The sequence below is a fragment of the Sphingomonas sp. AC435 genome (assembly GCF_979253005.1).
Genome location: NZ_CEEDCJ010000002.1, coordinates 454246 through 511916 on the forward strand (window position 1 = coordinate 454246; position 57671 = coordinate 511916).

Sequence of the window (57671 nt, forward strand, 5' to 3'; positions counted from 1 at the left end):
TCGCGCGCAACGCCGCCGCCTTCTCGTCGGCATCGGCGGAGCGCGCGGCCGCAGCAGACGCCGCCGCCTCCTGCGTCTTGGCCGACAGCAATTCCTCGGCCGACTCGCGGTCGATCAGCTCGTCGTATTTGTCGCCGACCCAATCCGTCTCGATCAGGACCTTGCGCTCGTCCGGCGTGACCGGTCCGACCCGGCTGGCGGGAGGCTTGATGAGCGTCCGCTCCACCGGCGACGGCGACCCGTCCGCCTGCAACAGCGATACCAGCGCCTCGCCCACCTTCAGTTCGGTGATCGCGGTTGCGACATCGACGCCGGGGTTGGCGCGGAACGTCTCCGCCGCCGCGCGCACCGCCGCCTGATCGCGCGGGGTGAACGCGCGCAACGCGTGCTGCACCCGATTGCCGAGCTGCCCCGCCACCTTGTCCGGAATATCCAGCGGGTTCTGTGTGATGAAATACACGCCGACGCCCTTCGACCGGATCAGCCGCACGACCTGCTCGATCTTCTCCAGCAGCGCATCAGGGGCTTCGTCGAACAGCAGGTGCGCCTCGTCAAAGAAGAACGCCATCACCGGTTTGTCGGGGTCACCGATTTCCGGCAATTGCTCGAACAGCTCGCTCAGCAACCACAGCAGGAACGTCGAATACAACTTCGGACTCGCCATCAGCTTGTCCGCCGCCAGAATGTTGACGACGCCGCGACCGGTATCGTCCAGCCGGATCATGTCAGCCAGTTCCAGTGCCGGCTCGCCGAAGAAATGCTCCGCACCCTGCGACCGCAACTGCAACAGCGCGCGCTGGATCGTGCCGACCGACTGTTTCGACACGTTGCCATACGTCGTGGTCAGTTCCGCCGCCCGCTCCGCGCAATGCGCCAACATCGCCTGGAGGTCGTCCAGATCGAGCAGCAGCAGCCCCTCCTTGTCCGCGACGTGGAAGGCGATCGTCAGCACCCCCTCCTGCACCGCGTTCAGGTCCATCAGGCGCGCCAGCAGCAGCGGCCCCATCTCGCTGACGGTGGTCCGAACCGGGTGGCCCTGCTCGCCGAAGAGGTCCCAAAATTGCACGGGATTGTCGCGGTACTTCCAGTCGGTGTCGCCGATCTCCGCCGCCCGCGCCGCGAAGGTCGCGTGCGTCTTGGCGGTGGGAGAGCCGGCCATTGCCAGCCCGGACAGGTCGCCTTTCACATCGGCGACGAAGGTCGGCACGCCGACGGCGGAAAAGCCCTCGACGATGCCCTGCAATGTCACCGTCTTGCCGGTACCCGTGGCGCCGGCGATCAGGCCGTGGCGGTTCGCCCGGCGCAGATCGATCGCCTGCGGCGTGCCCCCGCCGCCGGTATTCTGGCCGAGCCCGATGAAGATGCCGTCCGCCATATACCGTCTCCTGCCCGCATCAGGGTAGCGCGCTCCCGCCCCATAAGGGAAGGGCCGCCGCTCCCAATCGGGAGCGACGGCCCTTCGTCTTGGTCCTGCTCAAGTCGCGGATCAGCCCTTGATCTTGATCGGGATGAACCGCGCCGGGTTGCGGCCGCGCATCGCCAGCACCAGCACCTGCGGGCGTCCCGCTGCCTTGGCCGCGGCCACCGCCCGCGCGAGATCCGCGGCGGTACGGACTGGCGTGCCGTTGACCGACTGGATCACGTCGCCACGCTGCAACTTGCCCGCGGCATCGCTGGTCGGGGATACGGCACCGATCACCACGCCCTGCACCGTCGCCGCGACGCCGACCGCTCGCGCGATGCCCGGCGTCAGCGGCTGGACGGACAAGCCCAGCGTGCCGCCCTCGGCCGGTGTCACCGCACCGTCATCGTCGCTGTCGCCATCCGTACCGAAGCCGCCAGAATCCTCACCGCCATTCAGCGTCGCGGTTAGCTGCTCTGCCGACGGACGCGGCGCGGCGGTGACCGACAGGGTCACCGGCTTGCCATCGCGCAGCACGTCCAGTCGCGCGGTGCTGCCCGGCTTCACGTTCGACACGAGGTAGGACAGCGTCTGGTCCGGCGTGACCGCCTGCCCGTTGACCTTCACGACGACGTCGCCGGCACGCAGCCCGGCCTTGGCCGCCGGGCCGCTGGGCTCGACGCCTGCGATCAGCTCGCCCTGGTTCTTCGGAATACCAAGCGCCGCGGACGTGTCCTCGTCGATCGTCCCCCCTTGCAGGGTGACGCCGAGATAGCCGCGGCTGATCGTGCCCCCCTTCATGAACGTCTCGATGATCGGCTTCGCGGTCGCCGCAGGGATGGCGAAGCCAATGCCGATGTTGCCGCCCGACTGGCTGAAGATCTGGCTGTTCACGCCAATCACGTTACCATTCAGGTCGAACATCGGTCCGCCGGAATTGCCCTGGTTGATCGACGCGTCGGTCTGGATGAAGCGGTCGTATGCGCCGCCCTGCCCCGTCACGCGGTTGATCGCCGATACGATACCCGCCGTCACCGTGCCGCCGAGACCGAACGGCTCGCCGATCGCGACGACCCAGTCACCAACACGCGCCTTCGCCGAATCTCCCCAGCGGACGAACGGAAGGTTGCTGGCCTCGATCTTCAGCAACGCCAAATCAGAGTCGCGGTCCTGACCGATGACCTTCGCAACGTATTCCTTGTTGTCGGACAGCGTCACGCTAATGGAATTGACCGTCGCCCCGCGCGCACCCGGCGCGATCACGTGCGCGTTGGTCACGACATAGCCGTCCGGCGAGATCAGGAAGCCCGATCCCAGCGACGCGCCCTGCCGCGGCCGCGACGGCGCACCGCCGCCCTGCCCGCCGAACAAACCCTCGAACGGCGTACCGGAGAAGGGATTGGCCTGTGCCGGCTGGTTGATCGTCTGCTTGGTCGAGATATTGACGACCGCCGGCTGCAACTTGGCGACCATGTCCGCGAAGCTCATCGGCGCGCCGGCCTTCGGCACGGCAGCTTGGATCGTACCCGGCTCGTTCTGCGCGACCTGCGCACCGCTCGGGTTCAAGGCGAGGGTGGCGGTCGCGCCGCCGAGCAGCAGGGCACCGGTAATGGCGTAGGCGTATCGCACTAGGATATTGTCCTCTCGTCTTCGATCGTACCCGGATCGATTGCGGGATAGCGGCTGAACGGTCGTTGAATATGAACCAATCCCGCAGCATCCATTCAGTCTAACGCCTTTTACGTGGTTCCGAACGCCACCGCTTCAAGAGCCGAATGCAGCCGCGACGCGAAGATCGAGGTGGTCCGGCAATCCTGGATCAGGATTTCGCCGGGCCATAGTGCTTCGCTCAACGCAACGCGCCGGATCGCATGCTTACCGCCCCGGCGCCATGAACTCGCGCAGATAGGAGTTGTTCGGCGACAGGATGATTGACGTCGCACCCTTTTCGTCGGTCGAACCGTCCGCCCCGAACGTCCGCCGATACGACTGCATCGCCCGGTAGAAATCGTAGAAGCCGGCATCCTTTCCGAAACTCTCGGCGTAGATGCGCGATGCCTCAGCATCCGCGTCGGCCTGCACGATGCGGGCCTGACGCTGCCCCTCTGCGGCGATCGTGATCGCCTCCTGCTGGCGCGCGGTCTGCATCCGGCGCAGCGCCGATTCCAGCGGCGTGCCTTCAGGCAATTCGGCCTGCTTGATACGCACGTCGACGATCTCGACGCCGTACTGGCGCGCGCGACGATCGAGCCCACGCTGAATCGAGTCCATCACCTCGCCGCGTTCCGGCGTCAGCAGCGTCGCGAACCGTACCTTGCCCAGCTCGTTGCGCAGCGTCGATCCGAACTGCGGGCGTAGCTGGTTGGCGACGCCTTCCTCGCTTCCGGCCGTCGCCAGCATCAGCCGCGGGTCGACGACGCGAAACCGCGCAAACGCATCGACGTTCAGCCGCAACTGGTCGGTCGACAGCACCTGCGTATTCTCGAGATCAAGGTCCAGCACGCGCTTGTCGACCCAGGTGATGCGGTCGAGGAACGGCACCCGCGCGATCAGGCCGGCACCGGACGATCCGATCGGCTGGTCGGCCTGATACTTGTTCACGACGCGGATCGGCTGGGCGAGGCGATACACCACCGCCTGCTGCGTCTCGGGCACGATCGCGAAGGTCGCCGCGGCCAGAATCACCAGCACCAACGCCGCGATGCCGATCGTGACAGGATTCTTCCAGAGGCCGCTCACTGTCCCGCTCCCGTCGTCGCTGCGGGCTGGGCCGACGCCGAGGCCGGCGCTGCCACGACCGCTGCTGGTGCCGGCGCGCGCGTGGCGCTGGGCACCTGCAGATACGGCACGGTCCCACCCGGCTCCACGATCGTCTTGTTCGACTTCGCCAGCACGTCCTCCATCGTCTCGTAATACATGCGGCGACGCGTCACCTCGGGGGCCAGCTTGTACTGCGCATAGACCCGGTCGAACGCTGCCGCTTCGCCCTGGGCGCGTGCCACGACCTGCTGCGCATAGGCGCGGCTGCGGTTGACCGCAGCCACCGCCTCCTGCTGCGCCGCCGTCACCTTGTTGAAGTCGTCGACGATCTGCTGGGGTGCGCTCGCGCGATTGATCGACACGCTCTGGATGCGCACGCCTGCGCGATAGCTGTTGAGGATCGACTGCGTCAGTTCGCTGACCTCGGATTCAATTGTCGTGCGGCCGCGGCCCAGCGCCTGATCCAGCGTCGTGTTCGCGATCACCGCGCGCATCGCACTCTCCGCCGCGGCGCGCACCGTCTCTTCCGGCTCGCGCAGCTCGAACACATATTCGCTCGGATTGGCGATGTTCCAGCGCACCGAATAGGTCAGGTCAACGATGTTCTGGTCCTTGGTCAGCGCCAGATTGACACCATCGCCACGCGGAAAGTTCTCCGTGCGAAAGCCCTGCACGTTCACGGTCTGCACGCGCGCGATCGGGGCCGGCGGCGTGATCTGCACACCCGGCTGCAAGGTCCCGGCATAGCGACCGAAATACGTCACGACGCCGCGCTCCTGTGGCGCGATCTGATGGATCGAGGTGAACACCAGCCAGATCGCCACCAGAATGGCCGCGCCGATCGCCCACAGCATCCGCGCGTTCGGGCCGGTCGGCAGGCCGGAAAACCCGCCGCCACCGCTACCGCCGCCACCCGCGTTGCGGGCCTTCTTCAGGAACTCGTCGAGCGCCGTCGGGCGCGGACCGTTGCCATTGCTGCCCGCGGGCTTCTTGCCGCCCGGCGGCAGCGACCACGGATTGCGCGGCCCCCCGCCGCTATTCTCCCCGCCGCCCCAGGGGCCCTTCGGAGTTTCGACGGCGAGGACAGTGGGGCGCTTGCGCCAGCGCGGCAGGATGCTCATCCGTCCTCTATAGGAAGACGTTCGGACGAAAAACAGTGGCAAGCGTCCTCCCCGGCCCTATCTCCCGCGTCGCATGACTACTTATGATACGGCAGAGGCGGCGGTGACCGCGATCGCGGGCGACCGCGCCACCCTGAGGATGGACGGCACGCGCGCCGGCATCGTGCTCGATGCGACCGGCCTGTCCGCCCCCGAACGTGACGATATGGAGACCGCGCTGCGTACCGCGCTGACCGGCCGCACAGGCGTGACGGAGGTCCGCATCGTCGCCACCGCCGAACGCTCCGCCCGCGCGCTGATCGCCGTCGCCAGCGGCAAGGGCGGTGTCGGCAAGTCGACCATCGCCGCCAACCTCGCCATCGCGCTATCGCGCGCCGGTCGCCGCGTCGGCATGGTCGACGCCGACATCTACGGCCCTTCGCAACCGCGCCTGCTCGGAGTCGAGGGCACCCGCCCGGAAGCGCTCGACAAGCAACTCATCCCCGTCCTCACGCCCTACGGGGTTCCCCTGCTGTCGATGGGCCAGCTCGTCGAACCCGGCCGCGCGATCGCGTGGCGCGGGCCGATGGCGGCGGGCGCGCTCGGCCAGCTGGTGGAGGGCGCGTGGGGCCGCGCCGATACGCTCGTCCTCGACCTGCCACCCGGCACCGGTGACGTGCAGTTGACGATGGTCCAGAAATACCGGCCCGCCGGCGCAGTGATCGTGTCGACGCCGCAGGACCTGTCGCTGATCGACGCCACCCGCGCGATCGACCTGTTTCAGAAGGCCGGCATCCCGATCATTGGCCTGATCGAGAACATGGCCGGCTATATCTGCCCACACTGTAACGAGATTTCGGACCCGTTCGGCCTTGGTGGCGCAGAGGCGGCGGCCGCCGATCTCGGCATCCCGTTCCTCGGCCGCATCCCCCTGACGGGATCGATCCGCGCCGCCTCCGACGCCGGCAAGCCACCCGCGGCGGAAGCGGTCGACACCGTCTTCGCGCCGATCGCCGCCACGGTCGATGCGTGGCTCCGCCTGCCGCCCCCGGCGCAACCGGCGGCTATCGGACCGCGTTGAGCGGACGACACAGGAGTCTCGCCATGCCCCTCACCGCCGACGCCGATATCAAGGACCTGCTGGAGTCCGCCCGGACGATCGCCCTCGTCGGCGCCTCGGACCGGCCGAACCGCCCCTCCTACGGCGTCATGGCCGCGCTCCAGCGCCACGGCTACCGCGTGATACCCGTCAACCCGCAGATCACCGGCGAGCACATCCACGGCGAGTTCGTCTTCCGCGAGCTTGCCCAGCTGGGCGATCCGATCGACATCGTCGACATCTTCCGCAACTCGGACGCCGCTGGAGAGGCCGTCGACCAAGCGATCGCGATCGGTGCGAAGGCGGTGTGGATGCAGCTCGGCGTCGTCAATCAAGCCGCCGCCGCCCGCGCCGAAGCCGCCGGTCTGAAGGTGGTGATGGACCGCTGCCCGGCGATCGACATTCCCCGCCTCGGCGTAGCGCCGGTCGCCTGACGCTTTACCGCGGCGCTCCCAGCGGGCAGGCTTGCCGCTCCCGACCGGAGCGCCCCCGATGAGTTTCGCCGCGATCATCCTCTCGCTTCAGGCCGGTACGCCCGGCGCCGCGCCCGAGCGCTTCTCGATCCTCGCGCCCGTGCAAACCGAGCCCTGCAAGCGCCAGCCTCCGCCGACGCCCGAGGAGGTCGTCGTCTGCGCCACCGTCATCCCGACGCAACGTCTACCCCTGCCCGCGGAACGCGGCCCACCCGATCGACCGACGCCGATCAACCCCTATCTGCGTCCCGATGTCGCGATGAACGCCACCGCCGCCCCCTGCGCCACGGTGCAGGGCGGATGTCAGGTCGGCGTCGACATGATCGGCGGCGGTGTCGCGGCGGTCCGGCTACTCGGCAAACTCATCGACCCGAACAGCTGCTGCGACGAACCCGGTCAGGCGACCAATCCCGTGGCCCTCGTCCGCGACATTGCCGGCAGCCTGAAGGGCAAGAAGAAAGTCGACAAATCCAACCGCGTCGCGATCCCGCTCGACGATCCGCCTGTGCCGCGGGTCGGCGGTACAACGCCAGCCTTACGCTAGCTCCTTCTCACTCCCTCCCCTGCAAGGGGAGGGCTGGGGTGGGGTAGAGCCTTGGCGACGCCCCTGTCGAGAAACCGCCCCCACAAGATGAGGGGGATCAGCGCTGCCCGTGTTCCCCCGAACGCGGAAACCCAGTGGGCCAAGCAGCAGTACGGCCGGCCAACGACAACACTGGCCTCTCGCCTGCGCGCAAGAACAGGACGCCCTCCCCAACTCACCCCAGAATATGCATCCACAGCGGCGACCCCGCCACGCTCGGCGAACCACGCAACCGCTCCAGCGCCTGCGCCACGCTTCGCTCCGGTCCTTCATGCGTGACGATCGCGACCAACACATGCCCGTCCGCAGTCGCGCCACGCTGGATCAGGCTCTCGATCGACACGCCGGCGTCGCGCATCGCCGCCGCAATCTCCGCCAGCACGCCGACCCGGTCCTCGACCAGGAAGCGTAGATACGCACGCCCGCGCCGCTCGCCCGCATCCGCGACCTCGGCGGCGACCAGCGACGCCGCCGGCATCGCGAACGGCGGGCCATATTCGCCCCGCGCGATATCGATCAGGTCCGCGACGACCGCGCTCGCGGTCGGCCCCTCGCCCGCTCCCGCGCCCTGCAACAGCAGCCGGCCGACGAAATTGCCCTCGGCCACGACCGCGTTGGTCGATCCGGTGACATGCGCCAGCGGGTGGTCGATCGGCACCAGATGCGGATGCACGCGCTGGAACAGCCCCGCCTTACCCGCCTCCGCCAGCCCGACCAGCCGAACGCGATATCCCAGCGCCGCCGCCTCCGCGATATCCGCGCCCAGCACGTGCCGGATACCGGTCGCCGCGACATGCTCGAACGCCGGCTGAGTCCCGAACGCCAGACTGGCGAGGATCGACAGTTTGTGCGCGGCGTCGATGCCGTCGATATCGAACGTCGGGTCCGCCTCTGCGAAGCCCAGCGCCTGCGCCTCCGCCAGCACCTCGGCGAAGTCGCGACCTTCCGCTTCCATCTTCGACAGGATGAAATTGCAGGTGCCGTTGAGAATGCCGTAGACGCGGCCGATCTCGTTCGCCGCCGCGCCCTCGCGCAGCCCCTTGATGACCGGGATACCGCCCGCCACTGCCGCCTCGAACTTCAGCGCCGCGCCCGCCGCCTCCGCCGCCTGCGCCAGCTCCAGCCCGTGATGCGCCAGCATCGCCTTGTTGGCGGTGACGATGTGCCGCCCCTTCGCCAGCGTCGCCCGCGCCAGCGTCAGCGCCGGCCCGTCCGATCCACCGATCAGCTCGACCACCACGTCGACATCCGCCTGCTGCGCCAGCGCGCTCGTGTCGTCGATCCACTGGAAGCGCGACAGGTCGATGCCTCGATCCTTGCTGCGGTCGCGCGCCGACACCGCGACGACCTCGATCGGCCGCCCCGCGCGCCGCGTGATCAGCTCGCGATTGGCGTCCAGCAGTTTGACGACCCCGCCGCCCACCGTCCCCAGCCCGGCCAATGCCACCCGCAACGCGTCCGCCATGTCGTTCCCCCTTGAACCGCCGCCGCGCCTAGAGCGTCGCGGGGAGCGTGTCGAGAAGCGTGCATGGCGTACCCCCCATTCCCCCCTGCAAGGGGAGGTGGCAGCCCGCAGGGCTGACGGAGGGGTGAGACGGCCAGCGTTGACACCCCTCCGGCGCTGCGCGCCACCTCCCCTTGCAGGGGAGGAACATCTGAAACCCTACGAACGCAAAGCGACACCACACCGGATTTGACGGTCCTACACGCACGCGACATGATATTCCCCGGTCCAGGTCACTCGGCGGTCACGTCGCACTTACCCCCAGCCGTAGACGCCACATGAACGCGAAGGTCACTCCCCTGCCCCACACCGCCCGATCCGAAGACCGCGTCCACGCCGCCGCTACTCCATGCGAGGTGCAGACACCCTCCGGTCACCTCCACTTCGGCCTGAGCCGACACCGCGCGAATACCTCCACTTCCTCCACTTCGCCCTCGATCCCGACAGGACAGGCATGACCGACACCGCCGTCACGGGCTCCGCACCAGCCACTCAGATGCGCGAACTCACGGTTCGTGGCATCGCGCTGGGCGGCATCATCACGCTGCTGTTCACCGCCGCGAACGTGTATCTCGGCCTGAAGGTCGGGCTGACCTTCGCCACCTCGATCCCCGCCGCGGTGATCTCGATGGCGATCCTGCGCTACCTGCCCGGCGCGACGATCCTGGAGAACAACATCGTCCAGACCGTCGCCTCGGCGGCGGGAACGCTGGCCGCGATCATCTTCGTCCTGCCCGGCCTTGTCATGATCGGTTGGTGGCAGGGCTTTCCGTATCTGACGACGGCGGCGATCACCGCATTCGGCGGCATTCTCGGCGTCATGTTCTCCGTCCCGCTACGCCGCGCCCTCGTCCTCGATACGCCGCTCCCCTATCCGGAGGGCCGCGCCGCCGCGGAGGTGCTGAAGGTCGGTGCGGGAAGCCGTGAAGGCGCCGCCGAAAGCGCCCGCGGCCTATGGGTGATCGTCTGGAGCGCGCTCGTCTCCGCCGGTTTCGCGATCCTGACCCAGACCCGCCTCGTCGCCGCCGAAGCCGCCCTGTGGTTCCGCGCCGGTAGCGGCGCGACCGGCATCGCCGGCGGTCTGTCCTTCGCGCTGATCGGCGCTGGGCACCTCGTCGGCCTGTCTGTTGGCCTCGCCATGTTCGTCGGCATCATCGTCGGCTGGTGGATCGTCCTGCCGATCCTCACCGCCGCGTCGCCCATGCCTGCCGCCGATGTCGCGACCTGGGCCGGTACCGTGTTCCGCAGCGACGTGCGGTTCTTCGGCGCGGGCGTGATCGGCGTCGCCGCGATCTGGACTTTGGCGAAGATCATCGGGCCAGTGGTGGGCGGCGTCCGCTCCGCGCTTGCCGCGTCGAAGGCGAAGCGCGGCGGCGCGATCGTCGACGTGACGGAGCGCGATCTGCCGATCGGTCTCGTCTTTATCGTATCGCTGGGGATGCTGGTGCCGATCGGCATCCTGCTGTGGACCGTCATCGCCGGTGGGCCGCTCGCGGCGTCGGCGGTGCCTCTGATCGCCGGCGCGCTGGTGTTCGTGCTGGTCATCGGCCTCGTGATCGCCGCCGTCTGTGGTTACATGGCGGGCCTGATCGGCGCGTCGAACAGCCCCGTGTCCGGCATCGGCATCCTGTCGGTCCTCGCCGCCAGCCTGATGCTCGTCGGCCTGTTCGGGCGCGGCACGCCGCCCGAAACCACACAGGCGCTGGTCGCCTATGCGCTGATCGTCACCGGTATCGTGTTCGGCGTCGCGACCATCTCCAACGACAATCTTCAGGACTTGAAGACCGGCCAACTGGTCGGCGCGACCCCGTGGAAACAACAGGTGGCGCTGATCTTCGGCGTCATCTTCGGATCGATCGTCGTGCCGCCGGTCCTGAACCTGCTCGGCAGCACGCTCGGCTTCGTCGGCGCGCCCGGTGCCGGCCCCAATGCACTTGCCGCGCCCCAGGCGGCGCTGATCTCCGCGCTTGCCAAGGGCGTACTCGGCGGCGATCTCAACTGGGCGATGATCGGCTGGGGCGCATTGGCGGGCGCGATCATGGTCGTGGTGGACGAACTGCTCGGCCGCGCCGGCCGCCTGCGCCTGCCCCCGCTCGGCATCGGCCTTGGCGTCTACCTGCCGATGACGGTGACGTTGCCGGTCGTGCTCGGCGCGGTGATCGGTTCCGTCTACGATCGCTGGGCGAAGCGTCAAAGCGACCCGGAGGCGGCCGAGCGGTTCGGCGTGCTGGCCGCGACGGGCATGATCGTCGGTGAAAGCCTGTGGGGCGTGGCCTTCGCCGGGCTCGTCTATGCGACCAATTCCGACGCGCCGCTGGCGATCGTTGGGGCGGCATGGGAACCCGTCGCGCTCATCGGCGGCACGATCCTGTTCCTCGCGCTCGTGGCCCTCCTCTACCGCTACGCGCGGAGGGTGGCGGCGGCGTGAGCCGTCACCGTTCGCAGCGCTTGCCGGTGTCCTTGCACAGCCGCGCTGCGACGGTCTTCTTCAGGTCCATCTCGCCCAGCGTCTGCATCGCCTGCGCGATTGCCGCAGGTGTCGCCTGGCGCAGGCGCTGGGTCGCCGGCATCTCGGCATTGCGGACCAGCACACGCAGGTCGGCGAGCGACAGCTTCGCGGCATAGGCCCGGCCCAGCGCGACGATCAGCTTCCCGCGCCCCCGTGCCCCTTCCTCATGCCCGATCGCGAACAGCCGCGTCCGCTCCGCCGCCGACAGATCGGGCGTCTCGCCGGCCAACTCGGTGAGATCGCTTTCGACCAGCATCGGGATCATCGTTGCGAGCGTCCCGGTTTCCGCCAGCCGCCGCCCCAGCGTCTCCGCCTCCGACAAGGCAGCGCCGGGGGCCGCAACCTGCAACAGCAACGCCAGCAGCATCACATCCGCTCCAGCAGATCCCCGATCGCCACGAACGCGAAACCGATCGAACTGTCCGCGATGCCGTACGGCAGGAACAGCGCGTCGCCATGCCGGATCGCTCCGCACGAATACACGACGTTCGGTACGTAACCCTCGCGGTCCTGATCCTTCGCCGCCAGCAGCGGCTCGGACGTGCGGCCGATCACCTTTGAGGGATCGTTCTTGTCCAGCAGCACCGCACCGATCGAATACTTCCGCATCGCCCCGACACCGTGGGTCAGCAGCAGCCATCCCTCGTCCAGTTCGATCGGCGGACCGCAATTGCCGATCTGCACCAGCTCCCACGGATATTCCGGCACAAGGATCTTCGCGCCGTCCTCCCAGTGGGTCAGGTCGTCCGACTTCAGCAGGAACAGGTTCTCGCCGTCCGATCGGCCGATCATCATATACTGGCCGTCGACCTTGCGCGGGAACAGCGCCATGCCCTTGTTGCGCGCCGCACCGCCCGTCATCGGCACCAGGTCGAACGCGCGGAAGTCGCGCGTCCGCATCAGCTCCGACTGGATCTGCGAGCCGTTATAGGCAGTATAGGTCCCGATCCATTCGAACGTGCCGTCTTCATGCTGGAACCGCACGATGCGCAGGTCTTCCAGCCCCTTGGACTGCGCCGCCGTGATCGGGAAGATCACCGTGCCCGACAGCGTAGAATCGCGGTGGCGATACACTGTCACCGGACCCTCCGGCATCTCCTCGCGGTCGCTGCCAACCGCGTCGGTGGCGGTCGCGAACGGCGGCTCGGGCGCGAGTTGCAGTTCATGCTGGTCGGTGATGATCCCTTCACGAAACGCCACCGAGGAGATGTGCCCCTCGCCCACTGCGCGCATCGACATCAGGATGCGCAAGCTACCCGGCGGCATGCCCGACTGGTCGAAATGCGGTACCGCGCTGGGGTTCATCAGCGCCGCGGCGGCATAGCTGTACTCGTGACAGAAATAGGCGCCGATCAGCTGCCGCTTTTCGTCGCCGATCTCGCTGCCGTCGAGGCCGAGCATTTCCTCGATCTCGTCGTATCGCGTCATGAACACGCGCCGCGTCTGCCAGTGTCGCGCCTCGAAATCCTTGAGGACGACCTCCAGCTCTTCACGCGCCTGTGAACCGTCCATTTGCAGAACTTCGGCGACGAGCCGCTCGGTTCGGCTGGGCGCAGCGCCGTTCCCGCCGCTCCAGGCGATGTGGAAGGGCCGCACCACCACGCGCGACGGATCGGCGTGCAGGCGCATTTCGTGAGTGAACAGGTTCATGCGATTCCGGACCCTCGCTCCCGGCAGACGATGGTCGCCACGCTGCCGGTCCCGAAGGCCCGGTACTCACGCGGCGGCGAGCGTCGTCCCTGCCACGTCGGCCCGTGGCTGCGATAGCCCCCAAATCGCACAACTCGCCAGTTGCAGCGCCAGGATCGACTCCGCGCCCTGGTTGCGATTGAGGCCGGTCGGCATCAGTCCGTCGAAACACCCCCCGTCCGCCGCCGTCGCCAGCGGCAGATCGAGATCGTTCAACCCCATGAACCAGCCATAGGCGCGCTCGGCCTCCGCCACCCAACGGCGATCGCCCGTAGCCTCGAATGCGGAGACACACGCCTCGACGGTCGCCTGAGCCTCCAGCGGCTGCTGATCGAACTGCAACGGCTCGGCATAGGGTCGAAAGAAGCTCTCGGTGCCCACCGCGCGAAAGCGTCCTTCGGGAGACGTCTGCTTGCCGCAGATCCACTCGAGCGTCGACAGGCCGCACTGGACAAGGTCGTCGCGACCGAGCGCCCGGCCGGCTCGGATCAGCGCCTCCGGAAGGCGGGCATTGTCGTAGGCCAGCACGATTTCGAACCACTGCCATTCCGGCCGCCGCGCCTCTTCGAGCAGGCTCAGCAGCGACGCCGCATGCTGCGTCAGGATTTCCAGCGACAGCACATGGCCCGGCTTCGCGTCGAGGATCGCCGCCGCGCCCAGCATCGCAAACGCCTGCGCCCGCAACGAGCCCAGCTCCAGCGCCAGACTGGCGGTCGAGTCGAACATCGCCCCGGCCCAGTCGCGGTGCTTGGCTTCGCGAGCGTCCCGCGCGACCATCCCGAGCGCCCACAACGTCCGACCGTTCGAATCCTCCGACCCGACATCCTCGCACCATGCGCGGTCGAACCGCATGAAATTGCGGAAGCGGCGCTTGTCCGGGTTCCAGGCGTACTGGATGAACGACGCGTAGATCGTCGTCCATTTGTCGCGGAGTATCGGGTCGAGATCGGGCATGCCGCTGACCAGGATCAGCGCACGGGCGTTGTCGTCGATGCAATAGCCGTGGCGACGGTCGGGCACCGAGTAGATCGAGTGCTGCAACATGCCCGTCGAATCGCTCATCCGTTCGACGGCGGCGAAATCGGGGGCGATGGCGCGAAAGGAAGGCAGCGACTTTACAATGCGCTCCGGCTTGTGAGCGACAGCGCGGACCGTTTCGGCCAGGATCGCTTCCGCGAGGCGCGGCCAGATCATCGTCCGGCCCCGCGCATAGGCCCGCTCCGCCAGCCGCTTGCGATCACGCTCGTTCGACAGCAGGCGATCCATTTCACGCGCGAACGCCGCGACATCCTTGAAATCGACCAGCACGCCGTGCCCGTCCGCCAATATCTCGGTCGCATGGACATAGGGGGTGGAGATCACCGCCTTGCCGACGCCGACCGCATAGGACAGCGTGCCGCTCGTGATCTGTGCTGGGTTCAGATACGGCGTCGCGTAGATGTCCGCCGCCTCCAGGTAACTGATCAGTTCGTCATGCTCGACGAAGCCATCGACGAACGCGACGTTGTCGCTGACGCCCTTTTCCGCCGCCAGCGCCTTCAACCGATCGCGATATTTCTCGCCCTCGTGCGCCACGAGGTTCGGGTGCGTCGCGCCGAGCACGACGTACAGCAGGTTCGGATGCTTCTCGGCGACCGCCGGCAGCGCCTCGATGATCGTCTCGATGCCTTTGCTCGGCGCCAGCAGGCCGAACGTCAGCACGACCGGCCGCCCCTCCCAACCGAACTGGCCCTTGCGCGACGCGGGATCGATCAGGTCGCGGTCGGGCACGCCGTGCGGGATCATCGTGATCTGGCGCGGATTGGCGCCGTACACGCGCTTCAGGATATCGCGCCCACGCTCCGCCATCACGATCACGCGCGATGCACGACGCAACAGGCCCTCCATCACGCGCCGCTCGTCGGGGCTGGGTTTCTCCAGCACGGTATGCAGCGTCACGATCAGCGGCAGCGTCGTCCGGTCCAGCAGCGCGAGGATATGCTCCCCCGCCGGCCCGCCATAGATGCCGTATTCGTGCTGGAGCCAAATCGCCTGCGCGCCGCTCGATTCGATGACGCGCGCCGTATCGATATATGCCGATAGTTCGTTCTGCGGGATCGCCCCGGTCACCGCGTCTGGATAATCGTAGCGGCCGGGATGATCGTCCATCGCGTAGACGTCGAGGGCGATGTCGGGAAAGCGTTCGCGGACAGCGGTGTACACGTCGGTCGTGAACGTCGCCAACCCACATTGCCGCGGCAGGAAGTTGCCGATCATGACGAGATGATCGATCGTGGCCGCGGCTGCTTCTACCATCGTATTTCCCTCGCTAGGTGCATCGGCGACTCCCGGTCTGCCTGCTACAACTGGCATAAACCATTCATCGGAGGGAAAGTTTCGTGGAAGTCGCTGCAGCGCAACAATAATATGCTGCGCTGCATGACACGCCCGTCATCGAACACGGTCATCCACGGCCGCGGTAAGGTGCAACTCCCTGATCCGGGAGCCACAAATCGGCTGGCGGCGCGGCCGACTGCCAGAACACGTCGATCGGGATACCGCCCCGCGGATACCAATAGCCACCGATTCGCAGCCAAGCGGGCTCCATTTCGTCGAACAGCCGCTCGCCGATTCCTACCGTACAGTCCTCGTGGAACGCGGCATGATTGCGGAAACTGCCCAGGAACAGCTTCAGCGATTTCGACTCGACGATCGTCTCGCCGGGCACGTAATCGATCACCAGATGCGCGAAGTCGGGCTGTCCCGTCACCGGGCACAGGCTGGTGAACTCGGGGGCCGCGAACCGCACCAGATAGGTACGGCCGGGCCGCGGATTGGGAACATAGTCGAGCACCGCCGCTTCGGGGGATGCGGGCAGCGCGCTGGTCTGGCCGAGATGCATGGGGGTCATGTCCCCGCACATAGGAAGATGATGCCTGCATGAAAACGCTCGTGCCGATCCTGGGCGATCAATTGTCGCCGAATATGGCCTCGCTCCGCGGCCAGAACCCGGCCGACACGGTCGTTCTGATGGTCGAGGTCGCGGAGGAGACGACCTACGTCCGCCATCATAAACAGAAGCTCGCCTACATCCTCTCGGCGATGCGCCACCACGCCGACGCACTGCGCGCGGCCGGCTGGACGGTCGACTACACGCCGCTCGACGACCCGGATAACGCCGGCAGCTTCACCGGCGAGCTCGCCCGCGCGATCCAGCGTCACGATCCCGATCGCATAACCGTCACCGAAGCCGGCGAGTGGCGCGTCCGCGCGATGATCGACGGGTGGGAGACGATCTTCGGCATCCCAGTCGATATCCATCCCGACGACCGCTTCGTCGCCACGCATGCGGAGTTCGACGCCTGGGCGGAGGGTCGCCGCGAACTCACGATGGAGTTCTTCTACCGCGACATGCGCCGCAAGACGGGCCTGCTGATGGACGGGGCCAAACCGGTCGGCGGCCGCTGGAACTTCGACAAGGACAATCGCAAGCCGGCCAAGGCCGACCTGCTCATGCCCCGCCCCCTCGCCTTCGCGCCCGACGCGATCACGCGAGACGTGATCGCGATGATCGCCGAGCGCTTCCCCGATCATCCCGGCTCGCTCGACGGATTCGACTGGGCCGTCACCGCCGCCGATGCCGAGCGTCAGGCGGATATGTTCTTCCGCCACGCCCTCCCGCAGTTCGGCGATTACGAGGATGCGATGCTGACCGGCGAGCGTCACCTCTGGCACTCCATCCTGTCGCCCTACATCAATTCCGGCCTGCTCGACCCGATCGATCTGTGCCGCCAGGCGGAGGCGGAATATCATGCCGGCCGCGCACCGTTGAACTCCGTCGAGGGCTATGTCCGCCAGATCATCGGCTGGCGCGAGTATATGCGCGGCATCTATTGGCGCGAGGGGCCGGACTATGTCGATCGCAACCACCTCGATCACCGCCGCCCGCTGCCCGCGTGGTACTGGACCGGCGAGACCGAGATGCACTGCCTGCGCGAATCGATCGGCCAGACGCTTGCCACCGCACACGCCCACCACATCCAGCGGCTGATGGTCACGGGCAATTTCGCGCTGCTGATCGGCGCCGATCCGAAGGCGGTCCACCTCTGGTATCTGGAGGTCTATGTCGACGCGTACGAATGGGTCGAATTGCCGAACACGTTGGGCATGAGCCAGTTCGGCGACGGCGGCCTCGTAGGGTCGAAACCCTATGTCTCGTCGGGTGCGTATATCGACCGGATGTCCGATTATTGCCGCCACTGTCGTTACGACGTGAAGCAGCGGGTCGGACCGGATGCGTGCCCGTTCAACGCCTTGTACTGGGACTTCCTGGCACGGCACCGGGAAACGCTCGGCCGCAATCCGCGCCTCGCGATGCCGTACCGCACATGGGACAAACAGCCCGCCGACGCACAGGCCGCGACCCGCGATCAAGCTGCTGAGTTCCTCGACACGCTCGACGCCAGCGGTCCGCCCTACTGATCGTCCGCCACCCTTCGACAAACCCCTCGGCCATCCGCTAGAGGCGCGCATATGGACTCCCTCGTCACGACCGAATGGCTCGCAGCATCGCTGGGCCAGCGCGACCTGCGCATCGCCGACGCCACCCTGCTCGACCCTTCGCTGGGGCGCAACGCCCGCGCGGAGTTCGAGGCAGGGCATATCGCCGGCGCGGTGTTCCTAGACCTCGCCGAACTTCGCGACACCGACTCGCCGCTCCCGAACACCCTTCCCGGCCCCGCCAAGGTCGCCAGCCGCCTCGGCAAGCTCGGCCTCGGCGACGGCACTCGCATCGTCCTCTACGACGATGCCCCGTGGAACAGCGCGGCCCGCGCGTGGTGGCTGATCCGCGGCTACGGCATCGGCAGCGTCGCGATCCTCGACGGCGGCCTCGCCAAATGGCGCGCGGAGGGTCGCGCGCTAGAGACGGGACCGCATGATGCGAAACCCCGCCACGCGACGCCGGAATGGAACGAGGCGCGGCTGCGCACCCTCGCCCAGATGAAGGGCAATCTCGCCACCGGTGCGGAACAGGTGATCGACGCGCGCAGCGCCACCCGCTTCACCGGCGAAGAACCCGATCCGCACGGCGCCGCGCCCGGCCATATTCCCGGCGCGCTTAGCCTTCCCTATCCGCGCCTGTTCGAGGCGGACGGCACATGGAAGCGCGGTGCGGCACTGTCGGCGGCATTCGAGACGGCGGGGGTCGATTTGAACGCACCGATGACGATGACCTGCGGCTCCGGCGTGACCGCCGCCGTGCTGGCATTCGGCGCGCATCTGCTCGGTCGCGAGGCATCGCTTTACGACGGCAGCTGGACCGAATGGGGCAGCGACTCCTCCACCCTCAAGGCGACGGGCGAAGCATGAACGATCGCGACGATACGAAGCCCGCGACGAAGGTCGTCACCGCGGGCCGCCGCAAGGAATGGACCTCGGGGATCGTCAACCCGCCGGTGTGGCGGGCATCCACGATCCTGTACGACGATGTCGCCCATCTGCGCGCTGCGGCCGGTCGCGATACCCATCATCGCCTGTTCTACGGACGGCGCGGTACACCGACGCAGTGGTCGCTGGCCGACGCGCTGACCGAGTTGGAGCCGGGCGCGGAGGGGACCTTCCTCTATCCGTCCGGCGTCGCGGCGGTCGCCGCTGCGCTGCTCGCGGTCCTGTCGCCGGGCGACGAGCTGATGCTGGTCGACAGCGCCTATGACCCCACGCGCGGTTTCGCCACCGGCCTGCTCCGGCGCTTCGGGATCACCACCCGCTTCTACGATCCGATGATCGGCACTGGCATCGCCGACCTGATCGGCCCGAACACGCGCGCGATCTTCATGGAAAGTCCGGGCAGCCTGACCTTCGAGGTGCAGGATATTCCCGCGATCGTCGCCGTCGCCAAGGCGCACGGCATCGCGACCCTGCTTGACAATACCTGGGCGACGCCACTGTTCTTCCCGGCCATCGCCCGCGGCATCGACTATACGATCCTCGCCTGCACCAAATACGTCGTCGGTCATTCGGACGCGATGCTCGGCTCCGTCACCGCCGGTCCCGGCCGCTTCGCCGCCCTGCGCGACACCAGCTTTCAGCTTGGCCAGCATGTCGCCCCCGACGATGCCTTCCTCGGCAGTCGCGGGCTGCGCACGATGGCCGTCCGCCTGCGCCAGCATCAGGAGAGCGCGCTTGCGATCGCAGGCTGGCTCGACACGCGGCCGGAAGTGTCGGCGGTATACCACCCCGCGTTGCCGAACTGCCCCGGCCATGAGAATTTCGTGCGGGATTTCGCCGGCTCCAGCGGCCTGTTCTCGTTCGCCTTCGCGGGCGGGGACGACGCCGCGCGCACCGCCTTCATCGATACGCTCGACCTGTTCGGTATCGGCTACAGCTGGGGCGGATATGAGAGCCTTGCGATCCCGATCGATCCTCAGCGCCACCGCAGCGTCACGACGCGCGCCGACACCGGCTTGCTGGTGCGCATTCAGGTCGGTCTGGAAGACACAAGCGACCTGATCGCCGATCTGGAGCGCGGATTTGCGGCGTGGAGGGCCGCAGCCACAGTCTAGGCTGTTGCGGGTTCGCAACATATGATCGTTTTTACTTGGCATCGTGCACGATTGTTCTTGTGCGTTGCAACAGCGGCTGGCAGTCAGCGGGTCCCGGCGATTAGATCGCAAGACGGCCTTTCGACGGGCCGGACACACGCGGCGTTCCCGGGAAGCAGGCGGAGCAATCGGTTTCATCCCAAAAGGGGAATACGATGCGCTTCTCGCACCTTCTCGTTGGCGGTCTTTCGCTTGTCGCCGCTTCGCCCGCTCTGGCGCAGGACGACACCGCCCCGCCACCGCCCGTTACGATCAGCGGTTCCGCTGCCATCGTATCCGATTACCGGTTCCGCGGCGTGTCGCAATCCGACGAGGATGTCGCCGTACAGGCCGGCGTCACCATCGCGCATGAAAGCGGACTCTATGGCGGCTTCTGGGGCTCGAATCTCGCCGGTTGGGGCACGTTCGGCGGCGCGAACCTCGAACTCGACATCATCGGCGGCTACAAGTTCAAGCCCACCGAGGACGTGACGCTCGACGTCGGCGTCACCTATTATATGTATCCGGGCGGCGCCGATAAGACCGACTTCTTCGAACCCTATGCCAAGGTGTCCGGCTCGATCGGGCCGGCGTCGCTCACCGCTGGCGTCGCCTATGCTCCCGCGCAGGAAGCGCTCGGCCGCTGGTACTTCACCGGTGCCGATGCAGCCGCCGGCGTCTACAATGATCCGGGCGACAAGGAGGACAATCTGTATCTCTGGGTCGATGCCGCGACCGCCCTGCCCAGCACGCCGTTCACGCTGAAAGGCCATGTCGGCTTTTCGGACGGCAACCGCGGGCTCGGTCCCAACGCCACGTCGGTCGCGCCGACCGGCAAGTATTTCGACTGGATGGTCGGGGTCGACACGACGTTCAAGAACCTGACGCTGGGCGTTTCCTATGTCGGCACCGACATCTCCGCGCGCGACGCCGAATATCTGCGCCCCAGCTTCAGCAACGGCCAGGACGGCAGCGGCAACATCGCCGACGGCACCTTCCTGTTCTCGCTCACCGCGGCGTTCTAAAGCGGGCGACGCTGGCTGAATTTCCCCTCCCCTTCAGGGGAGAGGGGCTGGGGGTGGGGCGGTGCCGCGTGTGCCTCGCTGGTGGAGAGACCCTCCCAGCCCTTCTCCGAAACGAAGGTAAAACCTCGGCCGAATCCACGTCATCAGGCCCGGAACGACAGGGGGCGGCCCCCTCATGGAAGCCGCCCCCGTAACGCGTTACACCGGTGAAAGCCGGCGTCTTATTGAGCCGTGAGACACCGGTGTGAACCGTTCGTGCTGAGCTTGTCGAAGCACAGATGCGACTCATGCCCTTCGACAGGCTCAGGGCGAACGGACGTCAGGTCATTATACTCGAGCGCCGCAGCCCCGCACCGTCGAAACGGACCGCGCCCTCGATCCTACTGCGCCGTCGCCTTCGCATCCGCGCCATCGGCGGCGGGGGCAGCGACGATGTCGCGCGTCGTCGTGCCCTTGTTGACAACATTCGTCTGGGGATCGCCGACCGACGAGCGGATACCGTTCTCCGCCGTGTCGCCACCAGCCTCCTCGACCACCGCCGACTCGGCGGCGCTACGCGGAGCCGTGCCGCCGAACAGCGCGTCCAGCGTCTGCGCCTGCGTCGATACATCCTGCGGGCGGGCGGCCCCCGGCTGCGGCGGCACCAGTGCGTAATCGGGCGGGATCACCAGCGGAGCCTGACGCGCGACCGCGAATTCGTCCGGCCGCGCCCGGTCGAGCGACTTGCCCGCGCAACCCGACAGGATCGCAGCGGCCCCGGCGACGAGGATGACGGACTTACGCATGGGAACTCTCCGTAGAAGGCTGGCGCTTGTCGCGGACCAGGAACGCGCGGATCAGCAGCGTCGCGACGCCCACCGTAATCGCCACGTCGGCGACATTGAAGACCAAAAAGGGACGCCAGTCGCCGATGTGCAGATCGGCATAGTCGACGACGCAGCGCGGTGACCGGAACAGCCGGTCGGCGATGTTACCAAGAGCCCCGCCCAGGACCGCACCCAGCGCCAATTGGTCGATCCTGTTCGTCTCGCGCAGCATCCACACGAACACGCCGATCGAGATCGCGCCGGTCAGCGCGACCAACACCCACGGCCACCACGCCTCGTCGCCGTGCAACAGCCCGAGCGACACGCCGCAATTGGCGACGTAGCGCAGGTCGAAGAACGACGTGATCGTACGATAGGCGGACAGGTAGTTCAGCCCCAGCGGACCGGTCACCCAGTATTTCACGACCTGATCGACGATCAGGACCGCAACCGCCAGTCCCAGCGCGGCGCGTGGCAGCGTGCGAGTCACGCCACCACCCCGGCGCAGCGATCGCACAGCGACCCGTCGTCTGTGACCTCCGGCAGATGCCGCCAACAACGGCCGCATTTCCGATAATCGGTCCGTGCCACTGTCACGTCGTCGGCCTCGCGCACCGCGGCAACGATGAAGATCTCTGCCAGTTCGTCCACTGGCAACGGCGTCGACGACACCGTCACCTCCGCCTCCAGGCTGGAGCGGACCGTTTTCTCGCGGCGCAGCGGCTCGATCGCCTCGGTCACGGCGACGCGCAGCGCACGCACCGCCTGCCACCGCGTCCCGAGCGGCAAATCGCCGGGCACGTCCGGCAATTCCGGCCACTCGAGCAGATGCACCGAGCCGTCCTCGCTCGGGAAGCGCGCCTGCCACACTTCCTCGGCGGTGAAGCACAGCACCGGCGCAGCATAGCGGACCAGCGCGTGGAACAGCGTGTCGAGCACCGTCCGGTAACTGCGCCGCTTCACGCTGTCGTGCGCGTCGCAATACAGGCTGTCCTTGCGCACGTCGAAGAAGAACGCCGACAGGTCCTCGTTCGCGAAGTCGGTCAGCAGGCGGATGTAGCGGTTGAACTCATACCCCGTCGCCGCCTCGCGCAACTCCGTATCCAGCATTCCCAGCCGGTGCAGGATATACTGCTCCAGTTCGGGCATCTCGGCGACATCGACCGTTTCCGTTTCCGAATAGCCGTCGAGCGCGCCGAGCAGATAGCGGAACGTGTTGCGCAGCTTGCGATAGGCATCGGAGGCCGTCGCCAGCACTTCCTTGCCGATGCGGACGTCGTCGAAATAGTCGGTCGACGCGACCCACATCCGCAGGATATCCGCGCCGCTTTCGCCGATGATCTTCAGCGGATCGACGACGTTGCCCAGTGACTTGGACATCTTGCGGCCCTTGTCGTCCAGGGCGAAGCCGTGGGTCAGCACGGCGTCGTACGGCGCGCGCCCGCGCGTGCCGCAGCTTTCCAGCAACGACGACTGGAACCAGCCGCGATGCTGGTCGGACCCTTCGAGATACAGGTTCGCGCGCACGTCCGCGCCGTACCGCGCCTCGACCGTGAAGACGTGCGTGCAGCCCGAATCGAACCACACGTCCAGGATGTCGCGCTGCGGCTCGTAATCGGCGAACACATGCGCATCGCCCAGCAGCATCTGATGATCCGCGGTGAACCACGCATCCGCCCCGCCCTCGCGAAACGCTGCGACGATGCGGGCGTTGACGGCGGGGTCGTTCAGATACTCGCCGGTCTGGCGGTGGACGTACAGCGCGATCGGCACGCCCCACGCACGCTGGCGGCTGATGACCCAGTCGGGCCGCCCCTCGACCATCGCCCGGATGCGGTTCTCGGCGCGCGCCGGCACCCACTGCGTCGCCGCGATCGCGTCCAGCGCAACCTGCCGCAGCGTCGCGCCGTTGCTGGCGGTGTCCGCCGCCTCGTCGCGCTCTGCGTTGCGATCCATCGGGATGAACCACTGCGGCGTCGCGCGCTGGATCACCTTCGCCTTGGACCGCCAAGAGTGCGGATAGCTGTGGCTGAAATCGTCGGAGGCCCCAAGCAGCGCACCGACCTCGCGCAGGTCCGAACAGATCGGCCCGTCCGCCGCCACGAACTTCTTGTTGATGACGGAGCCCTGCCCGCCCAGCCACGCCCAGTCCGCACGGTACATGCCGGCGCCGTCGACCGCGAAGACGGGATCGATGCCGTGCCGCTTGCACAGCAGGAAATCGTCCTCGCCGTGGTCCGGCGACATATGCACCAGACCCGTACCGGCATCGATCGTGACGAAATCGCCTTCGAGGAACGGCCGCGGCCTCGCGAAGAACCCGCCCAGATGGTGCATCGGGTGACGCGCCGTCGCGCCCTCCAGCACCGGCCCCTTGGCCAGCGCCTCGAACGATTCCATGCCGATGCCGGTGCGCTTGGTGAAGGCGGGCAACAGCGGCTCCGCGACCAGATAGCGTTTGCCCTGATGGCCGAACACCAGATAATCGATCGCCGAACCATAGGCCAACGCCTGATTGACCGGGATCGTCCACGGCGTCGTCGTCCAGATCACTGCGATCGCGCCGACCAGCGGAGGATATTCCGGTGCCTCGACGATCTCGAACCCGACATCGATCTGGGTCGAGACGACATCCTCGTATTCGACCTCGGCTTCGGCCAGCGCGGTCTTCTCGACGGGCGACCACATCACCGGCTTTGCCCCGCGATACAGCTGACCCGATTCGGCGAACTTCAGCAGCTCGCCGACGATCGCCGCTTCCGCGTCGTAGTTCATCGTCAGATAGGGATCGGCCCAGTCGCCCATCACGCCCAGCCGCTCGAACTCGGCGCGCTGAACGTCGACCCACTTCTCGGCATAGGCGCGGCACTCGGCACGGAACTGGTCGACCGGCACGTCGTCCTTGTTCAGCTTCTTCGCGCGATACGCTTCCTCGACCTTCCACTCGATCGGCAGGCCGTGGCAGTCCCAGCCGGGCACGTACGGCGCATCCTTGCCGAGCAGGGTCTGGCTGCGGACGATGATGTCCTTCAGCACCTTGTTCATGGCGTGGCCCATGTGAATGTCGCCATTCGCATAGGGCGGGCCATCGTGCAGGATGAAGCGCTCGCGCCCCTCCCGCTCGCGTCGCAGCCGGTCGTACAGGCCGATGCGCGCCCAGCGATCGAGGATCGCCGGCTCCTTGGCGGCAAGGCCCGCCTTCATCGGAAAGTCGGTCTTCGGCAGGAAGACGGTATCGCGATAGTCCCTGGCGGAGTCGCGCGGAGTGTTGGGTGCGTCGGTCATGCGTTCCGCGCGCCTAGAACCTCCCGTGCCCGCGCGCAATCGGCGTCCATCTGCGCGATGAGCGCGTCCATGCCGTCGAACATCGCTTCCGGTCGCAGATATTCGATCAGTTCGACCTCAAGCGCCTGTCCGTACAGGTCTTCCGAGAAGTCGAAGAAGAACGGCTCCAGCAATTCCTTCAACGGCACGAATTGCGGCCGGATGCCCAGATTCGCCGCGCCGTCCAGCATCCGCCCGTCCGCCAGCCGTCCGCGCACCGCATAGATGCCGTAGGCCGGGCGGATATACTTCCCCATCGACAGGTTCGCGGTCGGATAGCCGATCGTCCGCCCCACCTTGTCGCCGTGCTCGACCACGCCCTCGATCGCGAACGGCCGCGTCAGCAGGCGTGCCGCCGCCCGCGCCTCGCCCAGCCTCAGATGTGCGCGGATGCGGCTCGACGACACCGGTTCGCCGTCCAGCGACACCGCCGCCACGGCCGCGGCCTCGAACCCGTAATCGCGGCCCAGTTCGGCGAGCAGGCCGACATTGCCGCCCTTGGACTTGCCGAAGGTGAAATCCTCGCCGGTCACGACGCCGCCGACCTTCAGATCCTCGACCAGACACCGGCGGACGAAATCCTGCGCGGTCAGTCCGGCCAGCACGCCGTCGAACTGGAAGACGACCATCGCTTCCGCGCCGGCCGCGGCGAACAGCCGCTCGCGCTGGTCGAGCGTCGTCAGCCGGAACGGCGCGGCGTCGGGCATGAAATGGCGCACGGGATGTGGGTCGAACGTCGCCACCAGCGCAGGGCGGCCAGCCTTCCGCGCACGCCGTACCGCCTCTCCCACCACCGTCTGGTGGCCGAGATGAAAGCCATCGAAATTACCGAGCGCGACGATCCCGCCGGCGAGATGGGGCGGAATGGCCGAGCCGCCGTCGAGCCGCTGCATGCGCGGCGCTATACGGGCCGTGCCGCGCCGGGGATAGGGGTTTCACGAGCGGCCAGTCGCGACTGGCGGAAGCTTATCCCGCGATCACTCAACCAGCGTCACAAAGCTGTACGCCGGCCGCTCGCCCTCCGCGGGATGATCCTCGCGGGCGATCTCGCGCCAGCCTGCGAACGCCGACACCACTGCGTCGCCCGCCGGCGAGCAATGCACCTCGGTCAGTTCGATCCGTTCCGGCGTGAACAGCGCGAAAATCTCCGCTCCACCGATCACCGCGGCATCATCGCCTGCCAGCGCCAGCGCATTTCCAGCGCTGTGCGCGACCTCCGCGCCGGCCGCGGCCCAGTTCCGATCGCGGGTCAGCACGATGTGGCGACGGCCCGGCAGCGGCGCGGGAAAGCTGTCGAACGTCTTGCGCCCCATGATCATCGCACGGCCCAGCGTCTGCGCCTTGAACCGCTTCAGGTCGGCGGGCAGGTGCCATGGCAAGCGTCCCTCGACCCCGATCACTCCGTTATCGGCCCGCGCGAGATGGAATGTCACCATCAGACCGCCACCGGCGCCTTGATGTGCGCCTGCGGGACGTAATCGTGGAGCACGAAGTCCTCCAAGTCATATCCGTCGATCGCATCGGGCTTGCGCACGATCTCCAGCCGGGGAAGCGGTCCCGGTGTCCGCACCAGTTGCTCGCGCGCCTGATCGAGGTGGTTGAGGTAGAGGTGGCAATCGCCGCCCGTCCAGATGAACTCCCCGACCTCCAGCCCGCATTGCTGCGCCAGCATGTGCGTCAGCAGCGCATAGCTGGCGATGTTGAACGGCACGCCGAGGAAGATGTCCGCCGACCGCTGGTAGAGCTGCAACGACAGCCGGCCGTTCGCGACGTACGTCTGGAACAGGCAGTGGCAGGGTGCGAGCGCCATCGCGTGCAGTTCGCCGGGGTTCCAGGCGGAGACGATCTGGCGGCGCGACGCCGGTTGCTCGCGGATCTGGCGGACGAGGTCGGCGATCTGGTCGATATGCCGCCCATCCGCCGACACCCAGTCGCGCCATTGCTTGCCGTACACGGGGCCGAGATCGCCATTCGCGTCCGCCCATTCATCCCAGATGCTGACCCGACGATCGTTCAGCCACTGGACGTTGGTGTCGCCGCGCAGGAACCATAAAAGTTCGACGATGATCGAGCGCAGGTGCAGCTTCTTGGTCGTCAGCACCGGAAAGCCGGCGGCGAGGTCGAACCGCATCTGGTGGCCGAACACCGACAGCGTGCCGGTGCCGGTGCGGTCCATCTGCCGCGATCCGTGGTTCAGGACGTGGTCCATCAAATCGAGATATTGCCGCATCCCCGCTGCCTAGAACCGCGCGGGCACTTCGCCAAGTAGCGCACATCCGATCGGTTACGGACCTATCTGGAGCAGCCGAACACGATGGTGCGCGTCAGGCTCGATCGATGCCCAGCCGCGAGGACCACCATCATGACCAACTGGTTTCCACCCTTGAAGACGCCTTGCACCTCTTCGCCGACCTTCGCGACCAACCAAATGAGATGGCAGCAATCGCGTTTTTATCTCCGGAACGGAGGCTTCTCGGCCTCCGGCATCTCGCCGGCCTGCGCAGCAGCGTGACCATACCGGTGCGGGCAATCGCTCGCGATGCGCTGGCGATGGACGCCACGCTGGCAATCCTTGCGCATAATCATCCGGCCGGCGACAGCACGCCCAGCCCCGACGACCTGCACGCGACGCAGTTGCTGGCGCGTGGACTGGCGGCAGTGGGAGTGACGCTGCTCGATCATCTGGTGATCGCGCATGGCGGCACCACGAGCTTCGCGGCGCTCGGCTATCTCTGAACGGTCGGAGCCGCTGCCGGGGATAGCTGACAGCGCTTGATCGTCTCCGGGTCAGGGCGCGGCCCCTGCGGTCGGAACGAAGCGAGATAACCACCCGCGGAGGGCAGGTTCTCCATCGTAACCTGACGATACCCGACCGCGGCGAACTCGCAGGCGAGGAGCGCTGGCGGCGTCCCGTGATTCTGGGTCGCGCGGTTGGCGTCGACCACCACCACCAGCCCGTCCGGCTTCAGCGACGGGCGCAGTCGCCACAGAAATTCGTAAGGCTGCTCGATCTCGTGATACATGTGCACCAGCAGCACGCGGTCGAAGCTGTTCTCCGGCAGCTTCGGATCGGCGGGGGTGCCCAGCCGAACGCTGACATTGTCCAACCGCTCCCGTGCGACGCGCTCGGCCAGCTCGTCGCGGACGGAGGCGAAGATATCCTCCGCCAGGACACGCCCGTCCTCGCCGACCCGCGCTGCAAGCCGGATCGTGTAATAGCCTTCGCCGGCGCCGATATCCGCCACCGTCATGCCCGGCCGGATGGACGCGCGATCCATCACCTGCGACGCCTCACGCAGGCGGTCGCGCGCCTCTTCGTTCGACCAGCGGCTGGAGACGATATGGGCGACAGGCCGATCCGCGGCGGGGAACGGCCCCGGCTGCTCCGGCTCGCGCTTGATGAGCGGCTTGGAGCCGTCACAGGCCCCCAGCAGCGTCAGCGCGAGGAGAGCGGCGGCGCGGATCAATCCCACAGCGAGACCCCTCGCGGCATCAATCGACGTCCTCCACTTCGGCGACTTCGCCGGTCACGCGCTGCGACAGCGCCGCCGCCATGAACGCGTCGAGATCGCCGTCGAGCACGTCGCCGGGCGCAGTCGAGGTGACGCCGGTGCGCAGGTCCTTCACCATCTGATACGGTTGCAGGACATAGCTGCGGATCTGATGACCCCAGCCGATATCGGACTTGGTCGCATTTTCCGCATTGGCGGCCTGCTCGCGAATCGCGAGCTCGCGTTCGTAGAGCCGGGCGCGAAGCTGGTTGTAGGCCTCCGCTTTGTTCTTGTGCTGCGAACGCTGGTTCTGGCACTGCACGACGATGCCGGTCGGGATGTGCGTGATACGCACCGCCGAATCGGTGGTGTTGATGTGCTGACCACCGGCACCCGACGCGCGGTAGGTGTCGATGCGCAAGTCCGATTCGTTGTACTCGACCTCGATATTGTCATCGACCACCGGATAGACCCAGACGCTGGCGAAGGAGGTGTGCCGCCGCGCCGCCGAGTCGTAGGGGCTGATGCGGACGAGGCGGTGGACGCCGCTTTCGGTCTTGGCGTAGCCATACGCGTTCTCGCCCTTCAGCAGCAGCGTCGCGGACTTGATCCCCGCCTGCTCGCCCGAATGCTGATCGATGAGTTCGACCTTCAATCCGTGCCGCTCGGCCCAGCGCGTGTACATGCGGCTGAGCATGCCGGCCCAGTCCTGGCTCTCGGTGCCGCCGGCTCCAGCGTTGACCTCGATATAGGTGTCGTTGGCGTCGGCCTCGCCCGCCAAGAGTGCCTTGACCTTGTCGCGATCGGCGCGTGCGGCCAGCTCGGCGAGTGCGGTGACGCCCTCGTCGGCCAGTTCCTGATCACCTTCGGCGTCGGCCAGCTCGATCAGTTCGACCGTGCCGGCGAGTTCGCTCTCGATCGCGCGCGTCGCGCCGATCGCCTCGTCCAGCCGGCGACGCTCGCGCATCACCTCCTGCGCGGCCTTGGGATCGTTCCAGAGCGCCTGGTCCTCGACACGCGCGTTCAGCTCGTCGAGCCGGCGAAGTGCGCGGTCCCAATCGAGGAACCGGCGCAGCAAAGCCAGCGCGTCGTTGATGCTGTCGACATGGGCCTGCGCTTCGGCGCGCATTGATACTCTCCAGTGGGTCGGAAACGCGCCGAACCGGCGCATCCGCGATATAGGAACTGCGGCTAGTAGATTCCGCCTTCCCTTTGCAAGAAATCGCTGTCGCGGGGTGCCTGCGTCGCCGTAGCGGTGGGGGCGGCGGTCGGCGCGGCATCGACGCGGCGGGCGCGGCGGCGAGGTTCGGTTTCGGGCTTGAACGCCTCCCAGATCACCGACGCCTTGGGATCGGTGTCGGTGGGGAAGGTGCCGAACACCGGCTTGCCGCTGCCGCGATCGATGCGGACCATGCGGATGCCGGCGGGCGCGCGGAACGGCAGCTTCTCCAGTCCTTCATACGCTTTCGCCGCGAATTGCTTGAAGATCGGCGCGGCGAACGTACCGCCCTGCACCGCCCCGCCCAGGTTCCGGGGCGTGTCGTAGCCGATGTACAGGCCGCCGACGAACTGCGGGGTGCCGCCGATGAACCAGACGTCGGTTGGGCCGGTGGTGGTGCCGGTCTTGCCGAACATCGGCCGATCCAGGTCGCGCAGCACCGTGGCGGTGCCGCGCTGAATCACGCCCTCGGTGATGTGGACCATCTGGTACGCGGTCAGCGGGTCGATCACCTGCTTCTGGCGCATCGCCGGGCGCGGCATCGCGCGGCCGTTCCAGTCGGGCGTGTTGCAGCCGTCGCAGGGACGCCAGTTGTCCGGGAAGATCACCTTGCCGTGGCGGTCCTGCACGAAGTCGATCAGGCTGGGCGGCCCGCCGCGACCCTGATTGGCGAGGATCGAGAAGGCATTGACCATCCGCTGCACCGTCGTCTCGCCGGCACCAAGCGCGAAGGACAGATAGGGCGAGTAGTTCCCGATCCCCATCCGCTTCATCAGCGACACGATGCGCGGCATGCCCGTCTGCGCGGCGGCGCGGACGGTCATCAGGTTGCGCGACTGTTCGATGCCCCAGCGCATCGTGTGCGGCCCTGCGCCGCGCATATTGCCGAAGTTGCGGAAGCATTTCTGCCCCAGCCGCGCACCCTGATAGACGCAGAACGGGCCGTCGACGATGATCGAGGCGGGCGTCATGCCGTTCTCCAGCGCCGCGGAATAGACGATCGGCTTGATCGTCGATCCCGGCTGCCGCATCGCCTGCGTCGCCCGGTTGAACGCCTGCAAGCGAGCATCGAAGCCGCCCTGCATCGCCAGCACGCGCCCGGTGCCCGGTTCCTCCACGACGAACCCGCCGGACACGCGCGGCACGGAGCGGATCGCCCAGTCGTTGCCGGACGGTGCGACCGCGAGGATGTCGCCTGCCTCGATCGCGCCGAACGCGTTGCCGCCGCCGCCGCGGACCGGCATTTGCGCCGCCCAGCGCGGCATCGTGCCGGTCGTGCCGTCGGAGAAGCCGATCGACCAGCCGCCGTCGTCGCGGGCGATGGCGATGCCGGCGCGCCAGTCCTTGTAGTCGAGGCCGATGTTGGTGTTCAGCAGCGACTGGAGCCAGTTGTCACCGTCGATTTCGACATGGCGCAGCGGGCCGGACCAGCCGCGCCCGCCCTCGAACCGCATCAGGCCGTCGCGGAGCGCCTCCTGCGCCAGATCCTGAAGCCGCGTGTCGAGCGACGAGCGGACCCAAAGGCCGCCGGAATAGACGCTATACGGTCCATCCTTCGCCGACTCGCCGAACTTGTCGATCAGCAGGCGGCGCACCTCTTCGACGAAGTACCCGCCCTGCGCCTCGAACTTGGGGGTGCGGCGCAGGATGGTGCCGAGCGGCTCGGCGTTGGCCGCCGAATATTGCGCCTGCGTGATGAAGCCGTTGCGGAGCATTTCCCGCAGCACATAGTTGCGGCGGTCCATCGCGCGTTCCGGATGCCGGACAGGGTCGTAGTTGGACGGCCCCTTGGGCAGGATCGCCAGATAGGCCATCTGGCCGAGGCTGAGATCGGCCAGTTCCTTGTCGAAATAGGCGTGGCTCGCCGCCTCGACGCCGAACGCGTTGCGGCCCAGCGCGATCTGGTTGAGGTAGAGTTCCAGGATCTGTGGCTTGGTCAGCGTATCCTCGATCTTCCACGCCAGAATCGCCTCGCGCAGCTTGCGCGTGGGCGAGTATTCGGCGCCGATCAGCAGGTTCTTGGCGACCTGCTGCGTGATCGTGGAGCCGCCCTTGGCGCGGCGGCCGGTGCCGAACTTCTGCGCATAGTCGATGACGGCGCCGGCGAGACCGGGATAGTCGACGCCGTGATGTTCGAAGAAGGTGCGGTCCTCGGCGGCGAGGAAGGCGCGGACCAGCATCGGCGGGTATTCGCCGTAGGACAGCTCGACGCGACGCTCGCGGGCGTAGGACTGGACGGGCACGCCGTCGGCACCGCGCACGTTGGTCGGCAGGGGCGGCTCGTAGGTGCGCAGCTGGTCGACCGAGGGCAGGTCGCGGATGACGAGCAGCCACAGCAGGAACGCCCCGACCGCGGCGATCAGTGCAAGACCGGCGAGGAGCTTGACCCACCAGCGTCCCCACAGGCGCGCGACGCGGCCACCGGGGGGACCGTCGTCGGGCAGATCGGAGGTGCTGGGAGAAACGGACGCCATACTGTGGCGCGGCTTATACCAGCTTGGAGCCGGCTCGCCAGCGGTGTGATTCGACTGGCACCGCCGATGGCCCAAGTGGCTGTAATCATTCGGACCGGTGTCGGAAGGTTAGGCTAAGGTTAGTCCAATGCGGCGTTTCGGCAGCGGGCGCGGTACAGACGGTTCAAAGAGCAAACCCGCCTTCTACGCCTCCCTCGCAGTGTAGGACAGCGCACCCGTCAGCGTCCGACCATCCGGCGTGCGAAATGGACCTCGACGGCGCGACGGACGCTTTCGGCGATGGCTTCGCGGCCGTCATCGGAATCGAGGAAGGCGGCATCCCTGGGGTTGGAGATATAGCCCGTCTCGAACAGGATCGACGGCAGGTCGGGCGCCTTCAGGACCATCAGCGACGCCATGCGGTGGAAGTTGGTCTTGGTCGGGATCAGCGGCTTGGCCTCGCGCCCCAGCAGACGAGCGAACGTCGCCGAGTTGTTCATCGTCTCGCGCTGAGTCAGGTCGATCAGGATCGAGGACACGTCGGCGCCGGCATCGCCGAGGTTCACGCCGGCGATTACGTCCGCCTTGTTCTCGCGCGCGGCGAGGCGCGCGGCTTCCTTGTCGGAGGCGACTTCGGACAGGGTGTAGGCCGACGCGCCGGTGGCGTCGCCGCTGCCGACGCTGTCGCAGTGGATCGAGATGAACAGGCTCGCCTTCAAGCGTCGGGCGATGCCATAGCGTTCGCGCAGGACGAGGTACTTGTCGCTGTCGCGGGTCAGCGCGACGCGGACCCGGCCACCGTCCAGCAGTTCCTTGCGGATGGCGCGCGCGATCTTCAGCGTCACGTCCTTCTCGCGCAGCTTGGTGACCGGATTGATCGCGCCGGGATCGACGCCGCCATGCCCGGCGTCGATCACGACCAGCGGGCGGGTGTCGTCGCCCGCGACGCGAGGGAGCGGCGGGGCCTTGCGCGCGGGCGGAACGGGAACGGTGACCTTGTATTTCGGCCTGGAGCCGAACGACAGGAAGTCGAGAGGTCCCGCGATACTGGCGGCGATAAAGCGACCGTCGTCGACCGGCCTCAAGGTCAAGGTCAGCTCGCGACCGCTGGAGTCGAAGCCGCCGTCCGACACGATCACCGGGCGTACCAGATCGAAGACCAGCCGCCGGCCACCATCCTCGCGGTGGACCGCGCCGACCGGCCCGGCGGGCGCGATCGACAGGCCCCGCGGTGCATTCCCGACATCGACCGCGATCTGACGCGGCTCGTCCAGCAAGGTCGCCGCCGCATCGGTGGCGGGCGCGTCGAACCGGATGACGATGTGCGTACGATCGATCGCTACCGAGGTGACCGTCGCGGCGAATACCGGCGTCGCGATCACCGCCGACGTCAGCGCGAGCGCAACGGCCGCGCATCGCATGCGCCGCCCGCCGCCCCTGCCGTCGCCCCCGAACATCCTGCTCGCCCCTGCTCTCGGTCCAAGGGCACTGGAGCGCCCGCGGGGACCGAATATCGTTACGCCTACCATAAATCCGCTATAACGACCTATGGTTAACGCAATCTTAGCCTTTACCGATCTATGCCGAGCATCGCGGCAAAGCGCCGGTTGCGACGAACGGTTGGCAATGCTAGCTATGGATTGCATCCGTGCGTCGGTCCAGACCGGTGCCGGTTCCGCGCGTCCGCCCGGTTGGCGGACATATTCCAGGTTGACGCTCGCATGACGCATTTCCCCCGCACGCCAGACCGCCCGGCCTTCGCCGGCGGGAGCGGCGTGGCGCGGGAGCCGAACGGCCCACCGCCCCGGCGGCGTTCGCGAGCAGACGCATTCCTTGCAACATCGGCGACGCCGGCACCCTGCCGCGTCGCGACCAATCGTCGCGCGTTCCCCCCCGAGGGTGGCGGACGCGCGTGGAGAGCCATCAATGACCACGCGTATGCTGATCGACGCACGCCACCGGGAAGAAACCCGCGTGGCGGTCGTCCAGGGTAACCGGATCGAGGAATTCGATTTCGAGTCCGCCGAGCGCAAGCAGCTCAAGGGCAATATCTATCTCGCCAAGGTAACCCGCGTCGAGCCGTCGCTCCAGGCGGCGTTCATCGATTACGGCGGCAACCGTCACGGTTTCCTCGCCTTTTCGGAAATCCACCCGGATTACTACCAGATCCCCAAGGAGGATCGCGACGCGTTGCTGCGCGAAGAGGCGGAGCATGCGGCCGAGGAAGCCGCGCTGCGTGCCGAGCAGGACGACGACGACGATCATCATGACGATCATGACCATCGCGACCACGGCCATGACGAAGACGATCATGACCATGACGATCACGACGATCATGAGGAGGGCGAAGGCGAGGCCGGCGGCGAGACCGACGGCACGTCGAAGAAGCCGCGCGGGCAGAACGACGATCAGGTGGAGGCGCTGCGCCAGCGTCGCATGAACCTGCGCCGCAGGTACAAGATTCAGGACGTGATCCGCCGCCGTCAGGTGCTGCTGGTGCAGGTCGTGAAGGAAGAGCGCGGCAACAAGGGTGCGGCGCTGACGACGTACCTGTCGCTCGCCGGCCGTTACTGCGTGCTGATGCCGAACACGTCGCATGGCGGCGGCATCTCGCGGAAGATTTCGAACGCCGCCGATCGCAAGCGGCTGAAGACGATCATGGCCGATCTGGCGCTGCCGTCGTCGATGGGCTGCATCGTCCGCACCGCCGGGCTTCAGCGCACGCGCACCGAGATCAAGCGCGACTTCGACTATCTGGCACGTCTGTGGGACGAGATCCGGGACAAGACGCTGACGTCGTCGGCCCCTGCGCTCGTCTATGGCGATAGCGACCTGATCAAGCGCGCGATCCGCGACATCTACAACGCCGGCGTCGATGAGGTCGTGGTCGAGGGCGAGGAAGGCTATCGCCATGCCAAGGACTTCATGCGCCTGCTGATGCCGAGCCACGCGAAGAAGGTGAAGCAGTATGCCGACGCCGTGCCGCTGTTCCAGCGCGCACACGTCGAAGACCAGCTCGCGGCGATGTACAACCCGGTCGTGCAGTTGAAGTCGGGTGGCTATCTCGTCATCAACCCGACCGAGGCGCTGGTGTCGATCGACATCAACTCGGGCCGCTCGACGCGCGAGCACAATATCGAACAGACCGCGACCGCGACCAATCTGGAAGCGGCGCAGGAGATCGCACGCCAGTTGCGCCTGCGCGACATGGCCGGCCTCGTCGTCATCGACTTCATCGACATGGACAACGGGTCGAACGTCCGGAAGGTCGAGAAGGCGATGAAGGAGGCGCTGAAGAACGATCGCGCCCGCATCCAGGTCGGCCGCATCTCCAGCTTCGGCCTGATGGAAATGAGCCGCCAGCGGCTGCGTACCGGCGTGCTCGAAGCGTCGACGCGCCAGTGCCCGCATTGCGAGGGCACGGGTCTGGTCCGCACGGCGTCGTCGGCCGGCCTGTCGGCGCTGCGCCTGATCGAGGACGAGGCGGCACGCGGTCGCGGCTCGCTGCTGACGCTGCGCGCGTCGCAGGAGGCGACGATCTACGTGCTGAACCGCAAGCGCGGGGACATCGCCGAGATCGAGGATCGCTACGGCGTGCAGGTCGAGATCATCCCCGACCGCGAGGAAGAAGGTGCGCGCATGTCGGTCGAGGCCTCCGGCCCGCCGCCTGCGCACGCTCCGAAGATCGATGAGCTGATCATCGAGGAGGAAGAGGACGAGGTCTTCGACGAGGTCGAGATCGAGGAGGACGACGAGGAAGAGGTCGTCGAGGCCCGCGCGCCCCGTCAGCCACGCGAGGCACGTGGTGACGACGAGAGCGAGGGTGAGCGCGGCAAGCGTCGTCGTCGCCGTCGCGGTCGTCGGGGCCGGGCGAAGGATGGCGAGGGCTCGGAGGCTGGTGATGCGATCGAGGGGTCGGATGACGGCGTCGAGCAGGTCGAGAGCGACGATGCCGTCGACACGGTAGACACCGTCGGGACGGAGGACATCGACGCCGGCGACGAGCAGGCCGAGTTCGCGGGCGAGCAGCCGGCGGGCGAAGGCGGACGTCGCCGTCGTGGGCGTCGCGGTCGTCGCGGTGGCCGTCGTCAGGAGGGCGGTGCCGAGGGTGCCGTCGAGGCGACCGTCGAGGTCGAGGAAGCCGCCGATGCGGGCGACTCCGGCCCTGTGACGAGCGCGCTGGCGTTGGCACCGGCCGAGCCGGTCGTGGTCGAAGCGGCTCCTGTCGTCGCCGACGAGGCAGCGCCTAAGACGCGCCGTCGTCCGCGGGCGCGGGCTGCGGCTCCGGCCGAGGCGGCTGCCCCGGCCGCCGAGGCTGCGCCGGTCGAGGCCGCTGCTCCCGTTGCGAACGACGAGCCCGCGCCGAAGCCGAAGCGGACCCGCAAGAAGAAGGCGGACGTGGACGCTCCGGTCGAGGCGGCCCCGACGCCCACGCCGGCCCCCGAGCCGGCTCCCGCGGCGGAGGAGGCTCCGGCCAAGCCCAAGCGGACGCGCCGGAAGAAGACCGATGCAGATGCCGACGCTCCGGCCGCGGAAGCGCCCGCTCCTGTCGTGACGGAGGCGGACGCCGAGCCCGATCAGGTTCCGGCCGAGCCGCTCGCCGGCGAAACCGACGACGCCCCCGCCGGCCCGCCGCGGCGCGGCTGGTGGCAGCGGACCTTCGGCGCGTGACCTTGGGCCGCCCCGCACTCGCAGGAGTGCGGGGCGGTTCTGGTTTGGGGCTCTGACGAGCGGTCGTGCTGCCCTTCACCCGCCGTTCAGCCGCCCCGGCCCATCGCGGCGTGCCGTTGATCCCGCCGGCCATTTAGCGGATACCCCTTACCGATGACGCGCTTCGCTGCCCTGACGAGCCTCGCGATGGCTGCGCTGTTGTGGACGCAGCCGGCGGCGGCGCAGTCGATCCTGCGCGATGCGGAAACGGAAAGCCTGTTCGCGGACATGTCCGCGCCGCTGATCTCCGCGGCGGGTCTGCGGCCGCAGGACGTGAAGATCGTGCTGATCAACGACAGCTCGATCAACGCGTTCGTCGCGGGCGGGCAGATCGTCTATGTGCATTCCGGCCTGATCCAGGCGGCGAGCAACGCCAATCAGGTGCAGGGCGTGATCGCGCACGAACTGGGCCATATCGCCGACGGCCACGTCCTGTCGGGCGAAGCGGCGATGAAGCCGGCGATGAAGATTTCGATCCTGTCGATGGTGCTGGCGCTGGCGGCGATCGCCGCCGGTTCGGGCGAGGCGGGCGCCGGCATCATGGGCATGGGGCAGCAGGCGGCGATGGGCAACTACCTCGCCTTCAGTCGCGTGCAGGAAGCGACCGCAGACGCCTCCGCCGTGCGCTACCTCGACACCGCAGGCATCACCGGCAAGGGGATGCTGAGCTTTTTCAAGACGATGCAGCAGGACGAATATCGCTACGGCCTGTCGAACATCGATCCGTTCATGCAGAGCCATCCGCTATCGGGCACGCGCATCCAGACGCTGACCGGCGACGTGCAGAAGTCCGCCGCGTACGACAAGGCGCCTGACGCGGCGTTGCAGGAGCGGTTTCGGCGGGTGCGCGCGAAGCTGGCCGGTTACGTCATGGACGCGCCACGGACGCTGACCGAATATCCCGAGACGGACCAGACGATCTACGCGCAATACGCCCGCGCCTACGCCTATCATAAATCGGGCTACCCGGAGAAAGCGGACGCGGAGGCGAATGCGCTGGTCAGGCGCGAGCCGAACAACCCGTATTTCCAGGAGATCAAGGGCCAGATCCTGCTGGAGGCGGGGAAGCCGCGCGCCGCGCTCGTGCCGCTCAGGCTGGCGACGCAGGAGTCCGGGAGCAATCCGCTGATCTCGACGACGCTGGGCCACGCGTTGATCGCAACCGACGACAAGGCGAACCTGCCTGAAGCGATCAAGGTGCTGCGCGTGGCGGTGCAGCGCGACGACGAGAATCCCTGGGGCTGGATGCAACTCGGCACCGCATACGAGCGCACCGGCGACGAGCCGCGCGCCGCGCTGGCGACGGCCGAGCGCGCGAGCATGATGGGCGACCAGCGCACCGCCATCGCCTCCGCCAAATATGCAATGGCCAACATCCCGTCGAACACGCCCGACTGGATCCGCGCGCAGGACATCGCGATGACCTCCAGCGACGCGTTCGCGGGTGAAAAGAAGAAGAAACGCCGGTGAAAGCTCCGATTTTGTTCGCAACCGCCGTCGCCGGCGGGCTGGTGGGGGCTGCCGCCACCTACTTTATCCCTCGCGATAATAGCGACGTGCGCGGCTATCTGATGGCGCATCCGGAGGTGATCCCGGAGGCGATGCGCCGGTTGCAGGAGCGGGAGGCAGGCAAGTCCGTCGCCGCGAACCGCGACGCGATCACGACGCCATTCGCGGGGGCCTGGGCGGGCAATCCGAAGGCGGATGTCACGCTGGTCGAATATTACGACTATAATTGCGGCTATTGTCGCGCCAGCCTGCCCGCGATCCGGCAGTTGCTGGCCGATGATCCGAACCTGCGCATCGTGTTCCGGGAGCTGCCGGTACTGGCGGACAGCAGCCGCGATGCCGCCCGGATCAGCCTGATCGCGGCGGCGCAGGACAAGTTCTCGAAGTTCCACGACGCGCTGTATGCGGGCGGGCCGGTGTCGACTGACACGATCGCCGCCGCCGCGCGGACCGCTGGTGTCGATACGAGCGATCTGTCGACGATCGCGCCCAAGGTGGATGCGGAGATCGCGAGCAACCTCGATACCGCAGCGAAGCTGGGGATCACCGGCACACCGAGCTGGGTGATCGGCGACCGGGTGATGTCGGGCGCCTTCCCGATCGAGGACCTGAAGCGCGCAATCGCCGAGGCGCGCGCGGGGTAACAGCCGGCGGGGGATCATCAACGGATGAACCGCTGGCGGGTGACGGCGTGACGTTGGGCCACCGGTCCGTTCGCCGTGAGCTTGTCGAAGAGCTTGATTTCCAATTGTGCTTCGAATCGCTCCGGTGGCTCGCCACGGCTCCACCCCACCCCGGCCCGCTCCTAAAAGCGGGGAGTTAGACGTTTGCGCCGTCCCCTCCCGCCGCTAAGACGCCGCCAACTACCCAACAGGGGGACAGACTTGGCGAACGATCCGATCCTGTCGATCCGTGGCGTGTCGAAGACCTACGCCAACGGACCGACCGCGCTGGAGGCGGTGGACCTCGACATCCGGCGGGGCGAGATCTTCGCGCTGCTGGGGCCGAACGGCGCGGGCAAGACGACGCTGATATCGATCGTGTGCGGCATCGTCGTGCCATCGACCGGCAGCATCACCGTCGACGGGCACGACGCGCTCGGCGATTACAAGCAGGCGCGTCGCCGCATCGGGCTGGTGCCGCAGGAATTGTCGACCGACGCGTTCGAGAGCGTGCTGGCGACGGTCACCTTCTCGCGCCGGCTGTTCGGGCGATCGGGGCACAGCGCCTATATCGAGGAATTGCTGCGCGACCTGTCGCTGTGGGATAAACGGCACGCCAAGATCATGACGCTGTCGGGCGGGATGAAGCGGCGCGTGCTGATCGCCAAGGCGCTGGCGCACGAACCCGACCTGCTGTTCCTCGACGAACCGTCGGCGGGCGTCGACGTGGCGCTGCGCCGGGACATGTGGAAGCTGGTTCACCGCCTGCGCGACCGCGGCGTCACGATCATCCTGACGACGCACTATATCGAAGAAGCCGAGGAGATGGCCGACCGCGTCGGCGTGATCGCCAAGGGCAAGCTGCTGCTGGTCGACGACAAGGCGGCGCTGATGAAGAAACTCGGCAAGCGCGAATTGGACCTGACCTTGGTCGAGCCGATGACCGAAATACCCGCGGAACTGGCGGAATGGGCACCGACGCTGGAGAATGAGGGCCACACCCTGCGCTATGTGTTCGATGCGACGGGGGAGCGGACGGGGATACCGTCGTTCCTGCGGCGGATGCAGGAGCTGGGCATCGCGTTCAAGGATCTGGAAACGTCGAAGTCGAGCCTGGAGGATATCTTCGTCGGGCTCGTGGAGGAGAAGCGATGAGCTCCGCCACGCCCCTGGTCCCACGAAAGCGGAAGCCCAGTAATGACGCAGTACAAAGGCGGATGAGTTCGGAGACACTGGGCTACCGCCTTCGCGGGAGCACAATCCTCGTCGGTCGGAAGGCTCACGGTCGCCCTCGCCCCACCCTGAATCGAGGAACGATCGCATGAACCTGCATGGCATATGGGCGATCTATCGTTTCGAAATGGCGCGGTTCGGGCGGACGATCTGGACCAGCCTGATGGTGCCCGTCATCACCACGTCGCTGTATTTCATCGTGTTCGGCTCGGCGATCGGATCGCAGATGCGCGAAGTGTCGGGCGTGCCGTACGGCGCGTTCATCGTCCCCGGACTGATGCTGCTCGCGATCTTTTCGGAGAGCATCCTGAACGCGTCGCTCGGCATTTACATGCCGAAGTTCACGGGCACGATCTACGAGTTGCTATCCGCGCCACTCTCCCCGCTGGAGACGGTGCTGGGCTATGTCGGCGCGGCGACGACCAAGTCGGTGGTGATCGGCCTCGTCATCTTCGCGACGGCGCATCTGTTCGTCGACCTCCCGATCGCGCACCCGTTTGCGATGATCGCCTATCTGGTGCTGGTGGCGGCGACATTTTGCATGTTCGGATTCGCGATCGGTATCTGGGCCAAGGGGTTCGAGCAGTTGCAGGTCATCCCGCTGCTGGTCGTGACGCCCCTTACCTTCCTCGGCGGCGCGTTCTATTCGGTGACGATCCTGCCGGAACCGTGGCGGTCGATCACGCTGTTCAATCCGGTCGTGTATCTCATCAACGGCTTCCGCTGGACGTTCTTCGGGACGAGCGACGTTGGTGTCGGGATCAGCCTGGCGGTGACGGCGGGGTTCTTCGCGGCGTGCCTGACGTGGATCGGGTGGATATTCCGGACCGGGTGGCGGCTGAAGAGCTGAAGCTCAGCGCCCGTTCGGCCTCAGCTTAGTCGACGGCCACGCCACGGAATTCCGTCCTCCGTGACAGGTGCTTCGACGGCGCTCAGCACGAACGGGTTCAGTAATCCTTCGACACCCGCACGTTGGCGCTCTGGCGGCCCAACGTGGAGATGCTCGACAGCAGCGACAGCCAGCGCGTGACCTGAAACTCGACCTGCGTCGCGGAATAGCCCTGACCGTCGGTGACGATCTCCGCGTACAGGCGACGCGTTACGAACTTGCCCGCGGCGACCGACGTGCCCTGCCCGGTCTGCGGATCGGCGGGCAGGATACGCAGCCGGTCCAACCCCGCGGCGCGGCGCAGCGCGTTGATGGGGTTGAGGCCGGTGCCGCCATTCTGCAACGCCGACACCGCCGCTGCGAGTTGCAGCGCCTCCGGTGCGGACAGGTTGGTGATCGAGGTACCGAACAGCAGCCGCGACAGCAATTCGTCTTCCGGCAGCGCGGGCACGCTGGTGAAGCTGATTTCCGGTTTCAGTGCAGTGCCGGCGACGCGGATGCTGGCGTTCAGGCCGGTGCTGTCGGCGTTCGCCTGAATATCCAGCGCCGGGTTGGCGGGGGTTTCGCCGCCGAAGCGGATGACGCCGCGCTCCAGCTCGAAATCGCGTCCCGCAAACTCCACGTCGCCGCGGATCAGGTTCGCGCGGCCCGTGATCGCGGGATTGGTCGGCTGGCCGCCGATGCGGATGTTCGCGGACCATTCGCTGGTCAGGCCGAGGCCGCTGACCATCACGCCACCCGATGCCTTTGCGCCGAGATCGAGCGTCCACGGTGCTGGCGGTCGATCGTCCTCGACATCGCCGCCGGGCACGTTGATCTCCCGCACGTTCAGCTTCGGCGCGGCCGTGGCGGCGGTCGCCTGACCCAGGCGATAGCGAGCGCGGTTGAGGACGACATCGCCCGATATCGTGCCGCCGGTGCCCGTCGATAGAAAGCGCAATGGCCCAGTGACGGTCGCGCCGATGTCGTCGCGCGCGATCATCACGGCGTTTTGCGCGTTCAGCCGGATGTCGAGGCCGATCCCGGTCGGCGCGGCGAAGTCGAACTGGCCGCTGCCCTCCACCCGACCGCCCTTGCCCGCATCGGCGGAGAAGCGTTGGATGGCGAGGCGGGAGCCGGCGAAGCGGCCGCTCGCCTGAACCCCCGTCAGCAGCGTGCCGGTGGTCGCGCTTTCGATCCGTGCGCCACTGGCATTGAGCGCGCCGCGGATCAGCGGCTGCGCGAGGCTTCCGGTCACGTCCGCGCCGATCGACACCGGGCCGGACAGGTCGAACAGCTCCACACCGGTCAGCCGCCACAACGCGTCCGCCGGCCCGGCATAGCGCAACTGCGCGAACAGCTTCGCATCGGCGAGGCGGCGGATCAGGCTACCTTGTCCGAGCGGCGACAATTGCGCCTGCGCCCGGCCGATCGTCTTGCCCCCGGAGGCCAGCACCGCGCGCAGGCCGGCGCGGTCGGCGCGCAGCACGCCAGCAACGCCGATGTCGATCGGGGCGGAGGTGAGCACCAGCCCGGAGCGGGTGACGCCTCGCAACGTCATGTCCACGCGCCCGGTCGGCGGGCCGTTCGTAGCGGCGGAATAGTCGAGCGTCCCCGACGCGGTGCCGCCGAGTCCCAGCCCCGCGAAGCCGATGTCGAGGATCGCGAGCGGCATCCGCTCCACGCTTGCCTCCACCGCCAGCCCGCCGGGACCGGATCGACCGGACAGCTTCGCTTCACCACCCGCGAAGGACAGGCGGGTCGGGGCGAGCCGCCAGCCGTCGCCGTCGCGGGTCACGATCGCAGGCGTGATGAGCTGGATCGGGCGGCGATCGAGCGTACCCTGCCCCGCGACGGTGTAGCCGTCGGCGCGGACCTGCGTCACGGTGCGCAGGTCGAAGGCGCGACCGCGCGACCCGGCGATCGCAGCACGCACTTCGCCCAGGCCGTCGACGAGCTTCGCAGTCCCGCCGAACCGCGCGAGCGAGAGACCGCCATAGCGCAGCCCCTGGCCGCTGGCGGTCGCGTCGATCGTCTGGCCGGCGGGATCGAGCAACGTCACAAGGTCGAGCTTGCCCTGTCGCAGGGTCACACCCTCGAACGCGGCGTTGCGCGCCGCGAGATGCGCCTCGATCCGCTGGACGATGCCGACCGGGCGGAACAGCAGCTCGCCGTCGAGCCCCCCGCCCGCGACCGCGAGCCGTCCGTCGAAACCGCCGGTGACGATCGCGAGATCGCCCCGCGCGCGGGTGCCGGCGACATCCAGCGCGGCGATCGATACCGTCGCACCCGGACCGCGCGGCAGCAGGATCGCGCCGGTGGAGGTGAACGGGCCGAGGCGGGAGCGGCCGGCTGCCCGGAATGCGAAACCCTGCGGCGTGGGATCGAGGTGGGCGATCACGTCTCGCAGGCCCAGCGCCTTGTTCGGGCGGGCGAGCTTCAGGTCGATCGTCGGCTTTTCGACGCGGCCGTCCAGCACCAGTGTCAGCGGGCCGTAGGTCGCCTGCGTGCCTACACCTTCGAAGTGGAAGGTGCCGTCGCGGCGGCGATAGCCGTTGCCGGACAGCGTCAGTTGCGGGGAGACGAGGCGTGCGCCGTTGAAGTGGAGGATACCGTCCGCGGTCCGCTCCAGCCCGGTGTCGATGCGCGGCAGCCCGCCGGTCAGCGAGCGGAAGAATGCGTTGTCGAGCCGCCGCACCTGCGCCTGCCCCCGCCCGACGATTCGCGTGCCGCGCCCGTTCGGTCCGGGCACGACCTGAAGCCGCGAGGTGACGTCGACGATGCCGATGCCCGGGATCAGGTAACGGCCCAGCCGACCGTTCAGCCCCACCTCGAACCGGCCGGTGCGCAGGTCGAGCGACAGATCGATCAGCCCCGCCAGCTTGTCCGAGCGCAGTTTCAGCGCGGTGCCGGTCAGCGTCGGTGGCGCGAGCACCAGCACGCCGTCGACCGACAGGTTGCGCAGGATGCCGCCCGCGACATCGCCGACGCCGGTGACGCGCGCGGCGGCGACTCGCACCGGCAGGCGCGCCGGCGTTGTCGACAGGCGGCCGGCACCCGCCGCACGGAACGTCTCGAACCCGGTATTGTCGAACGACAGCCGGTTCGCTGCGAGCCGCCAGTCGTAGCGCGCGGTGGCGAACGGGCCGTCGAGGATCGCCCGCATCGCGATCCCTTGCCCGCCCATGTTGCCGAACAGCGCCGCCGGCCGCAGCAGGCGCGCGGCGATGCGGACGTTGCGGTACGCGTTAGCGCCGAGATCGATCGTGCCGGTCGTGTCGATCGCCAGCGCCGCCGAACGCAGGTTCAGCGCGCCGTCGAGCCGGCGGTTCGCGAAGGTCGCCGATCCGTCGACAGCGACGCGCGGGCTGGTCAGCCGCTGCGCCTTGCCGGTCAACAGCGATGCCGGCGTGATCGCGCCCGACAACGTGTAGCGGCCGGAGGTAGCCGCCAGCGCGAGGTCGGCGACACGGGTGCCGCGCGCGGTGGCGACCGCGGTGCCGCGCCACTGCGCCCAGCGGCCGTCGCCGGTGACGGTCAGCGCCACCGGCCCGGCGACGCCCGCCGCCTTCGCCAGCGCGCCGCCGGAAGCGCCTGCTGCGCGCACGTCGATGTCGAAGCGGTCGCGGTCCGGCTGGGCATCGATCGACAGCGCCAGAAGATCGCTGCCCGAGACCGCGGCGTCGATCTTCACCAGCGCGCGGCCGGAACGGATGTCCGCTTGCCCGACGACGCGCGCCTCACGCTCGCGGCCCAGGACCGGCCGGGCGAGCGTCAGCCGGCCGATGTCGAGCCGCCCGATCAGGATGTCGAAATCGGGCAGGATCGGCGACGCCTTGCCGCTCTTGCGGGTTTGCGGGACGTATTCGAGCACCGCCTGCGGCACCACCAGCCGGTCGATCGCGAGCTCGTTCGACAGCCACCGTGCCGGCCGCCAGTCCAGCTCGACCCGCGGTGCGCGGAAGACGAGGCCCTTCAGGTCGTAGACGCGCAGATCGGTCAGCCGCGTCTCGCCGTAGAGCGATCCCTCGATCCGCCCGACCGAGAAGCGCAGGCCGCTGCTCGGGCGGATCTTGCCGATCCGCTCGGCGACCAGTCCGTGACCCCAGGGCGTGTCGACCAGCACCAGCACCGCCGCCGCCAGCGCCAGCAGCGCTGCGACGATACCGACGATCCAGCGCACGGCCTTCGTCAAAATGCCTGTCCCAGCGACACATAGACCGCGATTTTCGAGTCGCCCCGCTGCGGGTTGAGCGGCGTGCCGACGTCGATGCGGATCGGCCCGAAGTTCGAATAGTATCGCACGCCGAGGCCCGCGCCGTAGCGGAAGTCGGTGAAGCGCGGCAGCGCGGCGGTGTAGATGTTGCCGGCGTCGAGGAAGGGCACGACGCCGAAATTGCCGAACGCCTTCACCCGCGCCTCGATCGAGAATTCGGTCAGGCTGCGGCCGCCGATCGGGTCGTTATTCGGGTCGCGCGGGCCGATCGACTGGAAACCATACCCCCGCACCGACGCGCCGCCGCCGGCGTAGAAACGCCGCGACGGCGCGACCGCATCGCGCGGTGCGCCGGCGATCGTACCGAGCCGGGTCCGCCCCGCCAGCACGACGCCGGGCATGACCGTGCGGTACACGCTGGCGTCGAGTTGGGTGCGCGCATAGCCAAACACCGATCCCTGCAACGATGCCTCCGGACTGATCCGCCCGCCGATCCGGAAACCCGTCGTCGGGTTCAACAGATCGTCCGACCCGTCGTAGATCAGGCTGGTCGGCAGCGCGCCGATGAAGAAGGTCCGCCGCCGCGGATCGCCGGTGGCGAGGATCACGTCGCGCTCGTCCGAGGCGATCAGTTCGGCGCCGATCGACCACGTCCACGTCTTTTGGAAGAAGATGTTGGTCTGCCGCTCCAGCGTGCCCGACAACGAGAAGGTCTTCGCGTCGTACGCGTTGCGCGACTGGTGCGCCGCCGCGACCTGGAACGTCAGCACGCGGTCGCGCGCCTCGAAATTGTTGCGGCGATAGACGACCGAGCCGAGTTGCTCCTGTGTGCCGAGTACGCTGCGCAGCGTCAGGCCGCCTTCGGGCGGGAACAGGTTGCGGTGGGTCCAGCTGAGTTCCGCGCGCGCGCCCTCGCCGGTGCCGTAGCCGAGTTCGCCCGCCACGGTGCGCGGGGGCGCGCGGTCCAGCTTCACGCCGATGTCGACGGTGCCGGGCTCCTTGCCCTCGACCGGGGTCAGCGCGACGGCGGAGACGAGCCCGGTCTGGATCAGCGCGCGGCGGAGATCGTCGAGGCGGCGCTGGTCGAACGGATCGCCGCGGTCGAACCGCGCGATCTCCGCCACGTGATCCGGCCCGAACACGCGATTGCCGGGCAGCGCGACGATGTCGCCGAACCGCCGCTCACCACCGGGCGCGACGCTCAGGTCCAGCGTCGCGGTCCGCGCGGCGCGGTCGACGACGATCGCCGGATCGCCGACCCTGGCGAAGGGAAACCCCTCTGCGCCGACGGCGGTCGCGAGCCGCGCCTGTCCCGCGACGATCGTGTCCGCGTTGACGGGATCGCCCGCCTTGACGCCGAACGCATCGGTCAACGAAGCGGACTTGCCCCCGGCCGCGGCAACGCCGTCCAGCGTCACGCCGGCGAAGCGGTACAGGCCACCAGGCGTCGCCTCCAGCACCACCAGCGGCTTCGCGCCCGCCTCCACCCGCGTCGTGACGGCGACATCGTAATAGCCCTCCGCGCGGAGCAGCGTCGCCAGAAGCTCGGCATCCTCGCGCGCGCGGCGGTCGAGTTGCGCGGCGTTGGCGGGATCGCCGTCGCCGGCGTTCAGCGTCGAGAACTCGTCGAAGCGCTGTTTCAGCAGCGGCGATCCGACCCCGTCGATGCCATCGACGCGCCAGCCGTACCGGCGTTCGGCGACCACGTCGGTGGCGGCGGTGGCCGGTCCCGCCGTAGCGGGTTCCGCCGACAGGTCCGGCCATGCGACACCGATATCGGGCAACGGCGCGAGCGGAGAATTCGGATCGGGCGCATCGGTCTGCACGCCCTGTTGGGCGCGCGCATGGCCCGCGAGGCAAAGGGAACAGGCGGCGACCGCCCAGCGGCCGGACCACAGGACGCGGAGCAGCATGGCCGCCCTCTAGCGGCGCACGCGCCTGTGTGCGAGCCTTGTGGTTGGTTCGATTGCAATACCTTCCGCAGTCAAGGGAATGCGGGCATCCGGCAGATGCCGTTAGGCTGCCGCCACCTTGACCTTGCCGCAGCGGGCGGTGCGTACGATCGACACAAACCGATCGGCGTTGGCGATCAGCCGGCTCTTGTCGAAGCACGCCGACGCTCCCAGCGCGATCGCCTGCTTGGCAATCTCCGCGTCCTGGACGATGGCCGACGACAGGATGACGACGGGCATCGGCCGCCGCCGCATCAGCGTGGCGAGCAGCGACAGTCCGTCGAGGCCCGGCATCGCTAGATCGAGCGTCAGCACGTCCGGCTCCAGCCGCGACACCGCTGCCATGGCCTCTTCCGGGCGCTCGATGACGCCGACGACCTCCATATCGCGCTGCTTCGTCAGCAGCGTTTCGATCATCGCACAGATCGTGAGCGAATCGTCGACAATCAGCACCCGCCGACGGCGCATCGCTCTAGCTCCCAACGCCAACACATTTGCGGTCCTAGCCGCTAAATGGTTGTCGCCGCACTAAGAAATCGCCGTTCGTTCAATGAACGGTGCCGACCGCCTGTTCGGAGCGCATCACGGCGATCAGACGTTCGATCTGACGCCACCGGCAAAAATGGATGTGGTTGCCCAGATCGCGACTGCGTGCGGCCCGCAGGGCGGCCTCGGCCCCCGCTTCCTCGCCGAACGACGACAACAGATCGGCCGCCGCGGCCACTTCGGCGGCATTCGCCAGGTACGGAAAGGTAAGCATCGCCAACCCCCTAACAAAGTCCGTGCCGGATTGGCCAGAGCGCCGGACTCGGCCCGTCGCGTTGGTAAACCGCCCCTCGCCGGACCGTCCCGAGTGTCCCGATCCGGCACGCTGGCGTCCCGCAACGGGACGTGCGACGACGATCGGCATGACGATTCCTCCTCCCTCTCCCCGCTCCGGAGCACGCGCCGGAAGCACGGCCGGCGGCTTCCTCGTCGCGCTCGGCGCGATGATCGGTACCGCCATCGGCTTCTTCGTCGGCGAGGCGACGCCGGGCTTCCTCATCGGGCTGGCGGTGGGTGCGGTCGGCGCCGCGTTGGTGTGGTGGCGCGGGCGCGGGTAAGACCCGGAGCCTATGATCGCCGAATCAAATCCCCGCCTGCCCTGGGCGGTCATCGTCGCAGGCGCGACCGCCGTCGCCGTCTACATCATCGCCGATCCGCTGAGCGGCGCGGCGGCGGCACTGGTCGGGGGGATCGCGGCGATGCTGGTCGCGATCAGCGGCCACCGCGAGGTTGCGGTGGCACCGCCGGCCCCGCCGCCGGACCTGATCGCCAGCCCCTCCGTCGGTGCGATGCTGGACGCGGTGGCGGAACCGCTGCTGCTGCTGAGATCGGGCCGCGTCGTCCGTGCCAACCTCGCCGCCCGCGCGCTGCTGGGCGAGCATATCGTCGGCGAGGATGCGCGCGTCGCCGTCCGCCATCCCGCCGCCGCCGCCGCGCTGGCGTCTCAGCGCGATCAGACGGTGGAGCTGGTCGGCGTCGGCGCACAGGACGCGCGCTGGCAGATGCGGCTGGCGGCGGCCGACGACGGGATGCGCGTCGTGCATCTGTCGGACCGCAGCGAGAATGCCGCAACGGAGCGGATGCGCGTCGATTTCGTCGCCAACGCCAGCCACGAACTGCGAACGCCGCTGGCGTCGATCCTCGGCTATGTCGAAACGCTGGACGACGAGGCGGGCGACGACCCCGCGATCCGCCACCGCTTCCTGCGGATCATGATGGACGAGGCGCGGCGGATGCAGCGGCTGGTCGAGGACCTGTTGTCGCTGTCGCGGATCGAGGCCGAACGCTATCGCCTGCCGGACCAGCCGGTGGCGCTCGGCGAACTGGTGGACGAGGTCTGCGCCGAACTGAAGCGATCGGGCGCGCCGCGTGCCGCCGACGTCTCCTGCATCGCCGTTTCGGGCATCCCCGACATCGTCGGCGACCGCGCGCAACTGTCGCAGATGCTGCACAACCTCGTCGGCAATGCGATGAAGTACGGGCGGCCGGGAACCCCGGTCGAGGTGCGGCTGGAGCCGGACGCGGGCGGGGGCGCGCGGCTGTCGGTCGTCGATCAGGGCGACGGTATCGCACCCGAGCACCTGCCGCGCCTGACCGAACGCTTCTATCGCGTCGATGCCGGGCGCAGCCGTTCGCTGGGCGGCACCGGGCTGGGCCTCGCGATCGTCAAGCATGTCGTGGAGCGGCATCGCGGACGGCTCGACATCTCCAGCCGGGTCGGCGTCGGCACGACGATGGCCGTGACGCTGCCCGCCGCGCCGGCCGCCCTGTCATCACCACGTAACAACGATGTCACAGAGGGCCGTGCGTGACGAACAGGGCGGCGCGGCGCGCGCTACATCTCGCGCTGGCGATTTTGCCCCTGTTGGCGGGTGCCTGCCGCGATCAGGCGAATGGCGGCGGCGGCGGTGCCCGGGACCAGATCAGTGCTGTCGGCTCCTCCACCGTCTACCCCTTCACCACGATGGTCGCGGAACGCTACGTCGCCGCGAACCCGGACGCGAAGGCGCCGGTGATCGAATCGACCGGCACCGGCGCGGGCATGAAGCTGTTCTGCGCGGGCATCGGTGCGGCCCATCCCGATATCGAGGATGCATCGCGCCGGATGAAGGCGAGCGAGTATAAGGATTGCGCGAAGAACGGCGCGCGCGACATCCTCGAAATCCAGGTCGGGATCGACGGCATCGCCTTCGCAGAGGCCAGGAACGGCCCCAAGATGCAGCTCACGCCAACCGACATCTACCGTGCGATCGCCGCCAATCCGGGCGGCAAGCCCAACACGGCGGCGACGTGGCGCGACGTCAACCCGGCGCTGCCCGCGGTTCCGATCCAGGTGTACGGCCCGCCCGCGACCAGCGGCACCCGCGACGCGCTGGCCGAACTCATCATGACCAAGGGCTGCGAGGCGTTCGACGCGTCCGCCAAGCCACTGGCGAAGTCCGATCCCGACGCGCACAAGGCGCTCTGCACCCGCGTCCGCGAGGACGGGGCGTATGTCGATGCGGGCGAGAACGACAACCTCATCGTCCAGAAGCTGCAGTCGAACCCCGCCGCCCTGGGGGTGTTCGGCTATAGCTATCTCGAAGAGAATCGCGACGCGGTGAACGGAGTCGCGATCGACGGCATCGCACCGAGCTATGCCGCCATCGCCGACGGGCGTTATCCGGGATCGCGGCCGTTATACCTGTACGTCAAGAAGGCGCATCTGAGCGCGATTCCGGGTCTGGCCGACCTGCTGACGTTGTACACCACTCTCTGGGGTCCGGATGGCCCGCTGGTGCGCCGCGGCCTGATCGCCGCGCCGGATTCAGTGCGCGCCAACGCCGCGCGGGTGATCGCGGAGCGCATCCCGCTCGACCCGGCGGAGCTGCACTGATGCCCGCGACCGCGCTGCTGTTCATCCTCGTCGGGCTGTCGCTGATCGGCTGGCTGACCGCGCGTGCCCGCGCGGCACGGTTCAAGGTCGCGGGCCAGCGGTTCAGTTCGCTGCCCGGTCATTTCGGCTGGTACGTCGCGCTGTGGACGATCGTGCCGCCGCTGATCTTCCTCGCAATCTGGTCGACGGTCGCGCCCGCGCTCGTCACCGACGCCGTGTTGTCGACGCCCGCCGCCGCGCAACTGCCGCCGCCCGGTTTCGATCGTGCGGCGATCCTGTCGGAAGCGCGGGAGCTTGGCGCGGGGCGCGCGTACGGCGCGTTCCACGGCCTCGCCCGCCTGCTCGCGCCCGCTTACGCCGCGGCGCAGGACCGGTACGACTGGATCGCCACGGCCATCGCGCTGCTGCTGGCGTTCGCCGGCGGCGCGTTCGCGTGGACCCGGTCGAAGCCGGGCTTCGCGGCGCGCACCCGCGTCGAACGGATCGTGATGGGCGCGCTGCTGGCGGCGTCGCTGATCGCGATCCTGACGACGATCGGTATCGTGTTGTCGCTCGTTTGGGAGGCGGGCCGCTTCTTTCAGGTCGTGCCTGTCCACGAATTCCTGTTCGGCACCCATTGGAGCCCGCAGGTGATCGACGCGCGCGATCCGGGCGCGTCGCTGGGCGCGGTGCCGCTGTTCTGGGGCACGTTCTTCATCGGCGCGGTGATCGCGATGATCGTCGCGATCCCGTTCGGGCTGATGAGCGCGATCTACCTGACCCAATACGCTGCGCCGCGCACCCGCCGCTGGATGAAACCGATCCTGGAGGTGCTCGCGGGCGTGCCGACCGTCGTCTACGGCTATTTCGCGGCGCTGACCGTCGCGCCGGCGGTGCGCGATCTGGCGGTGGCGATGGGGATCAGCTGGGCCTCGTCCGAAAGCGCGCTCGCCGCCGGGCTGGTGATGGGCGTGATGATCATCCCGTTCGTGTCGTCGATGGCGGACGACAGCCTCGCCGCCGTACCCAGTTCGATGCGCGACGGCAGTCTGGCGATGGGTGCGACCAGTTCGGAGACGATCCGCAAGGTCATGCTGCCCGCCGCCCTGCCCGGCGTCGTCGGCGGCGTCCTGCTGGCGATCAGCCGCGCGGTGGGGGAGACGATGATCGTGGTCATGGCCGCATCCGGCGTCGCCACGCTGACGCTCAACCCGTTCGCCAGCACCACCACCGTCACGCGGCAGATCGTCGACCTGCTGACCGGCGAGGCGGAGTTCGACAGCCCCAAGACGCTCGCCGCCTTCGCGCTCGGCCTGACGCTGTTCGTCGTCACGCTGCTGCTCAACATCGTCGCGCTGACCGTCGTGAAGAAATATCGGGAGGCGTATGAGTAAGTCTCTGGTCGCCCAGCTTCCGACCGGCCCGGACGAGCCGGTGCAGCGCGTCCCGACCGACTGGACGACGGGCGCGATGCAGGGCCGCATCCGCCGCCGCTATGCCGCGGAGCGTCGTTTCCGGCTGATGGGCCTTGCCGCGGTGACGCTGTCGGCCGGGTTCCTCGCGTTCCTCCTTGCGACGATGCTGTGGCAGGGGATCGGCGGCTTTACCGAGACGCGCGTGACGGTTCCGGTCGATCTCGGCACGGCGAAGCTGGCGGTGACGCCGGCGCAGCTCGACGGACGCGGCGCCGATCTCGCGCTGGCGGGGGCGGGCCTCGAAGGGATCGTGGATACCGCCGCATCGCGCGCCTATGGCAAGGACGGGGACGACCTGCTGTCCGGTGGCGCGTGGCTGACGGTGCGGGAGGCGATCAAGGCCGATCCCTCGCTGCTGACACGCCGTGCGACGTTCGACCTGCCCGTCGCCAGCCCGATCGACGTCGCCTACAAGGGCAAGGGAGCGCCCGAGGCGGAGGCGCTGGTCGCCCGGCTGACGCCGCGTGGGGTGCTGTCGCGGTCGCTCAACACCGGCTTCCTCGACAGCGCCGACTCGACCGATCCGACGCGCGTCGGCATCTGGGGTGCGTTCAAGGGGTCGCTGCTGACGATGCTCGTCACGCTGCTGCTCGCCTTCCCGATCGGTGTGCTGTCGGCCCTGTACCTCGAGGAATATGCGCCGCGGAACCGCTGGACCGACATCATCGAGGTGTCGATCAACAATCTCGCCGCGGTGCCGTCGATCATCTTCGGCCTGCTGGGCCTCGCCGTGTTCCTCGGAACGTTCGGGCTGCCGCGCTCCGCGCCGATCGTCGGCGGGCTGACGCTGGCGCTGATGACGATGCCGGTGATCGTCATCGCCGGGCGCAATGCGATCAAGGCGGTGCCGCCGTCGATTCGCGATGCCGCGCTGGGTATCGGGGCATCGCCCATCCAGGTCGTGTTCCACCACGTTCTGCCACTCGCCCTGCCCGGTATCCTGACCGGCACGATCATCGGCATGGCGCGGGCGCTGGGCGAGACCGCGCCGTTGCTGCTGATCGGCATGCGCGCGTTCATCGCCGCGCCGCCGCGTGGGCTGACCGATCCGGCAACGGTGCTGCCGGTACAGATCTTCCTCTGGTCCGATCAGGTGGATCGCGGCTTCGTGGAGAAGACCTCCGCGGCGATCATCGCATTGCTGGTGTTCCTGCTCGCGATGAACGGCCTCGCCATCTATCTCCGCAACCGTTTCGAGACCCGCTGGTGATGAGCAACACGCCTCCCAAGATGACCGCCAGCCACGTGACCGTGCACTACGGCACGAAACGCGCGATCGACGACGTGTCGATCGACATCGACCAGGACGAGGTCGTCGCCTTCATCGGCCCGTCCGGCTGCGGCAAGTCCACGTTCCTGCGCACGCTCAACCGCATGAACGACACCGTCGCGTCGGCGCGGGTCGAGGGCGATATCCGGCTCGACGGGCACGACATCTACGCGCCCGACATGGACGTGGTGCAGTTGCGCGCGCGGGTCGGCATGGTCTTCCAGAAGCCGAACCCGTTCCCGAAGTCGATCTACGAGAACGTGGCCTATGGCCCGCGCATCCACGGGCTGGCGCAGTCGAAGTCGGACATGGACGGGATCGTCGAACGCTCGCTGACCCGCGCCGGGCTGTGGGCGGAGGTGAAGGAGCGGCTGTCGGACAGCGGCACCGCGCTGTCGGGTGGCCAGCAGCAGCGGCTGTGCATCGCCCGCGCGATCGCCGTCGATCCCGAAGTGATCCTGATGGACGAGCCGTGCAGCGCGCTCGACCCGATCGCGACCGCCAAGATCGAGGAGCTGATCCACGAGCTGCGCGGCCGCTACGCGATTGCGATCGTCACGCACAACATGCAGCAGGCGGCGCGCGTGTCGCAGCGGACGGCGTTCTTCCACCTCGGCACGCTGGTCGAGTTCGGACGCACCTCCGACATCTTCACCAATCCGCGCCAGGAGCGCACAAAGGACTATATCACCGGCCGTTACGGCTGAGTGGGGAACCGCCATGAACGACCATACCGTCAAGGCTTTCGACAACGATATCGGGCAGTTGCGCGGCCTCATCAGCCAAATGGGCGGGCTGGCCGAGGACGCCATCGAAAAGGCTATGCGCGCGCTCCAGCGCAGCGACCTCGATCTCGCGGTCGAGGTACGCAGCGGCGACAAGGCGATCGACACGATCGAGGCGGAGGTCGAACGCATGGCCGTCCGCATCATCGCGTTGCGCGCACCGATGGCGAACGACCTGCGCGAGGTCGTCGCGGCGCTGAAGATCGCGGGCGTGGTCGAGCGGATCGGCGACTACGCGAAGAACATCGCCAAGCGCGTGCCGCTGATCGAAAGCGATCACCGGATCGAGCCGATCTCGATCCTGCCGGCGATGGGCCGGATGGCGTCCGAAATGGTGCGCGACGCGCTCGACGCCTTCGCCGCGCGCGATGCCGAGGGCGCGGTGCGCGTCTGCGAAAGCGACACCGCGCTCGACGATTTCTACGACAGCATCTTCCGGACGCTCGTGACCCACATGGTCGAGAATCCGAAGACGATCAGCCAGGTCGCGCACCTGTTGTTCGTCGCGAAGAACCTGGAACGCATCGGCGATCATGCGACGAACGTCGCAGAGATGGTCTATTTCGCCGCCACCGGCACCCAGATGGTCGAACGCGAACGCGGCGGCAGAGAGGTCTGAACGACATGGCACGGGTCAAGATGCTGTTGGTCGAGGATGATGCCGCGCTGGCGGAGCTCCTGACATTCCATTTCCGGCGCGAGGATTTCGAGGTCGTGCATACGCCCGACGGCGAGGAGGCGCTGCTGCTCGCACGCGAGGCCGCGCCCGACATCGTGCTGCTCGACTGGATGGTCGAGGGGCTGTCGGGGATCGAGGTGTGCCGCCGCCTGCGCCGTGCCCCCGAGACGCAGAACGTGCCGATCATCATGCTCACCGCCCGCGGCGAGGAAGAGGACCGGGTCCGCGGGCTGGAAACCGGCGCAGACGATTACGTGACCAAGCCCTTCTCCCCGCGCGAACTCGTCGCGCGCGTCGGTGCGGTGCTGCGCCGCGTTCGTCCCGCGCTGGCGGGCGAGGCGCTGACCTATGCCGACATCGAGATGGACACGGTCGGCCACAAGGTGAAGCGCGGGGGCGAGATGGTACCGCTCGGCCCTACGGAATTCCGGTTGCTGAAGCATTTCCTGGAGCATCCGGGCTGGGTGTTCTCGCGCGAGCGGCTGCTCGACGCGGTGTGGGGGCACGACAGCGATATCGAGAGCCGCACCGTCGACGTGCATATCCGCCGGCTGCGCAAGGCAATCAATATCGGCGACCGGCCGGATATTATCCGCACCGTCCGATCGGCCGGTTATTCGCTTGATTCAGAAGGCTAAAGGTAACGGCGTAGACACGGCTGTTGGAATCGGTTGCGAAACGAAGGAGCGAACTCGAAGTTGGGGCGTTGGGTCGCCTGCGTGTTTCGAAAATTCGCGCTTCAGATTTCAGGAGACTCCTATGAAGTTCATCCTCTTGGCCGCCACGGCCCTGATCGCTGCTCCGGTCATCGCCCAGACCTCGGGCTCCACCGGCACCAGTTCGCCGACGACCTCCGGCGCAGCGACGACCACGGCACCGGCCGACCAGACCGCACCGGCGGATCAGGCCGCTCCCGCCGCCGCGGATCCAGCGATGACGCAGCAGACGCCGGACACGGGTGCCGCGACCGATCCGGCCGCCGCAGCCGCGCCGGCTCCCGCCCCCGCGCAGACCAATTCGGCTCCGTCGGGCATGAGCACGGGCGGCGATCCCGTCGGCGGCTACGCACCGCAGACGCCGCCGACCGCTTCGGGTGCGCCCGGCGCACCGGTGGTGTTCCAGCCTTCGGCCAGCCCGGCACAGGCATTCCCGGCCCCCGCGCCGCTGGAAAGCTACCCGGTCTGCAAGAAGGGCCAGTACGACAAGTGCCGTCAGCGCGGCGGCAAGTAAGGTCGCACCAGCCTGATCGATCAGGGCGTCCCGCGATAAGCGGGGCGCCCTTTTTCGTGGGCGAACGTCATTGTCCGCGGCACGGGCCGTCGCTACGCTGCTCCCAAGGGGAAGCGACGATGTATAGCGAAGCCGAAATCGACGAGGCGGTCACCGCGGGCGTGCTGTCAGCCGCCTCGGCGGAGTCTTTCCGAGGGTTCGTAGCCCTGCGTCGCGCCACGCCGGCCGCGGACGAGGAGCAGTTCCGGCTGATCACCGGCTTCAACGACATCTTTGTCGCGATCGCCATCGTGCTGTTGCTGGTCGCGATGTGGCAGGTCGGCGATGCGCTCTGGTCGCCGCTGTCGGCGCTGGCCATCGCCGCCACCTCCTGGGGGCTGGCGGAGTATTTCACCCGCGTTCGCCGCATGGCGCTGCCCAGCATCCTGCTGCTGTTGGCCTTTGCGGGCGGTGTGGCAGGGTTCGTCGGCATGGCGCTTTTCATAGGGCTGGAGGCCATCGGCGCCGTCGACGCCCAGCCTCAGGTCGTCTTGGAAGGTGCTCCCCGCGCCGTTTCCTATGAACGGTTGCAGGCGGGACTCGGCGCGATCACCGCAGCGCTGACGGTCGGCGCGACCTGGCTGCACTGGCGGCGGTTCCACGTGCCGATCACGATCGCGGCGGGCGCAGCAGCCGTGGTCGCCGTCGCGGTGTCGATCGTCGTCGCGATCCTACCCTCGGTCATGAGCGTGGCGTGGGCGGCGTTGCTCGTCGGCGGGCTTGGGGTGTTCGCCTTCGCCATGCGCTGGGACCTGTCCGACCGAGAGCGGCGGACGCGGCGCGCGGACGTCGCGTTCTGGCTTCATCTCGCCGCCGCACCGATGATCGCCCACTCGCTGTTCAACCTGCTCGGCGTGTTCGAGGGCGATATGGGCGTCGGCACCGCCGCGGTCGTGCTGATCCTGTACGTGGCGTTTGCGGTGGTGGCGCTGGCGACGGACCGGCGCGCACTGCTCGTGTCCGGCCTCGCCTATGTGCTGTACGCAATGGCGGCGATCATCCGCCAGTCGGGCGCGGTCGAGTTGAGCGCGGCGCTTACGGCACTGGTCATCGGCTCCGCGCTGCTGAGCCTGTCGGCCTTCTGGCAGACGATGCGGCAGCCGATCGTGGCAGGCCTGGGCGCCTGGGGTCAGCGGCTGCCGCCCGCTATTCCTCGACCAGCTTCATGAGGCGGCGCTCGACCGGGGCCAGCACGGGGCCGAGGTCGTGGCCCCGCTTCAGCACCGCGCCGGCCTCCCCCACCAGCGCCCACATGCCCTGACGCTGACGTAGCGCCGGACGTTTCTCGACCCGGATCTCGGGCCGCTCGGCGGTGCGCCGGAAGGCGGAGAACACCGCCGCCTCCCGCCCAAGCTCGATCGCATAATCGCGCCAGTGGCCGGCCGCGACCATCCGCCCGTACAGGTCGAGGATGCGCGTGAGTTCGGCACGGTCGAACCCGACCTGCGCGTCCTTTCGCGAGGGAAACGGCACGACGCCCATCAGGCCGCGACCATCATGCGCGATCACGCTCGCGATGCGCATCCTGCTCCTCCAGCAGCGAATCGAGTCGGCGTCGAAGCTGCTCGACCTCGCAGCGCAGGATTTCCATCTTCTGAGTCTGCGGATCGAAATTTTCGGAACAGGGTGTACCGTATGGCACGAAC

General features: G+C 67.9%; 49 protein-coding genes (2 of these 49 only partly in view). 24 read left to right on the top strand and 25 right to left on the bottom strand.

Annotated features, from left to right (window positions below; genetic code table 11):
- From AC0CH8_RS05825 to AC0CH8_RS05840, 4 genes are all read right to left on the bottom strand, one after another.
- Positions 1–1375 carry the 5' portion of a helicase HerA-like domain-containing protein gene (locus AC0CH8_RS05825; protein ID WP_465239075.1) on the bottom strand. Its footprint begins 284 nt before the window's first position, so the window shows 1375 of its 1659 coding nt (coding positions 1–1375); the start codon lies at positions 1373–1375; its stop codon lies beyond the left edge, outside the window.
- Between the two features lie 111 nt (positions 1376–1486).
- A complete protein-coding gene (locus AC0CH8_RS05830; protein ID WP_465239076.1) occupies positions 1487–3031 on the bottom strand; it encodes a Do family serine endopeptidase in 1545 nt (514 codons plus the stop codon).
- A gap of 246 nt (positions 3032–3277) precedes the next feature.
- Entirely contained in the window at positions 3278–4141 is an 864-nt protein-coding gene (gene hflC, locus AC0CH8_RS05835) for a protease modulator HflC (protein WP_465239077.1), read from the bottom strand.
- Entirely contained in the window at positions 4138–5283 is a 1146-nt protein-coding gene (locus AC0CH8_RS05840; RefSeq protein WP_465239078.1) for an SPFH domain-containing protein, read from the bottom strand. Before AC0CH8_RS05840 ends, hflC begins: the two co-directional genes overlap by 4 nt.
- A gap of 73 nt (positions 5284–5356) precedes the next feature.
- Between AC0CH8_RS05840 and AC0CH8_RS05845 the strand changes: the two genes are divergently transcribed.
- Genes AC0CH8_RS05845 through AC0CH8_RS05855 form a run of 3 tightly spaced genes read left to right on the top strand, consistent with a single transcriptional unit; the run spans position 5357 to position 7378 of the window.
- Positions 5357–6343, top strand: a complete 987-nt coding sequence (locus tag AC0CH8_RS05845; RefSeq protein WP_465239079.1) for an Mrp/NBP35 family ATP-binding protein — start codon at positions 5357–5359, stop codon at positions 6341–6343.
- Between the two features lie 23 nt (positions 6344–6366).
- The gene (locus AC0CH8_RS05850; RefSeq protein WP_204195404.1) at positions 6367–6795 is read left to right on the top strand and encodes a CoA-binding protein; all 429 of its coding nucleotides are present in this window, start codon (positions 6367–6369) and stop codon (positions 6793–6795) included.
- Between the two features lie 58 nt (positions 6796–6853).
- Positions 6854–7378 carry a hypothetical protein gene (locus AC0CH8_RS05855; protein WP_465239080.1) on the top strand — a complete coding sequence of 175 codons (525 nt, stop codon included), beginning with the start codon at positions 6854–6856 and terminating at the stop codon, positions 7376–7378.
- 214 nt (positions 7379–7592) lie between these two features.
- Here AC0CH8_RS05855 and AC0CH8_RS05860 read toward each other — a convergent pair whose 3' ends face one another.
- On the bottom strand, positions 7593–8882 hold the full coding sequence (locus AC0CH8_RS05860) for a homoserine dehydrogenase (RefSeq protein ID WP_465239081.1): 1290 nt from the start codon (positions 8880–8882) through the stop codon (positions 7593–7595).
- 493 nt (positions 8883–9375) lie between these two features.
- Here AC0CH8_RS05860 and AC0CH8_RS05865 point away from each other — a divergent pair, with 493 nt between their 5' ends.
- Entirely contained in the window at positions 9376–11349 is a 1974-nt protein-coding gene (locus AC0CH8_RS05865; RefSeq protein WP_465239082.1) for an OPT family oligopeptide transporter, read from the top strand.
- A 4-nt stretch (positions 11350–11353) separates the two neighbouring features.
- Here the strand turns inward: AC0CH8_RS05865 and AC0CH8_RS05870 are convergent, their stop codons facing one another.
- The 4 genes from AC0CH8_RS05870 to queF all read right to left on the bottom strand — a co-directional run bounded on the left by AC0CH8_RS05870 (position 11354) and on the right by queF (position 16009).
- Positions 11354–11797 (bottom strand): hypothetical protein, encoded by a 444-nt coding sequence (locus AC0CH8_RS05870; protein WP_465239083.1) that lies wholly within the window; start codon positions 11795–11797, stop codon positions 11354–11356.
- Complete coding sequence (locus AC0CH8_RS05875) at positions 11797–13080, bottom strand: glycoside hydrolase family 130 protein (RefSeq protein WP_465239084.1); 1284 nt, start codon at positions 13078–13080, stop codon at positions 11797–11799. The genes AC0CH8_RS05870 and AC0CH8_RS05875 overlap by 1 nt, the downstream gene beginning before the upstream one ends.
- 66 nt (positions 13081–13146) lie before the next feature.
- Positions 13147–15414: a glycosyltransferase family 4 protein gene (locus tag AC0CH8_RS05880; RefSeq protein WP_465239085.1), complete on the bottom strand. Its 2268-nt coding sequence runs from the start codon at positions 15412–15414 to the stop codon at positions 13147–13149.
- Positions 15415–15562: 148 nt separating this feature from the next.
- The gene (gene queF / locus AC0CH8_RS05885) at positions 15563–16009 is read right to left on the bottom strand and encodes a preQ(1) synthase (RefSeq protein WP_465239086.1); all 447 of its coding nucleotides are present in this window, start codon (positions 16007–16009) and stop codon (positions 15563–15565) included.
- 29 nt (positions 16010–16038) lie between these two features.
- On the opposite strand from queF, the gene AC0CH8_RS05890 reads away from it, so the two are divergent.
- The 4 genes from AC0CH8_RS05890 to AC0CH8_RS05905 all read left to right on the top strand — a co-directional run bounded on the left by AC0CH8_RS05890 (position 16039) and on the right by AC0CH8_RS05905 (position 20704).
- Positions 16039–17580 (top strand): cryptochrome/photolyase family protein, encoded by a 1542-nt coding sequence (locus tag AC0CH8_RS05890; protein WP_465239087.1) that lies wholly within the window; start codon positions 16039–16041, stop codon positions 17578–17580.
- 51 nt (positions 17581–17631) lie between these two features.
- Positions 17632–18468 (top strand): sulfurtransferase, encoded by an 837-nt coding sequence (locus tag AC0CH8_RS05895; protein WP_465239088.1) that lies wholly within the window; start codon positions 17632–17634, stop codon positions 18466–18468.
- Positions 18465–19661 carry a cystathionine beta-lyase gene (metC, locus tag AC0CH8_RS05900; protein ID WP_465239089.1) on the top strand — a complete coding sequence of 399 codons (1197 nt, stop codon included), beginning with the start codon at positions 18465–18467 and terminating at the stop codon, positions 19659–19661. Before AC0CH8_RS05895 ends, metC begins: the two co-directional genes overlap by 4 nt.
- 194 nt (positions 19662–19855) lie before the next feature.
- Positions 19856–20704, top strand: a complete 849-nt coding sequence (locus tag AC0CH8_RS05905; protein ID WP_465239090.1) for a TorF family putative porin — start codon at positions 19856–19858, stop codon at positions 20702–20704.
- 380 nt (positions 20705–21084) lie between these two features.
- Here AC0CH8_RS05905 and AC0CH8_RS05910 read toward each other — a convergent pair whose 3' ends face one another.
- The 6 genes from AC0CH8_RS05910 to AC0CH8_RS05935 form a co-directional block, all read right to left on the bottom strand.
- Positions 21085–21489: a DUF3035 domain-containing protein gene (locus AC0CH8_RS05910; RefSeq protein WP_465239091.1), complete on the bottom strand. Its 405-nt coding sequence runs from the start codon at positions 21487–21489 to the stop codon at positions 21085–21087.
- Positions 21482–22000 carry a signal peptidase II gene (lspA, locus tag AC0CH8_RS05915; RefSeq protein WP_204195499.1) on the bottom strand — a complete coding sequence of 173 codons (519 nt, stop codon included), beginning with the start codon at positions 21998–22000 and terminating at the stop codon, positions 21482–21484. Before lspA ends, AC0CH8_RS05910 begins: the two co-directional genes overlap by 8 nt.
- Positions 21997–24795: an isoleucine--tRNA ligase gene (ileS, locus tag AC0CH8_RS05920; protein ID WP_465239092.1), complete on the bottom strand. Its 2799-nt coding sequence runs from the start codon at positions 24793–24795 to the stop codon at positions 21997–21999. The genes lspA and ileS overlap by 4 nt, the downstream gene beginning before the upstream one ends.
- Positions 24792–25727 (bottom strand): bifunctional riboflavin kinase/FAD synthetase, encoded by a 936-nt coding sequence (locus AC0CH8_RS05925; RefSeq protein ID WP_465239093.1) that lies wholly within the window; start codon positions 25725–25727, stop codon positions 24792–24794. Before AC0CH8_RS05925 ends, ileS begins: the two co-directional genes overlap by 4 nt.
- An 84-nt stretch (positions 25728–25811) precedes the next feature.
- Positions 25812–26270, bottom strand: coding sequence for a dihydrofolate reductase (locus AC0CH8_RS05930; protein ID WP_465239094.1), 459 nt, complete (start codon positions 26268–26270; stop codon positions 25812–25814).
- Positions 26270–27064, bottom strand: coding sequence for a thymidylate synthase (locus AC0CH8_RS05935; RefSeq protein ID WP_465239095.1), 795 nt, complete (start codon positions 27062–27064; stop codon positions 26270–26272). Before AC0CH8_RS05935 ends, AC0CH8_RS05930 begins: the two co-directional genes overlap by 1 nt.
- A 107-nt stretch (positions 27065–27171) precedes the next feature.
- Between AC0CH8_RS05935 and AC0CH8_RS05940 the strand changes: the two genes are divergently transcribed.
- Positions 27172–27570, top strand: a complete 399-nt coding sequence (locus AC0CH8_RS05940) for a JAB domain-containing protein (RefSeq protein ID WP_465239096.1) — start codon at positions 27172–27174, stop codon at positions 27568–27570.
- On the opposite strand, the gene AC0CH8_RS05945 is transcribed toward AC0CH8_RS05940, so the two are convergent.
- The 4 genes from AC0CH8_RS05945 to AC0CH8_RS05960 all read right to left on the bottom strand — a co-directional run bounded on the left by AC0CH8_RS05945 (position 27561) and on the right by AC0CH8_RS05960 (position 33454).
- Positions 27561–28307, bottom strand: a complete 747-nt coding sequence (locus AC0CH8_RS05945) for a class I SAM-dependent methyltransferase (RefSeq protein WP_465239097.1) — start codon at positions 28305–28307, stop codon at positions 27561–27563. The two genes, AC0CH8_RS05940 and AC0CH8_RS05945, sit on opposite strands and share 10 nt — an antisense overlap.
- Before the next feature lie 19 nt (positions 28308–28326).
- Positions 28327–29454 (bottom strand): peptide chain release factor 2, encoded by a 1128-nt coding sequence (gene prfB, locus AC0CH8_RS05950; protein WP_465239098.1) that lies wholly within the window; start codon positions 29452–29454, stop codon positions 28327–28329.
- Between the two features lie 62 nt (positions 29455–29516).
- Positions 29517–32018, bottom strand: a complete 2502-nt coding sequence (locus AC0CH8_RS05955; RefSeq protein ID WP_465239099.1) for a penicillin-binding protein 1A — start codon at positions 32016–32018, stop codon at positions 29517–29519.
- A gap of 218 nt (positions 32019–32236) precedes the next feature.
- On the bottom strand, positions 32237–33454 hold the full coding sequence (locus AC0CH8_RS05960) for an N-acetylmuramoyl-L-alanine amidase family protein (RefSeq protein WP_465239100.1): 1218 nt from the start codon (positions 33452–33454) through the stop codon (positions 32237–32239).
- Between the two features lie 481 nt (positions 33455–33935).
- Between AC0CH8_RS05960 and AC0CH8_RS05965 the strand changes: the two genes are divergently transcribed.
- The 5 genes from AC0CH8_RS05965 (at position 33936) to AC0CH8_RS05985 (ending at position 40961) form a co-directional block, all read left to right on the top strand.
- Positions 33936–36668: an Rne/Rng family ribonuclease gene (locus tag AC0CH8_RS05965; RefSeq protein ID WP_465239163.1), complete on the top strand. Its 2733-nt coding sequence runs from the start codon at positions 33936–33938 to the stop codon at positions 36666–36668.
- 153 nt (positions 36669–36821) lie between these two features.
- The gene (locus AC0CH8_RS05970; protein ID WP_204195510.1) at positions 36822–38177 is read left to right on the top strand and encodes a M48 family metalloprotease; all 1356 of its coding nucleotides are present in this window, start codon (positions 36822–36824) and stop codon (positions 38175–38177) included.
- Positions 38174–38860: a DsbA family protein gene (locus AC0CH8_RS05975; RefSeq protein ID WP_465239101.1), complete on the top strand. Its 687-nt coding sequence runs from the start codon at positions 38174–38176 to the stop codon at positions 38858–38860. The genes AC0CH8_RS05970 and AC0CH8_RS05975 overlap by 4 nt, the downstream gene beginning before the upstream one ends.
- Positions 38861–39100: 240 nt before the next feature.
- Positions 39101–40033: an ABC transporter ATP-binding protein gene (locus AC0CH8_RS05980; protein WP_465239102.1), complete on the top strand. Its 933-nt coding sequence runs from the start codon at positions 39101–39103 to the stop codon at positions 40031–40033.
- A 166-nt stretch (positions 40034–40199) separates the two neighbouring features.
- On the top strand, positions 40200–40961 hold the full coding sequence (locus tag AC0CH8_RS05985; protein ID WP_055845307.1) for an ABC transporter permease: 762 nt from the start codon (positions 40200–40202) through the stop codon (positions 40959–40961).
- Between the two features lie 97 nt (positions 40962–41058).
- Here the strand turns inward: AC0CH8_RS05985 and AC0CH8_RS05990 are convergent, their stop codons facing one another.
- The 4 genes from AC0CH8_RS05990 to AC0CH8_RS06005 form a co-directional block, all read right to left on the bottom strand.
- Positions 41059–45177 carry a translocation/assembly module TamB domain-containing protein gene (locus AC0CH8_RS05990; protein WP_465239164.1) on the bottom strand — a complete coding sequence of 1373 codons (4119 nt, stop codon included), beginning with the start codon at positions 45175–45177 and terminating at the stop codon, positions 41059–41061.
- Positions 45171–47108 carry an autotransporter assembly complex protein TamA gene (locus AC0CH8_RS05995; RefSeq protein WP_465239103.1) on the bottom strand — a complete coding sequence of 646 codons (1938 nt, stop codon included), beginning with the start codon at positions 47106–47108 and terminating at the stop codon, positions 45171–45173. Before AC0CH8_RS05995 ends, AC0CH8_RS05990 begins: the two co-directional genes overlap by 7 nt.
- 102 nt (positions 47109–47210) lie before the next feature.
- Positions 47211–47615: a response regulator gene (locus tag AC0CH8_RS06000; protein ID WP_204195515.1), complete on the bottom strand. Its 405-nt coding sequence runs from the start codon at positions 47613–47615 to the stop codon at positions 47211–47213.
- Between the two features lie 79 nt (positions 47616–47694).
- Complete coding sequence (locus AC0CH8_RS06005) at positions 47695–48057, bottom strand: hypothetical protein (protein WP_465239104.1); 363 nt, start codon at positions 48055–48057, stop codon at positions 47695–47697.
- On the opposite strand from AC0CH8_RS06005, the gene AC0CH8_RS06010 reads away from it, so the two are divergent.
- The 10 genes from AC0CH8_RS06010 to AC0CH8_RS06055 all read left to right on the top strand — a co-directional run bounded on the left by AC0CH8_RS06010 (position 48056) and on the right by AC0CH8_RS06055 (position 57194).
- Positions 48056–48250 carry a hypothetical protein gene (locus AC0CH8_RS06010; RefSeq protein ID WP_204195517.1) on the top strand — a complete coding sequence of 65 codons (195 nt, stop codon included), beginning with the start codon at positions 48056–48058 and terminating at the stop codon, positions 48248–48250. The two genes, AC0CH8_RS06005 and AC0CH8_RS06010, sit on opposite strands and share 2 nt — an antisense overlap.
- Positions 48251–48262: 12 nt before the next feature.
- The gene (locus AC0CH8_RS06015; protein ID WP_465239105.1) at positions 48263–49504 is read left to right on the top strand and encodes a sensor histidine kinase; all 1242 of its coding nucleotides are present in this window, start codon (positions 48263–48265) and stop codon (positions 49502–49504) included.
- A 35-nt stretch (positions 49505–49539) separates the two neighbouring features.
- On the top strand, positions 49540–50568 hold the full coding sequence (locus AC0CH8_RS06020; protein ID WP_465239165.1) for a substrate-binding domain-containing protein: 1029 nt from the start codon (positions 49540–49542) through the stop codon (positions 50566–50568).
- On the top strand, positions 50568–51941 hold the full coding sequence (gene pstC, locus AC0CH8_RS06025) for a phosphate ABC transporter permease subunit PstC (RefSeq protein WP_465239106.1): 1374 nt from the start codon (positions 50568–50570) through the stop codon (positions 51939–51941). Before AC0CH8_RS06020 ends, pstC begins: the two co-directional genes overlap by 1 nt.
- Positions 51934–53232, top strand: a complete 1299-nt coding sequence (gene pstA / locus AC0CH8_RS06030; RefSeq protein ID WP_465239107.1) for a phosphate ABC transporter permease PstA — start codon at positions 51934–51936, stop codon at positions 53230–53232. Before pstC ends, pstA begins: the two co-directional genes overlap by 8 nt.
- Positions 53232–53999 (top strand): phosphate ABC transporter ATP-binding protein PstB, encoded by a 768-nt coding sequence (gene pstB, locus AC0CH8_RS06035; protein ID WP_465239108.1) that lies wholly within the window; start codon positions 53232–53234, stop codon positions 53997–53999. The genes pstA and pstB overlap by 1 nt, the downstream gene beginning before the upstream one ends.
- A gap of 13 nt (positions 54000–54012) precedes the next feature.
- A complete protein-coding gene (phoU, locus tag AC0CH8_RS06040) occupies positions 54013–54696 on the top strand; it encodes a phosphate signaling complex protein PhoU (RefSeq protein ID WP_204195523.1) in 684 nt (227 codons plus the stop codon).
- A gap of 5 nt (positions 54697–54701) precedes the next feature.
- Positions 54702–55394: a phosphate regulon transcriptional regulator PhoB gene (gene phoB, locus AC0CH8_RS06045; RefSeq protein WP_055845339.1), complete on the top strand. Its 693-nt coding sequence runs from the start codon at positions 54702–54704 to the stop codon at positions 55392–55394.
- Positions 55395–55515: 121 nt separating this feature from the next.
- On the top strand, positions 55516–55986 hold the full coding sequence (locus AC0CH8_RS06050) for a hypothetical protein (RefSeq protein ID WP_465239109.1): 471 nt from the start codon (positions 55516–55518) through the stop codon (positions 55984–55986).
- Positions 55987–56105: 119 nt separating this feature from the next.
- Positions 56106–57194, top strand: coding sequence for a hypothetical protein (locus tag AC0CH8_RS06055; RefSeq protein WP_465239110.1), 1089 nt, complete (start codon positions 56106–56108; stop codon positions 57192–57194).
- Here AC0CH8_RS06055 and AC0CH8_RS06060 read toward each other — a convergent pair.
- Positions 57172–57507: a DUF2794 domain-containing protein gene (locus AC0CH8_RS06060; protein WP_239474097.1), complete on the bottom strand. Its 336-nt coding sequence runs from the start codon at positions 57505–57507 to the stop codon at positions 57172–57174. The two genes, AC0CH8_RS06055 and AC0CH8_RS06060, sit on opposite strands and share 23 nt — an antisense overlap.
- 13 nt (positions 57508–57520) lie before the next feature.
- On the bottom strand, positions 57521–57671 hold the 3' end of the coding sequence (epsC, locus tag AC0CH8_RS06065; protein WP_204195527.1) for a serine O-acetyltransferase EpsC. It continues 533 nt past the right edge of the window; 151 of the gene's 684 nt are visible here — the last part of the coding sequence; its start codon lies beyond the right edge, outside the window; it ends in the stop codon at positions 57521–57523.

What these genes read in the sequence shown, in the direction of transcription:
- AC0CH8_RS05840 (WP_465239078.1), bottom strand. Translation starts at nt 5,283, where the DNA reads ATGAGCATCCTGCCGCGCTGGCGCAAGCGCCCCACTGTCCTCGCCGTC.
- AC0CH8_RS05845 (WP_465239079.1), top strand. Translation starts at nt 5,357, where the DNA reads ATGACTACTTATGATACGGCAGAGGCGGCGGTGACCGCGATCGCGGGC.
- AC0CH8_RS05850 (WP_204195404.1), top strand. Translation starts at nt 6,367, where the DNA reads ATGCCCCTCACCGCCGACGCCGATATCAAGGACCTGCTGGAGTCCGCC.
- AC0CH8_RS05855 (WP_465239080.1), top strand. Translation starts at nt 6,854, where the DNA reads ATGAGTTTCGCCGCGATCATCCTCTCGCTTCAGGCCGGTACGCCCGGC.
- AC0CH8_RS05860 (WP_465239081.1), bottom strand. Translation starts at nt 8,882, where the DNA reads ATGGCGGACGCGTTGCGGGTGGCATTGGCCGGGCTGGGGACGGTGGGC.
- AC0CH8_RS05865 (WP_465239082.1), top strand. Translation starts at nt 9,376, where the DNA reads ATGACCGACACCGCCGTCACGGGCTCCGCACCAGCCACTCAGATGCGC.
- AC0CH8_RS05870 (WP_465239083.1), bottom strand. Translation starts at nt 11,797, where the DNA reads ATGCTGCTGGCGTTGCTGTTGCAGGTTGCGGCCCCCGGCGCTGCCTTG.
- AC0CH8_RS05875 (WP_465239084.1), bottom strand. Translation starts at nt 13,080, where the DNA reads ATGAACCTGTTCACTCACGAAATGCGCCTGCACGCCGATCCGTCGCGC.
- AC0CH8_RS05880 (WP_465239085.1), bottom strand. Translation starts at nt 15,414, where the DNA reads ATGGTAGAAGCAGCCGCGGCCACGATCGATCATCTCGTCATGATCGGC.
- queF (WP_465239086.1), bottom strand. Translation starts at nt 16,009, where the DNA reads ATGACCCCCATGCATCTCGGCCAGACCAGCGCGCTGCCCGCATCCCCC.
- AC0CH8_RS05890 (WP_465239087.1), top strand. Translation starts at nt 16,039, where the DNA reads ATGAAAACGCTCGTGCCGATCCTGGGCGATCAATTGTCGCCGAATATG.
- AC0CH8_RS05895 (WP_465239088.1), top strand. Translation starts at nt 17,632, where the DNA reads ATGGACTCCCTCGTCACGACCGAATGGCTCGCAGCATCGCTGGGCCAG.
- metC (WP_465239089.1), top strand. Translation starts at nt 18,465, where the DNA reads ATGAACGATCGCGACGATACGAAGCCCGCGACGAAGGTCGTCACCGCG.
- AC0CH8_RS05905 (WP_465239090.1), top strand. Translation starts at nt 19,856, where the DNA reads ATGCGCTTCTCGCACCTTCTCGTTGGCGGTCTTTCGCTTGTCGCCGCT.
- AC0CH8_RS05910 (WP_465239091.1), bottom strand. Translation starts at nt 21,489, where the DNA reads ATGCGTAAGTCCGTCATCCTCGTCGCCGGGGCCGCTGCGATCCTGTCG.
- ileS (WP_465239092.1), bottom strand. Translation starts at nt 24,795, where the DNA reads ATGACCGACGCACCCAACACTCCGCGCGACTCCGCCAGGGACTATCGC.
- AC0CH8_RS05925 (WP_465239093.1), bottom strand. Translation starts at nt 25,727, where the DNA reads ATGCAGCGGCTCGACGGCGGCTCGGCCATTCCGCCCCATCTCGCCGGC.
- AC0CH8_RS05930 (WP_465239094.1), bottom strand. Translation starts at nt 26,270, where the DNA reads ATGGTGACATTCCATCTCGCGCGGGCCGATAACGGAGTGATCGGGGTC.
- AC0CH8_RS05935 (WP_465239095.1), bottom strand. Translation starts at nt 27,064, where the DNA reads ATGCGGCAATATCTCGATTTGATGGACCACGTCCTGAACCACGGATCG.
- AC0CH8_RS05940 (WP_465239096.1), top strand. Translation starts at nt 27,172, where the DNA reads ATGCCCAGCCGCGAGGACCACCATCATGACCAACTGGTTTCCACCCTT.
- prfB (WP_465239098.1), bottom strand. Translation starts at nt 29,454, where the DNA reads ATGCGCGCCGAAGCGCAGGCCCATGTCGACAGCATCAACGACGCGCTG.
- AC0CH8_RS05955 (WP_465239099.1), bottom strand. Translation starts at nt 32,018, where the DNA reads ATGGCGTCCGTTTCTCCCAGCACCTCCGATCTGCCCGACGACGGTCCC.
- AC0CH8_RS05960 (WP_465239100.1), bottom strand. Translation starts at nt 33,454, where the DNA reads ATGTTCGGGGGCGACGGCAGGGGCGGCGGGCGGCGCATGCGATGCGCG.
- AC0CH8_RS05965 (WP_465239163.1), top strand. Translation starts at nt 33,936, where the DNA reads ATGCTGATCGACGCACGCCACCGGGAAGAAACCCGCGTGGCGGTCGTC.
- AC0CH8_RS05970 (WP_204195510.1), top strand. Translation starts at nt 36,822, where the DNA reads ATGACGCGCTTCGCTGCCCTGACGAGCCTCGCGATGGCTGCGCTGTTG.
- AC0CH8_RS05985 (WP_055845307.1), top strand. Translation starts at nt 40,200, where the DNA reads ATGAACCTGCATGGCATATGGGCGATCTATCGTTTCGAAATGGCGCGG.
- AC0CH8_RS05995 (WP_465239103.1), bottom strand. Translation starts at nt 47,108, where the DNA reads ATGCTGCTCCGCGTCCTGTGGTCCGGCCGCTGGGCGGTCGCCGCCTGT.
- AC0CH8_RS06000 (WP_204195515.1), bottom strand. Translation starts at nt 47,615, where the DNA reads ATGCGCCGTCGGCGGGTGCTGATTGTCGACGATTCGCTCACGATCTGT.
- AC0CH8_RS06010 (WP_204195517.1), top strand. Translation starts at nt 48,056, where the DNA reads ATGACGATTCCTCCTCCCTCTCCCCGCTCCGGAGCACGCGCCGGAAGC.
- AC0CH8_RS06005 (WP_465239104.1), bottom strand. Translation starts at nt 48,057, where the DNA reads ATGCCGATCGTCGTCGCACGTCCCGTTGCGGGACGCCAGCGTGCCGGA.
- AC0CH8_RS06015 (WP_465239105.1), top strand. Translation starts at nt 48,263, where the DNA reads ATGATCGCCGAATCAAATCCCCGCCTGCCCTGGGCGGTCATCGTCGCA.
- pstC (WP_465239106.1), top strand. Translation starts at nt 50,568, where the DNA reads ATGCCCGCGACCGCGCTGCTGTTCATCCTCGTCGGGCTGTCGCTGATC.
- pstA (WP_465239107.1), top strand. Translation starts at nt 51,934, where the DNA reads ATGAGTAAGTCTCTGGTCGCCCAGCTTCCGACCGGCCCGGACGAGCCG.
- pstB (WP_465239108.1), top strand. Translation starts at nt 53,232, where the DNA reads ATGAGCAACACGCCTCCCAAGATGACCGCCAGCCACGTGACCGTGCAC.
- phoU (WP_204195523.1), top strand. Translation starts at nt 54,013, where the DNA reads ATGAACGACCATACCGTCAAGGCTTTCGACAACGATATCGGGCAGTTG.
- phoB (WP_055845339.1), top strand. Translation starts at nt 54,702, where the DNA reads ATGGCACGGGTCAAGATGCTGTTGGTCGAGGATGATGCCGCGCTGGCG.
- AC0CH8_RS06050 (WP_465239109.1), top strand. Translation starts at nt 55,516, where the DNA reads ATGAAGTTCATCCTCTTGGCCGCCACGGCCCTGATCGCTGCTCCGGTC.
- AC0CH8_RS06055 (WP_465239110.1), top strand. Translation starts at nt 56,106, where the DNA reads ATGTATAGCGAAGCCGAAATCGACGAGGCGGTCACCGCGGGCGTGCTG.
- AC0CH8_RS06060 (WP_239474097.1), bottom strand. Translation starts at nt 57,507, where the DNA reads ATGGGCGTCGTGCCGTTTCCCTCGCGAAAGGACGCGCAGGTCGGGTTC.